This is a genomic window from Kitasatospora sp. NPDC089913 (genome assembly GCF_044748625.1).
Lineage (GTDB): Bacteria > Actinomycetota > Actinomycetes > Streptomycetales > Streptomycetaceae > Kitasatospora.
This window is the reverse complement of the sequence record NZ_JBIVGI010000013.1, coordinates 1-56,916: the sequence shown is the minus strand read 5'-3', so window position 1 is coordinate 56,916 and position 56,916 is coordinate 1. Positions and strand designations below refer to the sequence as shown.

Genomic DNA, 56,916 nt, shown 5'->3' with positions numbered 1-56,916 from the left:
CTCTCCCATCCGCTCACGTTGTTCAGGAGAATCACCGACATGCGCACTTCCCTGGCCAAGGCCGTCGCGGTCACCGCCCTCGCCCTCACCGCCCTGTTCGCCGCTCCCACCGTCCTCACCCCCGCCGCCTCCGTCACCCTCGGCGCCGACGCTCCCACCTCCGACTCCCCGGCCGGCACCGTGCCCGGCACCGGCGACAGCCTCGGCTGGGGCTGATCCTCCCTTGGACGTCGTCCACGCCAGCCTGCGGCGCAAGGACTGCGGTGAGCTACCGCCGGGGGAAGCGAGCGAGGTCGTCGGCATCCTGTGGGCCCACGCCCGGCCCGGCGACGGGCTCCAGCACATCACCGTCCGCAGCCAGGACGACCGGGTGGACCTGCTGCTCTACCTCCTCACCCGCCGCACTGCCGACGGCCCGTCGGACCCCGTCGCCTCCGCGCACACCCTGATCACCCGCGGCCACCGCGCCTCACCCCTGCTCTCCCGCCGCTACCACCCGCCGGCGCCGGAAACCTGTTGACCGCCCGTCGTCGGGCGGCAGTACCGGGCCGGCGGCGGTGCCGGCCGGGGCCAGCGCGTTCCCGCTGTACGTCCTCCCGCTCTCCCGCGCCGTACAGCAGAAGGACCGGCTGTCGCGTACGCCGGACCCGGTCGGCAGGCTCATCGGCCGTCCGCGCCCGACGGCCGCGGACCGCCTCCGTTCCGGGCCCGAGGAAGCCATGCCGTTCACCCCTGTACGACGCCTTACCGCTTCCGCGACTGTTCTCCCATCTGCCTGATGCCCCCGCGTCGCCGTCCGAGACTGCCGGCTGATGTTGCGGCGCCGTGCCGAACGTCGGCAGTGAGAACGCGGGCGGGGAGGAGAACGGGTGCAGGGACCGGGTCCCGGGGACGTAGGGGGGTGATCCGCGGGACCCGGCCGTGGGGGCCAGCAGCGCCGGAGGCACGGCACGGCTGATCTGGCCGGCGGCCCTGTGGTGGGCCGCCGTGCCGGGAAGCCTAGACCCGGGAATCGGCCGTGACCAGGGCTTTGACCTGGGATTTTCCGGCCGCGGACATGCCAGGTCGCACCAGCCGCAGGGCGATCACCTCAGCCCCGGACGTCCGCACTCGCAGCCGATCCTGCGCGGTCGGCCGACGAGGAGTGCATCGCGAGAACACTCTGCGGGCACCGTTCTCCGCTTCAAGAGCGGCCCGCAGGTGGGCGGGCCGGGACCGCGGCACGATCGACGAGGGCAGAGCGGGACGTTGCGCGCGCGGGCCTGTCGCCCGATCCACCACCCCGCCGCGCCCGCGCCCGTCCCGCGCGCCCCGCGTCACGACCGCACGGACAGGCGCCCCTCCGCCCGGTCCGCCGCTCCCTCGCCCGGAGCCTCGGGCCCCAGTCGGCGGCGCAGCAGCACTGCGGCCAGTGCGGCCAGTGCGAACCCCGCTCCCGCCCAGGGGAGTTGGCGGGTTCCGGCGGTCGCGACCACCAGGCCGCCGGCGGCGCTGCCGATCGTGATGCCGAGGTTGGAGAAGGAGATGAAGAGGCTGTTGCCGAACTCCGGTGCGTCCTGGGCGTCGCGGGCCAGCCAGGTCTGGCTGACGACGAGGCCTCCCGAGTGGACCGCTCCCCAGAGGAGCACGGCGAGGACCGTCGGGACGGCCCACGGGCCGACGGTGTGGAGGAGGGCGTAGAGCAGCGCGTAGAGGACGGGGAAGGCGGTCACGGTCCGGACGGGGTTGCGTTCCAGGAGCCGGCCGAAGACGAGGTTGCCGAGGACCATCACGATGCCGAAGGCCATCAGCAGCGCACCGGTGGTCGATCCGCCCAGGCGGGTGACGCGTTCCAGGTATTCGGCGAAGTAGCCGTAGACGGAGAACATCGCCGCGAAGACGAGCACCACGGCCGCCAGGGAGAGCCACAGGCGGGGACGGTTGAGGATGCTCAACTGGTCGCCGTAGGAGAGTCGTTGCTCGGCGGGTGCGGACGGGAAGAGGGCCAGGATCCCGAGCAGGGCGAGCAGGTTGGCGCCGGCGCCGAACCAGAACGCGGCGGCGAGGGAGAGGTGTTCGGCGAGGTAGGAGGTGATCGGGACACCGAAGGCGAAGCCCAGCGTCACCCCGGCGAAGACGGTGGTGGCGGCCCGGGTGGCCTTCTCCGGCGGCACGAGCCTGGTGGCGGCGGTGAGCGCCACCGCGAAGAACACCGGATGGAAGAGCGCCGGCACGATCCGGAACACGAGCATCACCGGGAAGCTGTCGGTGAGCGCGTAGACGGCGTTGGAGGCGGCGAACACCGCGAGCGCGGCCGCCAGCACACTCTTGCGCCGCACCCCGGAGGCCAGCAGCGTCGCGAACGGGCCGGCCACGGCGACCACCAGGGCGAACACCCCGACCAGCCAGCCGGCCTCGGCCGCCGTCACGCCGAGTTCCTCGGATATCCGGGGCAGGACGCCGACGACGCCCATCTCCGTGGTGATGATCCCGAACACCCCCAGGGAGAGGGTCAGGACAACAGGACCGGTCTTTGCCATGGCTGCCTTCCGCGGCCCGGCCGTGCGCGGGCACGGCTGCGCCGCCACCCCACCAGACCGAGCTACAAATCTAGATAGTTAGATGGATTCTCGCGCGAAAAGGGCGCACCCCTCCCCCGCGCCGACCCGGGAACGGAGGAGTCAGAGCTCGTCGCGCACGTACGCCGCGAAGGCGGCGATCGTCTCCTCGTTGCGCCGGTAGAACGTCCACTTGCCGACCCGCTCCGAGACCAGCAGCCCGGCGTCCCGCAGGATCTGCAGGTAGCCGGAGACCACCGACTGGGCCAGCCCGGAACGCTCCCGGATCTCCGTCACGCACACGCCGATGTGGAAACCGACACCGCGCTCGAGGTAGTACTCCTCGTCCCAGTAGCGCTCCGGCGTCTTGAGCCAGCGCAGGAACTCCGCCCGCGCGGGATTGGCGAGCGCCTTGTGAACGGCCAGCGGATCCACCGCACACCCCTTTCGCGAGCCGGACCGGACCTCCCGGGACGCATCTAATATTCTCGATACGAAGAAACGTGTCAACCCGGAACCCCGGTGACTGACCTGACCCCGACGTCGGACGCGCGCCCCGCACTCCGCCGGCCGGAGTGAGTCCGGCCACCGGGTCAGGGTGTCGGCCGTCCCGCAGACCCGCGGTGGGGTGGGGTGGAGTGCGGATACGACCCCTGAACCACTGGAGGAAGCATGCCTCTTCGCCGCACCACGGTTGCCGTCCTCGCGGGACTCTCACTGGCTCTCGCCGCCCCCTCGCTCGCCCACGGCGCCGACCGCGTCGGGACTGTCGACCTCGACGCCTCCCGGCCCGGCGCCGTCGCCGTCCCCGGCCAGGACCTCGCGAGCACGGGATCCCTCCCCCGGGAGGGAACCGCCACCGGGTCCGTCAGCACCGGCGGGGAAGGCGGGGGCGGCACGGCCGCCCGGCACCGTGCGAACACCCAGCCCCTCGGCGGGTCCGCCTCGGACATGGAACTCGATGTGGATCTGGGCGACATCGACACCGGTTCCACCCCCTCGGGGTGAGGCCGAGGGGGTGTCAGAGCCCCGCCGGACACCGTCGGCGGGGCTGTCGCCCGTTCCTCACACCAGGTAGATGCGGGCGAGGGTGACCGCGTCGCGGTGCAGGGCCGGCGGCGGGTCGGCCTCCTGGAGACTCCGCAGAGCCAGCCGCATGTGCTCGTGGTTCTGCGTACGGGTCCAGGCGCGCCCGCCGCAGCGGTCGATCAGGTCCGCCACGACGGCCGACTGCTCCTCGTCGGGCTCGCCGTCCCCGGCGTAGAACTCGGCCAGGCGTCCGCTGTCGCGATGCCCCGACTCCAGGCACGCCGCCACCGTGGGCGTGATCTTGCGGCGGCGCACGTCACCGTAGCGGGCCCGGGTCAGCGGCCACGCCGGCGGCCACAGGTCCGACAGGTCGTTGTGGTACTGCACCGCCATACCGAGGTGCCAGCCGAACCGGCCGACGGCCTCCACCTGCGCGCGGGACGCATCGGTGAGCAGGGCGGGCAGGCAGCACACCGCGCGCACGCCCTCGGCGGTCTTGGCCGCCTGCACGGCGACGGCCCGGTCCAGGCTCGTGCCGCAGCGGCCCTCGTTCTCCTCGTCGCGGACCTGGCCCGCGCACAGTCGGAGCCAGCCCTCGCGGATGATCCGCAGCGCCTGCGGAGTGCGGGGGTGCGGGCATTCCCCGAGGTGGACGAGGGCCAGCGCCAGCAGGGCGTCACCGGCCATGATCGCGTGCCCGGCGGTGTACGCCGCCGACACGGTGGGCCGGCCGCGACGTCGCGCCTCCAGGTCGATGACGTCGTCGTGGAGGGTGGCCACGTTCATGAGGAGGTTCCCGGCGACGACCGCAGGCAGGGCGCGCTCGAGCGGCCCGCCGTCGACACCCCCGCACAGCAGGGTGAAAGCGATGCCCTTGCGACCGGTCCCGCCGCGGACACCGACCGGCGGCCCGCCGTCCTTCCCCGCCCAGCCGTAGTGGTAGTACACGCTCTCCCGCAGCGGCGGCAGGCAGGACAGCACCCCCGCGAGGGCCGGATCGGTGATCCGAGCCGTGTCGGCGAGGATCTGCTCGACCGTACGCCCCGGACCTGACGTGGCAACAGACACGACGGCAACCCCGTTCTCCCTGGTGGCGACGGATGCGACGCCGCACAAGGCATTCGACACCCTGGAGAACGAACGACCCGCCGTCGCGAAGCTCGGACACCGCCGAACGGGTGCCGGGCCGGCCGACGGCGGCCGCGCGCGGAAGCGTTGGGGCTGCCGGCCTCACCGGAGCCGCCGGTTCCCCCCACCGCGAGCTGCCGGCCCCCACAGGGGCGGGGCCGGACCACCGCACCGAGGAGTGCGGGCGGGCGCCGGGGACGGCGCCCGCCCGGAGGGTCCGGCGGTCAGCTCCAGGGGTTGGCGGGCTGGTCGTTGATGGCGGTCCAGAAGCGGGTGTTGGTGGGCAGCGTGCCGTTGGCCCACAGGCCCCAACCGGAGGCGTCGTGGAACTCGGCCATCCGGAAACCGGTGCCGAAGGCACCGGCGCACTTCTGGTCGGCGGCAGCCCGGCTGGTGAGCTGGCTGCCGGGCAGCGGCGCGGTGGCCTTCACCTCACCGCCGGCCCAGCTGTGGAAGCCGCTCGTCGGGACACCGGCGGGGGCGGGACGGCCGTCCTGCTTGATGCACAGCAGGGGCAGCACGGCACTCGACGGGGTGTCACCGTTGTACGGGTTGCTGTTGGTGGAGTTGTCGTAGCCGACGTGCACCACGTTGTCGGCGCGCTGCTCCAGGTTGGCCCAGGTCATGCCGGCGTGCCGACCCGCGAACAGGGCCTGGTAGGCGGTGCTGTAGATGTTCCACTGCTGGTAGCTGCCGTAGTCGCAGCCGCGCATGACCAGCTTCCAGCCGCCGAAGGTCTTCTTCGAGTTGTCCAGGCAGTCCGAGGTCGACACGTTCTTCAGCCGCACGCCGAGCAGGCCGTAGAGCGGCGGCTCCGCCTGGAACGGGGTGATCTCCCACTGCTGGCTGGTGGCACCCACCCGACAGCCGGAGCCCACCACACCGTCGAACTGCGTGAGACAGCGGTCGCCGTCGGGAGTGGGGATGGTGATCGTGTACCGCTCCGGGTAGCCGGCGACGGGCTTGATCACCCACATGCCGGGATTGTCGGACGGTGCGCAGGGGTGCATGTCCTGGGACTCGGCATGCCCGTCCGGACAGCGCTCCGAGTACTGGTTGAACAGGACGGTCGCGGGCGTGTCGGCGGACGCGCCGCCGGGCACCAGGCCCAGACCGGTCACGGCGAGCGCCAGGGCGAGCCCGAGGCGCCTGAGGGTCGAGCGCATGACTGTCTCCTTGAAGGATCGGTGGGGTGACGGACCGCCGGGCGGGGAAGCGCGTCGGCCGGCGGCCGGCGGCCGGTGTACGGCTGCCGGTACGAGTACGAGTACGAGTACGGGCCGGGACCGCGATGCCGCAGCGGTCCGGACGAGGGAGAGTCTTGTCGTGGGGCACGGGTCGCCGGTAGTGGCGGATGCCATCGGCCGGGCGGGCGGTGTCATGGCCGACCGATGACAGTTGTCATGGCCTTTTGGCTGGTTCGGCCACAGACAACAGCGGACGGCGGACTCTAGGCTGGCCGGACATGATCACCTCACCTCCGGGGTCCGGGACGCTCGAGCCGGGGAGACTCGAGCTGGGGAGACTGGGCCGCCTGACCTCCTGGACGCTGCTCGCGCTGGGGCCCCTGTGGCTGCTGCTGGCCGCGAACGACGTCGTGTTCAACCTGAGCCCCGCGCGCCGGGCGCTGACCGCTCCGGTGGTCGTCGCCGTCGCCGTCCAGCACACCCGGTTGATCCGCCGGGCGGTGCCCGGTGGCCTCGGGGGCCGGGGCCCACTGGACGGCTCGGCCGTCGTCGGCGGGTGGTGGAACGTTCTGCTGCTGGCCGCGGCGATCGCCGTCTGGGGCGACATGGCGGACCGCCCGTACACCGCGATCGACTGGGCCATGGTGCCCGGGGCGATGGCGGCGGCGCTGGCCCTGTCCCTGCCCCCGCAGGCGCGCTGGCGGCTGCTGGCGGCGGTAGCACTGGTCTGCGCGGTCCTGGGTGAGACGGTGGCGCAGTGGCGCCAGGCCCACCCCGACCTGCTTCCCGGGGTCCCGGCGGTGACCGGCGCGGCGATGGTGCTGTTCATCGCCGGGGTGGAGTCGGTGCTGGTCCGGTTGTGGCGGGCGGTGCTGGAGGCCGAACACGTCCGCGGGACCACGGCCACCCTGGCCGTGGCGGAGGAGCGGATGCGGTTCGCCGCCGATCTGCACGACCTCCAGGGCCACCGGCTCCAGGTCATCACGCTCAAGGGCGAACTCGCCGAACGGCTGATCGGCCGCAGTGACCAGGAGGCCCGTGCACAGGTCAGGGAGATCACCGACCTGGCCCGCGCCGCGCTGGAGGAGTCCAGGGCCGTGGTCCACGGCTACCGGCGCGCCAGCCTGAGCACCGAACTCGCCAACGCCGCAGCCGTCCTGGAGGCCGCCGGGATCCGCACCACCGTCGACGGCGACGCCGCACACATCCCGCACCAGCTCCAGCCGGCCTTCGCCGCCCTGGTCCGCGAGGGCGTCACCAACATCCTGCGCCACAGCCGGGCCCGCCACTGCCGTATCACCGTCACCGCCTCCCCCGGCCGGGCGCGCCTCCTGCTGCGCAACGACGGCGCACCGGCGCGCACCGCGGAGCCCGGCAGCGGCCTGGCCGGACTGCAGGAACGCTTCCACGCCATCGGCGGGTGCATCCGCATCGCCACCCACCCCGGCGGCCAGTTCGAACTGGCCGGCCACGCCTCCCGGGAGACCCCTGCGTGATCCGCATCCTGCTCGCCGACGACGAGGACCTCGTCCGCGGCGCCCTCGCCGCACTTCTCGATCTCGAACCCGACCTGACCGTCACCGCCCAGGCCCCGGACGGCCGCGCGGCCGTCGAAGCCGCCGCCCGTCACCCGGTCGACATCGCCCTTCTCGACCTGGAGATGCCCCACCTCGACGGCATCTCCGCAGCCCAGGCCATCACCAGGCACCACCCGGTCCGCACCGTCATCGTCACCCGCCACGCCCGGCCCGGCGTGCTGCGTCGCGCCCTCGCGGCGGGCGTCCAGGGCTTCGTCCCCAAGACCACCCCCGCCGCCGAACTGGCCGCCATCCTGCGGGACATCCACGCCGGCGGCCGCTACATCGACCGCCGCCTCGCCACCCACGCCCTCACCGAGACCCCCTGCCCGCTGACCCCGCGCGAGCTCGACGTCCTGCGCGCCGTCCACCACGGCCAGGCCATCGGCGGGTTCGCCGAACAGCACCACCTCGCACCCGGCACCGTCCGCAACTACCTCTCCGCCGCCATCACCAAGCTGGCCGTCCGTACCCGCCACGAAGCGGCACGCCGTGCCTGGGAGGAAGGGTGGATCTGAGGCCGCACGCGTGCGGGCCGGCGCGGGCGTGACCGGCGGGCCGGCTCCGGACGGCCGGCACCTGGTCGAGGACTTCGTCGCCATCGGGCGGCCTCGGCGGCGCCTCCTTGTTCCGGGTAGGTTGATCCCTTCGAGCACATCATCAGGGGGAGTCTTGACAGCGCCGTCGCCGGACCTCACCGACCGGTTGGTCAGTGCCGTGGTTGCAAGGGACGCCGCCACCGTGCGGTCCTGTCTGGAGCAGGGCGCGGCACCGGACACCTTGGGCCCCGACGGCCTGCCCCTGCTCTGCACCGCTGCGGCCGGGTTCGACCACCTCACCGCGGAGGTTCTGGTCGAGGGGGGCGCCGACCCGGACCGTGAGCTCGCGGACGGCAGCACTCCCCTCCTGCGGGCGGTCGACACCGGCTCTCCCGCACTGGTCGCCGCGGTACTCGGAGATGCCCCTCGGCTCCGTGTGCCCGAGGCTTCCCGACGACAACTGCTCGGCCTGGCCCGGCACTGGTACGAGATCGGCGTGGTCGAGGAGCTGCGCCGCCGGACCGGAGCCGCCGGGGCCGCCGTCACACTCCGGATGGACGACACCCACGACGACGGCGCGATCGACGAGATCTCCCTCGGCGGGCTCACCGCGCGGGCCGGACACGGGGCAGTCCTCACCTACCTGGAGTGGCGATTCGGCCTGCTGCCGCCCCTTTCCGAGGTGATGGCACGCGCCGTCCCCCATGCGGAGGACGGAGACAGCAACTGGTACTTCGCCAGCTACTGTCTGGGCCGGCGTCGGGGACCACGCATCTGGTCCGAGCTCACCGCTCTGCGTCGCCATCCGGACCCGAAACACCGCCGTTTCCTGGCCTCGGTTCTGTGGCACCGGGGCACGTCGGTGCCGGTCGACCGCGCATCGGACGTCGTCGGCGATGCCGACTTCCTGGCGTCCTGGGCCCGGGACGAACCCGACGGGCACGTGCTGGCCGACGTCCTGGGCGCCTACAACAACAGCGATCATCCGGGGCAGGAAGCCATCGGGCTGCGGCACGCGGACCATCCGGACCCGCGCGTGCGCCGCGAGGCGGCGTTCTGCCTGAGCCGGGAGCGGACCGCACGCAGTGCGGCGGCCGAATCCGCACTGCTCGACATGGTTCGCGATCCCGATCCTGACGTCCGGGCCACCGTGGCCCAGGTGTTCGCTCCACGGTTCGCTCCCGACAACCCACTCGCCCCAGCGATCCGGGACGCCCTGCTCCTGCTGCTCGCGGACGACGCCCTCCGAGTACGCCGCAACGCCGCCGAGTCGCTCGCCCTCTCCGACGACCGGACCACCCCTGTACTGAACGCCTTCCTCGCCCTCCTCGACGAGGACAACGAGGACCTGCGCCTGGAGGCAGCCTTCGCGCTCGCCCGTCGTGGCGACCCGCGGGCCGAGCAGGCCTACGAGCGCGTCGGACCGGTCGATGCCTTCTCCGAGCACGACCACCGGCTGTTCGCCCTCTGGCGGTACGGCGTGGGCGGGCAGCCCGATCGGGCTTGACGGATCGGAGAACCGGAGGACATGGCGATGGAGGCACCGCGGATACGCCTCGGCAGCGGTGGAGGGTGACTGGAGCCGGCCCGGGCCGGTGAGGACAGCTGGCGGGTCACCGCCGACCGGTGCTCGTCCCTGTCGGCCGACTTCACCGCCCACCTCACCAGGGACGAGGTCGCGGACCTCCCGCGCGGATGCTGTCCGATCTGCGGTCCCCGTGGGGCTTCTCGTTCTCATCGGCGGTGACTCCGATCGCAACAACCCGCTGGTGGTGAACACGAACCGGTCGGGCGCGGGTTCGCCTTCTCGGTGCGTCTGCCCCCCAGTGACGACGATGCGTGTCACCTGCAGATGGAGATCGATCCCGTCGACGCCACCGACCTCCGCGACATGTTCGTTGCGTTGCACGCAGGTTTGGCACTCCGACCAGACCGAGGTCCAGGCGGTCGAGCTTCGCGTCACCGAGGACGAAGACGCGTGGTGGGCCCCGTGCGCGCCACGGCTGCCCGGAGTGCCGCCTCCCTCGCCGCGGGATCCGGCCCGTTCGGATCCGTCACCAGGAAACCGTGCAGCTCGATGGCATCCACGTCCACGTCATCGGGATCCGGACGGCCTCCACGACGAAGCCGCAGAGCGCGCGCAGCGCGTCCTCTCCCATCGCCAAGGGGTGGAACGGGAGAGCGTAAGGCGTTTCCTCCTCGTCCGGCCACCGGATGGCGTCGGTCGGTTCGGCGGCGGCTGGAAGGTCAACGCCGAACTTCCCGGCCCGGCCGCCTTCGACGCCGCGCGCCGGTTCGTCCGTCCCGACGACGTCGCGCGGTCCATCCCCTGCGGCGACGACGTGGACGCCTTCGTCGAGGCGGTGCGCGCCTGTGCCGAGGCGGGGTTCACCGAGGTCGCCCTGGTCCAGATCGGCGGCGACGCGCAGCCGCCCTTCCTCGACTGGGCCGAATCGGCTCTGCTGCCCGCCCTGCGGAACCTCTGACGCCGAACCGCCGGCACCCGTGGGTGACACGGTCCGGGAGTTGCCCGCTGCGATCCGATCGGACATCCCGCTCGGTCCCGTCGAGGCATCCGAGTCGAGGCACCCGAGTCACGGGGCCCGAGTCGCGGTGCCCGGGTCGAGGTGCCGGGAACGGGAATCACCGGAACCCGGCGCGTGCCACGGCAAAAAAGCCCACATGATGTCCGGCCTTCCGGGCACACGCGAGCGCGAGAAGGCAGACGACCGAGCAGGAGGGCACCCATGGGCATCGACGAGACCAAGGCGGGCGTGAGGCATGCTGTCTCTGCCACGGCGCACAGCGCCGGCGCGGGAGTCGCGCGGGCGACCCGCGCGGCGGAGCACGCCGCCGCGCCCGCGCTGGCGGCGCTGACGTCCGGCGTCGAACACACCCGCACCGCAGGCCGGCAGGCAGCGCACGCGGTGTCCGGCGTGGCCGAGCGCTCCAGCGACGCGGTCGGCGAAGCGGCGCGCCGCGGTGGTCGGCTGGCTCGGCGCCGCCTCCACCCGACGCCACCCGCGTCCCGTCGCCGCGGCGGCCGGGCGGGCGCGGCCGTGGGACTGCTCGTGGCGGTGGGCGCGGTCGTGGGGCTCGGACGGTGGGCCGTGCGGCGCCGGCACGACGACCTTCCGCCATGGCTCCGGGCCGAGTCGCCCACCGTCACCGAAACGGAAGAACAGCCCGGTGAACGAGTCCGGCCGTGAGCGTGCCCACCGCGAAGCCGAGGACCTGTCCCGTCCCGAGGGCGAGGTCGACGAGAAGAACGCAGCCCTCGTGGCACCCGACAACCGGGGCCCGCGGCCGCTGGTAGCGCGACCGGTCGGGCCCGGCGCGGGCGCCACAGCCGGTTCGGCCGGTCCGTAGCAGCCACGACCGTGAGAGGAACATGTTCGTGACAGTGACAGAGCGCCTTCCAGGACCTGTCGATCACGAGTGGGACTGGCAGTCGAGTGCGGCCTGCCGGGAGGAGGACGAGACCCTGTTCTTCCACCCGTCCGGCGAGCGCGGCCGGGCGCACGACGAACGGGAGGCGGCGGCCAAACGGATCTGTGCCGGGTGTCCGGTCCGCCAGCGGTGCCTCGACCACTCGCTCGCCGTGCGCGAGCGGTACGGCGTCTGGGGCGGCCTCGGCGAGGACGAACGGCTCGCCCTCCTCCGCCCCGTCGCCCACCACGGCCGGTAGCCGGCCGCGCGGCCCAGCACCCCGGCCCCGGGCCCGGCCTCAATAGCAAGCGGCAATGTCCGAGCGCACCACGGCCGCGCTGTACGAGCACGTCGGCGACCTCGACATCCCCAACCCGCTCCACCATGACCCGCGACCGACGCCAGAAAGCCCGCGAGACGACCGCCCGCAGTACCAGGGCCCGCGCCGCCCCATGAACCGGCGCGGGGAAAAGACCCGGATGAGCAGCAGCGGACCGAACAAGAGCCGAGAAACCCCGCCCACGGGGGCCGAACGCGTCCGGCGCCGCGAATCGGGCGACCGCTCGTTCGGGGACCGCGCCGCGCGGGCGCCCCGCAAGCCGGGCCCCGGCACGGCGGACGACCAGGACGTCGTGGTCCGCGAGACCTACGACGCCACCACCGAAGCGTCCCGCACGAGTACACCGCCCCGGAAACCGCGGAACACCGACCAGCACGACGACGCACCCGGCCAGGAACGGCCGGACGCCGGAAGCACGCCCCGCCGTCGACGGTGATCGCCGCACCGGGCGGGTCCGGCCGGCCGGACCGTGAGGAGAGGCCGTAGGAGGCCCGTCGTGCGACCACGCCCGAAAGGGACTCGTCGTCACCGACAGCCGAGCACCACGGCACCAGGCGGCGCACCCGCAGTCGCGGGCACGGTCCAGGCCCGGCCGGGCACGCGGCAGACGTCCACCTCCACCTGGAAGGCACCGACAGCCATGGCCCTGGTCCAGTTGCTCGTCCCGCCCGCCGTCGCGGTGATCCTGACCACCACCGCTCCCTGCCTCCCGCAACGCCGTGGCCGCCCGCAGGCGGCCGTAGTGCGCAGCGACCGCACCCTCTACCGCCCCCGCCACGCCCGGCCGCGCCGCACAACCGCACCGGCGGACCCCGGCCGCCCCTCACGGAGAGTGGCGCGCACGGTTGGGCTCTTCCCGGGCTCGCCGGGACTCCAGCCGCCGACCGCGGCGACCGGGCGGCGCTTCGGCCCGCTCTGAGGGACGGCGGGAGTTTCTGACCGCCCGCCTGCGCGAGGAACGAGGAGGGAAATCAGCGGGCGTCGGTTTCGTCGATCAGGTACTGGAGCTCGTCGAAGATCTGGAGGACGACGACGACCAGGACGTGGTCGGCGACCATGAACTCCACCACGACGCCGGGGGCGGCGTAGGCCTTGCGCAGGTGCTCGTCGGGGCCGATGGGTGCCGTCGCGGTCTTGTGGTACGGGTCGCGGGCGAGCACGCCCAGGGCGCGCTCCAGAAGGTCGCGACGCTCGGCGGGCAGGGCGTCAATGGTCGCCTTGGCCTCGACGGTGAACTGCACGCGGTACGTCATGCCCGCCACCATAGCCGGGGCCGGGAGCGGACCGGAATGCCCCTCGAGCTCGAGCACGGGCCCGGCCACGCCGACGACCACGCGGACGACGCGCACCGTCCCCGGTCGACCCTTCGGCCGAGGATCGTGGCAGCACGCGGGTCCGGCGCCGCGAGGGCGGCCCGACCGGGAGAGGGCCTCGAGCCCGGGCGACGGTCCGTCACCCCGCCGGGTCGGGCTCCGAGGCGGCGATCACTCGGTGGAAGGCGCGGACGTGCGCCTCGACCAGGTCGCCGGCCCGCTCCGCGTCCCCGGCGGCGACGGCCTCGTAGATGGCGTGGTGCTCGGCACGCAGCTTCGCCGCCTCGGCCTCCCAGTCCGGCAGTCGGCGGGAGGCGGCGAGGATGGTGTGCCGCACGGCGTTGCGGACGGCCACGGTGAGGTCGGCGACCAGCCGGTTGCCCGCCGCTTCGGCGAGTGCGACGTGGAAGGCGGTGTCGTGCTCGTTGAACCGTTCGAGCTCGACACCCGGCTCGTCCATGCGGAGCAGCGGCTCGCGCAGGCGGGCGAGGTCGTCGGCACCGGCGCAGGCGGCCGCGAGGCGGGCGCTGGAGCGCTCCAGGCTCGCCCGGAGTTCGAAGACATCGGCGAGCGGGAAGTTGGCCAGGGCGAGGTGCAGGCGCAGGAGCTGGCTGAGGCCCTCGCCCGGGACGGCGGCGATCACGGTGCCGGAGTCCGGCCCGGTGCCGACCCGGGAGCGGACGGCTCCCTGGGCCTCCAGCACGCGCAGGGCCTCACGGATGGCCGCCCGGCTGACCCCGAGGAGCTCGACCAGCTCCCGCTCCGGGGGCAGGCGGTCGCCCACGCGCAGCTTCCCGGCGAGGATCTGCTCCTCGATGCGGGCGAGCACCAGCTCGTACGTGCGTGTGCGCGGGACCGGTTCCCAGCCCGCCGTTTCCGCCATGTGCCCTCCTCCGAACGATCCGGGGTCATCGTAGCCCGATCCCCGACCTTGGTCTGACCATATGCCGGGCGGTTCTGTACATCGCCCTTCCTCACCATCTATGGTCAGACCAAAGCCCAGAACCGCCGCCCTTGGAGCCGCGATGCGTGTTGCCCTCTTCGTCACCTGCGTCAACGACGCGGTGTACCCGGAAACCGGGCGGGCGGTGGTGAGCCTGCTGGAGCGCCTCGGCGTCGAGGTCGACTTCCCCGCCGCCCAGACCTGCTGCGGCCAGCCGCAGTTCAACACCGGCTACCGACGCGAGACCGAGCCCCTGGTCCGGCGCACCGCCACCGCGTTCGCCGACCACGACTACGTGGTCACCCCGTCCGGCTCCTGTGCGGCGATGATCCGTGACAACTACCCGCGGATCGGCGCCGCCGCCCGCGCCGAGGGCCGCGGCGGCGGACTGGCCGACGCCGCCGCGACGCTCGCCCCGAAGGTGTACGAGCTGACCGAGTTCCTGGTCGACGTCCTGCGCGTCACCGACGTCGGCGCGTACTACCCGCACACCGTCACCTACCACCCGTCCTGCCACGGCCTGCGGATGCTCGGGCTCGGCGACCGCCCGCAGGCCCTGCTGCGCGCCGTGAAGGGGCTGACCCTGGTGGAGCTGCCGGGCGCGGAGGAGTGCTGCGGCTTCGGCGGCACTTTCTCGGTCAAGAACCCGGCCGTCTCCGCCGCGATGGGCGCGGACAAGGTGCGCAACGCGCTCTCCACCGGGGCCGAGGTGCTCTGCGGCGCGGACAACTCCTGCCTGATGCACCTCGGCGGCACGCTCCGGCGGCAGGACGCCCCGCTGCGCACGGTCCACCTGGCCGAGATCCTGGCCAGCACCGAGAAGGAGACGGCGGCATGAGCGGCACCTACCTCGGCATGCCCGCCTTCCCGAAGGCCGCGGCCGTCAGCACCCGGGACACCCGCCTGCGCGCCAACCTCACCCGCGCCACCCGCACGATCCGCGACAAGCGCGCCAAGGCGGTCACCGAGCTCTCCGACTGGGCACAGCTGCGCCAGGCCGGCAAGGAGATCAAGGACCGGACGCTGCACCGGCTGGACCACTACCTGCTCCGGGCGGAGGCGGCCGTCACCGCGGCCGGCGGCACCGTCCACTGGGCGGCGGACGCCGCCGAGGCCAACCGGATCGTGGCCGGACTGGTGAAGGCCAAGGGCGAGCGCGAGGTCGTCAAGGTCAAGTCGATGGCCACCCAGGAGATCGGCCTCAACGAGGCCCTGGCCGCCGAGGGCATCACCGCGTACGAGACGGACCTGGCCGAACTCATCGTGCAGCTGGGCGACGACCTGCCCTCGCACATCCTGGTCCCGGCGATCCACCGCAACCGGGGCGAGATCCGCGACATCTTCCGGGAGGCGATGGGCCGTTGGGGGCGGCCCGCGCCCGACGGGCTGTCCGACTCCCCCGCCGAACTGGCCGAGGCCGCCCGCCTCCACCTGCGGGAGAAGTTCCTCCGGGCCAAGGTCGCCGTGTCCGGGGCCAACTTCCTCGTCGCGGAGACCGGAAGCCTGGTGGTCGTCGAGTCCGAGGGCAACGGCCGGATGTGTCTGACCCTGCCCGAGACGCTGATCTCGGTGGTCGGCATCGAGAAGGTGGTCCCGACCTGGCGCGACCTGGAGGTGTTCCTGCAACTGCTGCCGCGCTCCTCCACGGCCGAGCGGATGAACCCCTACACCTCGATCTGGACCGGCACCACCGAGGGCGACGGCCCGCGCGAGTTCCACCTCGTGCTGCTGGACAACGGCCGCACCGAGACCCTGGCCGACGAGGTCGGCCGGCAGGCGCTGCGGTGCATCCGCTGCTCGGCCTGCCTCAACGTCTGCCCGGTGTACGAGCGGGCGGGCGGACACGCCTACGGCTCGCCGTACCCGGGACCCATCGGCGCCATCCTCACCCCCCAGCTGCGGGGACTGCGGAGCGAGGTGGACGCCTCGCTGCCGTACGCCTCCTCGCTCTGCGGGGCCTGCTACGAGGTGTGCCCGGTCGCCATCGACATCCCCGAGGTCCTGGTCCACCTGCGCGAGCAGGTCGCGGAGAAGGCCGGCGGCCACCGCGCCGAACGCGCCGTGATCAAGGCCGCGACCTGGCTGCTGGACCACCCGGCGGCCTACGGGGCGGCCGCCCGGACCGCCGCGAGGACCCGCCGGCTGCACCCGCGCCGGCTGCCGCTGCCCGGTCCGGCCAAGGCCTGGAGCGACACCCGGGACCTGCCCGAGCTGCCCGACCGGACCTTCCGCGACTGGTGGAAGGCCGACCGGGCGGGCGGGGACGGCACGGCCGCGAAGCGCACGGTCGAGAAACTTACAGAGAACGAGAACCGCACGGAGGGGAACGATCCCGAATGAGCGACTCCCGGGAGCAGGTGCTCGCCAGGATCCGTACCGCGCTCGCCGACCGACCGGCCGGGGCGGCGGACGCGGACCCCGACGCCGAGGTACGGCGCGACTGCCTCGTGTCCCACCTGGCGGAGGATCCGGCCACCCTGATCGCCGTACTCGCCGAGAACCTCGCCGACTACCGGGCGGTCGTCCACCGCTCCACCGACCGCGAACTGCCGGAGCTGATCGCCCGGCTGCTGGCGGAGCGGGGCGCCGGCTCGCTGGCCGTCCCGGCCGACCTGCCCGCGACGTGGCTGGCCGCCGTCGAGGACGTGCGACTGGTCACCGACGGCGCCGGCCTCACGGCGGCGCAGCTGGACCGGGTCGACAGCGCGCTCACCGGCTGCGCCCTGGCCGTCGCCGAGACCGGCACCATCGTGCTGGACGCGGGGGCCGCCCAGGGCCGGCGTGTGCTCACTCTCGTACCGGACCACCACATCTGCGTGGTGCGCGCCGACCAGGTGGTGGCCTCGCTGCCGCGCGCGCTGCCCCGGCTCGACCCCGCCCGCCCGCAGACCTGGATCTCGGGGCCGTCCGCGACCAGCGACATCGAGCTCGACCGGGTGGAGGGCGTGCACGGCCCGCGGCGGCTGGACGTCGTCCTGGTGGCGGACCGGACCGGCTGACGGCGGAGCGGACCGCCCGGGTGCGGCGGACCCCGGTTGTGCGGCGGCCGGCGGTCAGCCGGCCGTCGCCGCCAGCCAGTCCCGGTAGCGGGTGGGGGCCAGCCGGGCACCGGCACCCGGTGTGAGCACGTCGCCGGGGACGGCGGCGAACAGGCCCGCCCGGTCGTCGACCAGCACGGGGCGGCGGTCGCCGCGGGCGGCCAGGGTGAGCCGGCCGATCTCGTCGAGCGTGAACCGGTCGGGGCCCGCGACGTCCACGGTGCCGCCGAGCGGCGCCCCGGTGGCCACGTCGGCGAGCGCGGTGACGACGTCGGCGCTGGCGATCGGCTGGATCGGCGTCGCGGGCAGGCGCACGGCGTCCTCGTCCGAGGTCCAGGACATCGTCGGTTCGACGAACTCGAAGAACTGGGTGGCGCGCACGATCGACCAGGGCGTCGGGCCGCCGCGCAGCAGCTCCTCCTGGAGCGTCTTGGCGCGGTAGTAGGCGAGGTCCGGGACCAGGTCGACGCCGACGATGGAGAGCGCGACCTGGTGGCGCACGCCGGCCCGCTCGCCCGCGGCCAGCAGGTTGCCGACCGTGGTGCGGAAGAACGCGATCGACTGCTCGTCGAAGGTGGGCGAGTTGGTGACGTTGACGGCCACCTCCGCGCCGGCGAGCGCCCCGTCGAGACCGGATCCGGTCAGCAGGTCGACGCCGGAGGAGAGCGAGGCGGTCGTCACCTCGTGGCCCCGGGCGGCGAGCTCGGCGGCGAGCTGGGATCCGATCAGGCCGGTACCGATGACGGTGATCTTCATGGGAGTGCCTTCCTTCACCGGCCGGGCGCGAACGCCCGACCAAAACTCGGACAAGTTCTATCCGAGATACTACTCGGATATCCTTTGTCCGAGTCAAACGCGAGCCAGAGGGAGGCGGAATGAAGCTGTCGGGTGGCGTGGAGTGGGCGCTGCACTGCTGCGTGGTGCTGACCGCGGCCGCGGAGCCGGTGCCGGCCGCCCGGCTGGCCGCGCTGCACGACGTGTCGCCCAGCTACCTGGCCAAACAGCTCCAGGCCCTGTCCCGCGCGGGCCTGGTGCACTCGGTGCAGGGCAAGACCGGCGGCTACGTCCTCACCCGGGCACCCGCCGGGATATCCGTGCTGGACGTGGTGCAGGCCGTCGACGGGGCGGACCCCGCCTTCGTCTGCACCGAGATCCGCCAACGCGGCCCGCTGGGTACCCCGCCCGAGCAGTGCACCGGGCCGTGCCCCATCGCCCGGGTGATGGGCGCCGCCGACGCGGCCTGGCGCGCCTCACTGGCCGCCGTCACGATCGCCGACCTCGCCGCGTCCGTCGCCGCCGGCAGCGGACCCGAGGCACTGCCCACCGTCGGCGCCTGGCTGGCCCGCGACCCCGACTGATCCGCGGGCGCGGCCCGGTCCGGGGCCGCCGGGGCACCGCTGCGCCCTCGCACCGGCCGCGCGACGACGCCACGACCGTGCTGGTGGAGTGGCACCACCCGGACCGCACCGGCGGCTGACCCTACGGGCGTGCCCGGAGCGGGATCCCGGTCCGGGCACGGCTCGCAGCCGGGGCTACGGCTCCAACAACCGGTCGAGCACCCGCCCGAAAACCAACCTGGCGGCGGACGCGACGAACGGGTCGGTGAAGCCGGGCAGCCCGGTGATCCGCAGCTCCTCCGACCAGGAAACCGCACTGCCGCCGCCCGCAGCACGGACCCCCAGCACGGCCCCGCCGCGCACCGGGCGGCCGCGTTTGGCGAGCCGGCAGAGCCCGTCGCGGCCCGGTCCGGGCGGTACCAGCTCGACGATCTCCATCGGGTCGTCGAAGCCCAGCGGCCCGAGGGAGGTGCGCGCGAGGACGAGGTCACCGACCTCCCGGCCGGTACCGCGGGCGACACCGACCCGGGTGAACGGCACCCGCTCCCCGTGCCGGGGCCAGGCGGTCAGCCGCTCCCAGCAGTCGGCCGGAGGCAGCGGCGAACGGCGGTTCAGCACGAAACGGGCCATGCGGACCACCGTAGCGCCGCCCGCCCCCGAAGGGCCGGGCCGCCGTACTCGTCGGGCGGCACCACCACCGCCGTCCCGGCCGGAATGCCGGTTGGGACGGTCTCGTACGCCGCGACGTCGAACCCAGGTCGGGGCGACCAGGACAGCCGGCGTGCCGTCCCCGAGCAGGCGCGGCATCCCGAGAACCCTGCAGCCGGGCAGTCGTGCGCAAGCCCTGCCACGACGGGCCCCGGCGGCACTGCGGCAACCCACTGCCCGATGGCCGCAGGCCCGGCCGCTCGGTTTCCCGGGAGCCAGTGTCGCCGTCCGTGCTCGGGGCACCAAGGTACGGGTGAACTCGGCCGACGCCTCCAAGGTCTTCGACAGGAACGGCTGCCTCGTGCCGTGCGGGCATCAGCGCCCCGCCGATCCGGGACATCGACCCGTCCCGGTGCTCGTCAGGACCGCAGCGAGCTGACGAAACAACAAAATCTTCGGCCCACCCCCGGGGAGCGAGAGCCATTCTTCGGCTTACGGACCGTAAGATCTCCTGCCCCCACCCCGAAACGCACCGCCTCGCCAGGCCCGGGACAGTCGCCCCGACGACGGCCGGTGTCGGGGCTCAACCGCCCTCGGGCAGTGGGCCGAGGGCCCGCGAGCACCCGAGGGAGACCAGGGCGTCGGGTCAGCGGTCGGCCGGACGTGGACGCGCGGCCCCGCTGGGCGATTGCACGGCAGCGTCCACGGCGGCGACGCCGGTGGCGGCCGGGGCGGCACCGGCGCCGACGCCGGCCCCGCCGCCGGGAAGGGCCCGGTCCAGCCACCTCGGCAGCCACCAGTTGGCGCGGCCGAGGAGGGTCATGGTCGCCGGGACCAGCACCATGCGGACGAGCGTGGCGTCGACGAGGATCGCGGTGGCCAGGCCGAGCCCGAACATCTTGGTGGAGGGGTCGTCGGTGACGGCGAAGGACAGGAACACCGCCACCATGATGAGGGCGGCCGAGGTGATGGTCCGGGCGGTGCCCGAGACGCCCTCGACGACCGCCGTGCCGTTGTCGCCGGTGCGCAGGTACTCCTCGCGCACCCGGGAGAGGAGGAACACCTCGTAGTCCATCGACAGGCCGAACAGGATGGCGAAGAGGAACATCGGGATGAACGAGACGATCGGAACCGTCGCTTCCAGCCCGATGAGCGCGCCTCCCCAGCCCCACTGGAACACCGCGACCATGACGCCGTAGGCCGCGCCGATGCTCAGCAGGTTCAGCAGGACGGCCTTGAGCGGTACGAGGACCGAGCGGAAGACCAGCATCAGCAGCAGGAACGACATCGCCAGCACGGCGGCGACGAACACCGGCAGGCGTTCGCTGGTGCGCCGGCCCACGTCGGACAGGCTCGCGGCGGCGCCGCCGACATGGGCCCTGGCCGGGCCGGGCCCGATCGCCGTGGGCAGCACCTCGGTGCGCAGCCGGGCGATGGTGTCGGCCGTGGCCCTCTCCTGCGGGCCGGTGGTCGGGAACACCACGAGGGTCGCGATGCCGGTGGCCGGGTCGATGTGCGTCGGCGCGACGGAGGCGATGCCCGGATCGGCCGCGAGCGTCGCGGTGAGGCGGTCCAGCACGGCCGGATCACCGGCGGGGTCCGCGGCGACGACGAGGGGTCCGTTGGTACCCGGGCCGAAGCCCTCGGCCACGAGGTCGTACGCGCGGCGCTCGGTGCGGCTCGGGGGCAGGGACCCGTCGTCGGGCAGGCCGACGCGCAGGGCGAGCACGGGCAGCGTCGCCGTCAGCAGCACGCCCGCCGCGCCGACCGCGTAGGGCACGGGGTGCCGGGCGACGTGCGCGATCCAGCGCCGCCACCCGGCGGCGGGGGCGACGCCCGTCCCGGCGTGCCGCCGTCGGCCTGAGGGGCCGGGCCGAACCGCCCGAAGCGCCCCGGCGATCCGGCCGGCCCGGCCCAGCCGCGGTCCGGCCGCGCCGAGGAAGGCCGGCAGCAGCGTCACCGACGCCAGCACCATGGTCAGCACGACGATCGAGACGGCCAGGCCGCCCACGGTCATGAACGGCACGTTCGCGACCGCCATGCCGAGGATCGACACGACGACGGTGCCGCCGGCGAAGACCACGGGCCGCCCCGCCGTGGCCACCGCCCGTCCGGCCGCCTCGCGCGGATCGAGCCCGCGCGCCAGGTACTCACGGTGCCTGGCGAGCACGAACAGCGCGTAGTCGATCCCCACCCCGAGCCCGACCATGCTGCCCAGGACCGGTGCGAAGGCGGGGACGTCCGTCACCCCCGCCAGGACCGTCATCGTGGCGACCCCGACGGTCAGCCCGAACACCGCCATGCCGATCGGCAGCGCGGCCGCGACGAGCGAACCGAACGCCAGGAACAGGATCGTGGCCGCGGCGAGAAGGCCGATCAGTTCGCTCGCACCGCCGTCGGGGTCGGAGAACGCGTAGAAGAGGTTGCCGCCCATCTCGACGCGCAGGGGCAGTTCGGCGCGCAGCCGGTCACCGAGGCCGACCAGGGCGTCGAGGTCCTCGGCGGACAGCCGGCTCTGGTCGGGGTACTGCACCCGGACGACCGCGGTCCGCCCGTCGGCCGAGACGAGGCCGCCGCGCACGGCGGTGTCCCCGCCCGCGTCGAGGGCGCCCACCGGGTCGCTCGCGCCGAGCACGTGCGGCAGCCGCGTCACCTCGGCCCGCAGCCGGGTCAGAGCGGAACGCGCGCCGACGTCGTCGAGGAACGTCGCACCGTCCGCGAGGGGGGTGACGACCACCTGGGCGGTCATGCCCTCCTGGCCGGTGCCGGCCCGCTCGATCAGTTCCGCGGCCCGCCGGGAGTCCAGCCCCGGCGCGGTCATCGAGTCCGCGGTCCGCCCGCCGAGGGCGACGGCGGCGAGCACGGCGAGCGCGGCGACGGCCAGCCATGCCGCGATCACCCGCCAGGGACGGCGGGCGGCGCTTGTGCCCAGGCGCAACAGGGCTTTCGAGAGCATCGGGTCCTCCAACCACGTCGTCGGCCGTCCTTGTGGGCCGACGATGCCGAGGTTCGTCGCCATCGCGCTCCGAGGCATCGGCCCGCGGGCCGCGGTTCCGTCGGCCCCGGGTCGGGGTGACGACCCGTCCTTTCGGCCGATGCGCCGCGCGCCGCGGTCCCTAGGCTGGGAACCGTGCTCCGAGACGACCTGCGAACCCTGTGGACCGAACCCCGGCCGCCCGACCCTCCCGCCCGGCTGCGGCGGGACTGGGCGCTGCTTGCCGCGAGCCTCGCCGCTGTGGCGCTCGAGGCCGTGCTGCGCGAGGACGTCGTGTGGCGGCCGGTGGCGGTGGCCGTCGCCGTCTGGCTGTGCCTGCTGTCCCTGTGGCGCCGGACCCACCCGCTGACGGTGGTGACGCTGGCGTTCGGCTCGGTGGCCCTGCTTCCGGTGGCCTCGCTCGTCGCCGCCCGGGGCGAGCCCGTCGGCCTGAACACCGGCGCCGTCGTGCTGGTGCTGGTGTACGCGCTGCCCCGGTGGGGATCGGGACGCGAGATCGTGCTGGGTGGCGCGGTGACCCTCGCGGTCGGCTCGCTGTGTGTCCTCGCGGACCCGGCGCCGGTCGCCGAGAGGATCATGGGCTTCGTCTTCCTGCTGCTGCCCGGCGCGGTCGGGTCCGCCGTGCGGTTCCGGGTGACCGCTCGCGAGCGGCAGTCGGAGCAGGTGCGCTCCCGCGAGCGCGAGCGGCTCGCCCGGGAACTGCACGACACGGTGGCCCACCACGTGTCGGCCATGGTGATCATCGCCCAGGCGGGCCGGGTGCTCGCGGGCACCGACCCGTCCGCCGCGGTCACGGCCCTGGAGGGGGTCGAGGAGGAAGGGGCGCGCACGCTCGAGGAGATGCGCGCCATGGTCGCCGCGCTGCGCGACCGCGGGGTCGGCGCCGAGCTGGCGCCCCCTGCCGGGGTCACCGACCTGGAACGCCTGGTGCGCACACCGGGTGGCCGCCTCAGGGTCGACCTCGGGCTCGACGGCGAACTCGACGCGCTGCCACCGGCCGTGGACGCGGCCGTCTACCGGATCGTGCAGGAGTCGGTGACCAACACGCTGCGCCACGCGGTCGACGCGACCGAGCTCGTCGTCCGGGTCGCCGCGCAAGGGCACACCGTACGGGTGAGCGTGCGCGACGACGGCCGGCGCACCGGCCGGGGCCGTGACGGGTACGGACTCACCGGACTGCGGGAGCGCGCGACCCTGCTCGGCGGCACGCTACGGGCCGGCCCGGGAACCGACCGGGGCTGGCACGTCGAAGCCGAACTGCCGAGCGCGAGGAGCGAGCGCGGTGCCCATTCGCGTCCTCGTCGCTGACGACCAGACGATCATCCGCACCGGGCTGCGGATCATCCTGAACGCCCAGCCCGGCATCGAGGTGGTCGGCGAGGCGGCCGACGGACGCGAGGCGGTCCGGCTGGCCCGCGAACTGCGCCCCGACGTCTGTCTGTTCGACATCCGCATGCCCTCGCTCGACGGGCTCGAGGCCACCCGGCTGATCGCCGGTCCGGGTGTCGCCGACCCGCTGGCCGTGGTCGTCATCACCACCTTCGACCTCGACGAGTACGTCTACGGCGCGCTGCGGGCCGGTGCCCGCGGCTTCCTCCTCAAGGACACCGGACCGGACCTCCTCGCGCAGGCCGTACGGTCGGCGTCCGACGGTGAGGCGCTCATCGCGCCCAGCGTCACCGTCCGGCTGCTCCGGGCGTTCGCGGACCTGCCCGCCGGCCGGCCCGCGGCCCAGCCGGTCTCCCCCGTCACCGCCCGCGAGGAGCAGGTGCTGCTCGCCGTCGCCCGCGGGCTTACCAACACCGAGATCGCCGACGCGCTGCGCATCAGCCTCAGCACGGTGAAGACGCATCTGGCCAGCCTGATGGCCAAGCTCGGCGCCCGCAACCGGGTCGAGATCGCGATGTGGGCCTACGAGACGCGCCGTATCCTCCCCGGGGCCTGAGCCTGAGCCTGAGCCGGAGCCGGGGCCCGAGCCCGAGCGGGCGCAGGTGCGCCGGCATCAGGAAACCGCAGGTCACGGACAGGAAACGGGTGGGAGAACGTCAGTCCCGGCAGCTACCATGCTCACCTGCCGAACACACGTTCAGCACCAGATCCCTCCCGCGCCGCCACCGTCCCGTGGCGCGCTCCCCGACGAAGGAACCCGCATGGGCGCGTCCCAGCCTGCCGTCGGCAGGCCCTCCTCCGGCATGACCTCCTCCGGCATGAGCACCTCCGTCAGGGCCCTGACGGCAGTCGCCATGCTCGCCGGCTTCTACCTGCTCGCCCTCGGCATCGTCGCCGCACTGGTCGCCCTCGACGTCAGCCTCTACCTGGCCTCCGGCGAGCTGCGCCCGGCCCTGCTGAAGATCTGGGCCGTCAGCGCCGTCATCGCCTACCCGGTCGTCCGGGTCGTCTTCCTCACCCGCAACCGCCGGGACGACCGCGAGCTGCCCGGACTGCCGGTCACCCGCGAGGAACAGCCCCGGCTGTGGGCCGCGGTCGACCGGATCTCCGAGCGCACCGGCATCCGCGGTCCGGCCGAGATCCGACTCGTCCCTGAGGTCAACGCGGGCGTCCGGGAGGAGACCAGGTTCCTCGGCCTGGTGCCCGGCAAGCGCCACCTGGTGATCGGCGTCCCCCTGCTGCTCGGCCTCACCGAGGCGGAGCTGGAGGCCGTCCTGGCGCACGAGTTCGGGCACTACAGCAACCAGGACGTCCGCCTGGCCGGGCTGACCCTGGCTGGCCGCACCGCCCTCCTGCGCACCGTCGGCGGTCTGCACGAGCGTGCCGACGCCCACCAGGCCAAGGAGGCCGCCAAGCTCCAGGCCAAGGCCGACAAGCGGCTCGCCCAGGGCCGCAAGGTCTCCGCCGAGGAGGCCACCGGCGGCGTCGACCGGGTGCTCGCCAAGCTCTTCACCCAGTACGGCAAGCTCTACTTCCGGGTCTCCGAGGCGGTCGGCCGCCGCCAGGAGTACGCCGCCGACCTGGTCGCCGCCAGGCTCTCCGGACGCGACGCCACCGCCTCCGCGCTGCGCCGGATCCCCGCACTCGACGCGGCCCAGGACTTCTACCTCGGCCACTACGCAACCCTCGGCTGGGAGGCCGGTCTCCTGCCGCCCGCCGGGCAGTTCTACGGCGGCCTCGCCCACCTGCTCACCGACCCCGAGCGCCGCGCCGAACTCGACGCCATGGCCCTCGAACTGCCCGGGAGCGAGCCCGACCCCTACGACTCGCACCCGCCTATCGAACTCCGGGTCGCCGCCGTCGAGGCCCTGCCCGACGACGGCCGCGGTGCCGGCAGCACCGCCCCCGCCCTCGGCCTGCTGCACGACGCCGAGCAGGTCCTCGCCGCGCTGGAGGTCGTCAGCCTGGTCCCCGAGGCCGCCCGCAAGGAGCGCGTCGACTGGCCGGCGCTGGTGCACCGCTCGCTGCTCGCCGACTGCCGCGAGTCCACCCGCCCGCTGCGCGACGCGCTGGCCGCCCTCGGGCTGGCGCCCACCGTCGGCGCCGCGCTGGACGCCATCGACGCCGGACGCGCCCAGGAACTCGTCGAGCGGCTGCCGCTCGGTCCGGAGGCCCGTGCGGCGACCGGCCGGGCCGCCCGTGAACTGGCCCGCCCGGTCCTGCGCGGCGCCCTCTCCGGACTCACCGTGCTCGCCCTGGTCGACGCCGGGCTGTCCGGCTGGGAGCTGTCCTGGTCCGGACCGGCCCGGCTGCGGCTGCCCGACGGCCTGGGCGAGCGGCTCACCACCGCCCTCGATGCGGCCTGCGCCGACAGCCCGGACACCACCGCCCTCCGCGCCGTGCTCACCGAGGCCGGACTCCCCGCCGCCCCGGCGACCGTCACCGTCCCCTGATCCGGCTCCGCACCGGCCCCTGACCCGGCCTCCGGCCCGGCCCCTTCCGAGATCCACGATCCACAAGGTTCACCATGCCAGTCCCCGTCGTCGTCATCCTCGTCAGCGTCGTCTCCGTCGGCGCACTCAAGCTCCTCACCTGGGCGCTCAACCGCTACACCGCCCGCAAGCAGGCCGAAATCGATTCCTGGCACGAGCGCGTCGTCACCGAGTACGGCCTGCTGCCCGAGGAGCAGCAGAACACCGACCGGGCCTGCGCCGCCCCCGAACTCGACGCCCTGCGCGCCGCCGCCGACCGCGGCGACTGGCGCGCCTGTGCAGAACAGCTCGCCGGAGCCGGGCCCGACGCGGACCGGCGCTACCGTTTCGTCGAGGAACTGGCCGACGCGGGCGCCGAGCAGGACGACTGGCTCCGGGCCTGGCGGGCCGAACGGCCCGGGGACCGGGACGCCGCCGTCGTCCACGCCGAGGCCCTGGTGAAGCTCGCCTGGCGCCTGCGCGGCGCGGCGTACGCCGAGGACACCAGCGACGAGCGGGCCGCCGGCTTCCACCGGGTGCTCACCGAGGCCCGGACCGCCGCCCGCGAGGCACAGGAGATCGCCCCGCAGGACCCGCTGCCGTGGACCACCGAGCTCTGGATCGCCCTCGGCCTCAACTACCCGCCGGCCGAGTTCGACCGGGTCTGGGCCGGGCTGACCGCCCGTGACCCGCACCTGTACCCGGCGCACTATGCCGCCGTGCAGTACTGGTCCGCCAAGTGGCACGGCTCCGAGGAGGAGGCCAACGCCTTCGCCGACCGCGCCGCCACCGACGCCCCCGAGGGCAGCCTGCTCGCGGGCATGCGCCTGGTCGCGCTCTTCGAGCACGAGCCCGACGACAACGAGGGCGCCTACTGGTCCACCCCGTACGCGCGGTCGGCCGTGGACGCGGCCCGCCGCGCCGTGGACGCCGCCCCGGCCGGGCACCCCCGGGCCGCAGAGATCCGTCACCTGCTCGGCTGGTGCTACACCATGACGGACCGGCCGGCCGAGGCCCTGGCCCAGTTCCGGCTCGTCGACGGTTACGTCGACGCACTGCCCTGGCGCTACTCGGAGGACCCGGCCGCCTACTACTGCCACATCCGGGCCGTCGCGGCCCGCTTCGCCGCGAAGGAGCCTCAGCCGGCCGCCTGACCCGACGTGCCGGCGGCCCCGGGCAGCGGGGTCGCCGGGACGCCAGGTCGCCGGCACGCCCGGCCACCGGTGCGCTGTCGTCACGGCGGCCGGGCTCCGAACGCGGTGGGCCGGTCCGGACGGCGAAGAGGGGGTGTCCGCCCTCCGGACCGCTCGCCCACCGCACCCTCTTCTCACCCCGATCCGCCACCGCAAACCACCCTCTTTCGGCACCGGGCCCGGAGGGTCCGACGAGCCGCCCCGGGCGCGGCCGAGGCGAGGGCGCAGTACGTCCACGAGCCGGGCGGCCCGCTCGCGAAACCGGTCCACTGCGCTCGCCGTCGTCGCCGCCGCCTGCACCGGCCGCAGCCACCGGGATCCCGCCTGCCCCCTCCGGGACGGTGGACGGCCGGGATCGCGAGCACGATGATCGTCGTACCGCGCAGGGCGCGGTCCCACGGCGAGGCCGCTCGGATCCCGCACGCAGCGCTGCCGGAGCGCTGCACGGCCGAAGGCCCTTCCGGGGCGTGTGCGGCCGGGTCCGGGCAGTGGGCGCAGGTCACACGGCGAGGCGCTGCTCGAGCTGGGCGAACAGCTCCGCGTCCGCGGCGTCGGCGGCCGGGGAGAGCGCGAACAGGCCGAGGAAGGTGTGGGTCAGGCCGTCGTAGACGCGGGCGAAGACCTCGACACCGGCCGCGCGCAGGGCCTCGGCGTAGGCCATCACCTCGTCGCGCAGCGGGTCGTACTGACCGACGCCGAGCACGGCGGGGGCCAGGCCCCGGTGGCTCGCGGCGCGCAGCGGGGAGAGACGACTGTCGGAGCGTGCCGCGGGGTCGTCCCCGGCATAGAGGTGCTTGAAGTCGTCGAGCGCCTCCAGGGTCAGCAGGTAACCCTCGCCGTACTCGGCACGGGAGGGATAGGAGCCCTCGAAGTCGGTGGCCGGGTAGGCGAGCAGCTGGGCGGCAAGGGGGCGGTGCTGGTCGCGGAAGGCCAGCGCGACGACCGCGGCCAGGTTGGCACCGGCACTGTCGCCGGCGACGGCGAGCCGGTCGCGGTCGCCGCCGTACGCATCGATGTGGTCGGCGACATGGGTGGCGACGGCCAGGCAGTCGTCGTAGGCGGCCGGGAACGGGTCCTCCGGAGCACGGCGGTAGTGCACGGCGACCACCACGGCCTCGACGTCGCGGCAGAGCCGGCGGGTGACGAGGTCGTGGCTGTCCAGGTCGCCGATGGTCCATCCGCCGCCGTGGAAGTAGGCGACCGTGGGGTGGGGGCCGGCACCGGCGGGCCGGTAGACCCGCACCGGGATGTCGCCGGCGGGTCCGGCCACGACGGTGTCCTGGACGGACCCGACCTCGATCGGCGCCGGCGCGGGCCCCAGCGTGCGCAGCCGGCGGTCGGCCTCGCGCAGGAACTCGGGATCGGCCTCGCGGACGGAAACGGCGGTCAGGGCGTTGATCTGTTCGAGCATGACGGCGATGGCGGGGTCGACGGGCATGGTGTTCGCTCCTGGTTCGTGCCGTCGTGGACGGCCGGTGGTGCGGAGGACAGGGCGGCCGTCCGCCCCGACGAGGGTGTCGGGGGGACGACCGCCCGGCGGTGAGGCCGACCCGTACGGGCCGTCGACGGGACGGCGGGCGTGGGAGGTCGAGCGGTCGTGGAGACCGGCGACGCGGTGGCGTCGGTGACCCTTCGGGAGGGGGCGGCACGGCTGTCGCTGCCCCGGGCCGGGTCGTGTCCTCGGGCCTCCTCACCGCTCGATGGACACTGCTTCCAGCCTCGCCCCGCGCCGACGGGCTCGCCATGGAGCGCGGCACAACACGTACGCGGCGGGATTTGTCGCTGTGGACAGGAACGCCGCCCGGGTGGCAGGCCGGTCCTGGGTGCTCGCAGCCTTCGTCTCGCGCAGGTGGCCGTGCACGGCGCCGCCGCGGTGTCGGAACGAAACGCGTCCCGCGGCCAACGCAGCCGGGGTCGTGCCAGCGCGGTCCGTACGGCCGGGTGGCAGGTCCAGGACCCGGCGGACCGCGGGTCGGGCTGCGGGTGGTGGACAGTTCAGCCCGGCGATGTACGTCGACGGCTTCCCCGCGATCCCCAGCGACCGGGGGGTCGACCCCGGTCCTCACTCCCGACTCCTGTCCCCTGCTGCCCGACCAGGCCCGCCGGACACACCGCAGGGATCGTCGCCCGCGACTCCTCGCCGCGGCCATCGTGTTCGAGGACGCGGCCACGCCCCCCCGGTGGCCGGCCGCAACCGTCAGCGCGTGCCCGGTCGCCCTTCGCGATTCCCCGCGTACCGGCCGACAGGGACAGGCCCGGGGGTGACGTACCCGACGTCGCAGCCCCCGCGGGACTCAGGCCCCGCGCACGTCCTACGGGCGCGGTGCGGGGCAGTCGGTGTCCTGGGCGGGCATGACGCCGTCGAGGAGGTAGCGGTCGACGGCCGCGTCCACGCAGGCGTCCCGGGGGGCGAACATGCCCGCGTAGACGGTGTGGCGGAACGCCCCGCGCAGGGTCACCAGCCGGGAACCGGTCAGGGCGCGGTGGGCGGAGAGCTGGCCGGGGTAGGTGGCGGCCGGGTCTCCGTCGGCACCGACCAGCAGCACCGGAACGGCGTTGCGCACCCGGGTGGGCGCCTCGGCGGGTCCGGCGGGCCAGAAGGTGCAGGGGGTGAGGTTGCGGGTGAGCGGGCCGAACAGGGGCTCGTCGGCGCGGTGGGCCTCGATGTCGCGGTAGTAGCCGAGCGGGTCGCGCGGCACGGCGCGGTCCGCGCACATGATCGCGGTCTGCACGGCCGCGGAGCCCCCGGTGTCGGGCGACGCCAGGCCGGTCAGCACCGCCTCCAGCAACTCGGTCGGCCGGGCGGGCCGGCCCTCGGCGGCGTCGAGCAGGACGCGTGCCAGGGCGGAGAACTCCTCGTAGGCGTTGGAGTCGTCGCCGCCCGACACCGTCCACAGCACCTGCGGCAGCGCCCGCGCGTCGACGCGGTGGGCTCCCACCGCGAGCGGGGCGCGTTCGGCGGCCAGGCGCACCCGCTCGACCGAGGCCAGGACCTCGGCGGTGGTCGTCCCCAGGTGGTGGCGGTCGTCGTGGCCGGCCGCCCAGGCGGCCCAGGCGGTGAGCGCGGCCGCCATCGCGGGGCCCTGGGTGGCCGTCAGGTCGGGGCCGAAGCGGTCCGGGTCCATGGCGGCGTCGAACACCGCCCGCCCCACCCGGTCGGGGAACAGCTGGAGGTAGACCTCACCGAGGTAACTCCCGTAGGACGAACCGAGGTAGGCGATCGTCGGCTCGCCGAGCACGGCGCGCACCAGGTCCAGGTCCCGGGCGGTGTTGCGGGTGGAGGCGTGCGGCAGCAGGGCCCGGTACGGGGCGCAGCGGGCCGCGAGGTCCTTGGCGATCTCGGCGGAGCGGTCGAAGCCGAGGCGGTCGGGGCCGGCCGCGCCCGGGCCGGACGTCGGCCAGCCGCAGTCGAGGGGGCTGCTGGCGCCGACGAAGCGCGGGTCCATGGCGACGATGTCGTAGCGGGCGCCGAGGTCGGGCGCCGCCCGGCGCAGCGCGAGGGAGAGCGCGCGGGCGGGGACGCCGGGGCCGCCGGGGTTGTAGAACAGGGTGCCCAGCCGGTGGGCGGGGTCGGTGGCGGGCAGCCGGGAGACGGCGATGCTCAGCGTGCGTCCGCCGGGGTGGCGGTAGTCGAGGGGGACGGTGATCCCGGTGCAGCGGGCGCCGGCGGCGTCGAGGTCGGCGCCGTCGGCGTCGTCCGGGCCGCTCGCGCAGGGGTGCCAGGGCGGTTGTTGGCCGCGGAGGGTGGCGAGCGGATCGGCGGTCGCGGCGGCCGGCGGATCGGCGGTGGTCGCGGCGGCGGTCGGTGCAGCGGCGCCGAGGGCCGGTGCGGCCGACGCGGTGAGGAGGGTCATGGCAACCGCCGCCACAGCGGCGGCCGACCTGGCGGCGCGGATCACAATCTCTCCCCCGGGGTTCTCGGCGAGCCGTCGGGGCGAGCGTAGGCGCCCGCGACGGCCGGGCACGTCCACCGCCGGTACCGGCCACCCCCGCCGAAATACCGCTGCGGGCCTGCTACTTCGGGACCACCCGGTCCCGTGCCGCCGGGCACCGCTCCCGGGCCCCGGGGCGGCGACGATCAGCGGGAACCCGTTCGTGCATGATGACCGGATGAACAGCAGCGAGCAGCGCTTCCACGTCATCGTGCTGTCGAACTTCGCGAAGGGCTTCGACAAGTACGCATTCGCCTACGGCAAGGCGGGGATCCCGGAGAGCACCTTTCCCGACCGGTTCCATCTGCTGACCCGCGCGGAGCTGGGCATCGGCATCGGCAAGGCACGACGCCTGCTGGAACGTCTGGCCGTTCCGGGTGACCGGTTGCTGGTCCTGGAGACCACGGTGGACCCGGAACGGCTGGTACCCAACGTGTCGACCGGTCTCGGCACGGAACTGCACGAGGACCGCATCCGGCTGTCGGCCGTCCACGAGCTCGGCCGGGTGGACGACGAGTACGCGCTGCACCCGACGACCGTCGAGGACGCCATGGCGGCCTCCCTGCACCTGCAGGCATCGGCCCGGCGCGGCTACGCCGACCTGCGACCCCGCTCGGTCTCGGTCCTGCCGGTCGCCTCCGCCTGCCAGGCCCGCTGCTCGTTCTGCTTCTCCGCGGCCTCGATCTCCAGCGACCAGCCGCCGGCCCGGGTCCCGTGGGGCGCGGTCGGCCACTGGCTGGAGCGCGCCCGCGCGGCGGGCGCCGAACGGGCCGTGATCACGGGCGGCGGGGAGCCCACGCTCATACCGTTCGAACAGCAGCTGCGGCTGGTGTCCGCCTGCTCGGCGGCCTTCCCGAAGGTCGTCCTGATCACCAACGCGCACACCCTGGCGAAGGGCCGGCACGCCGACCGGGCCGACCGGCTGGCGGCCCTGGGCGACGCGGGCCTGAGCGTGCTGGCGGTCTCCAGGCACCATCAGGACGACGCCGTCAGCGAGCGGCTGATGGCACTCCGCACGCCCGTGGGCTCCGTGATCGACACCTGGCGCCTGGAGCGCGACCGCTGGCCGAGGCTGCGGACGAGGCTGATCTGCGTGCTCCAGCGCGGCGGCGTGGCCGACGCGAGCGGCGTCGCCGACTACCTCTCGTGGGCCGCCGCCCTCGGTGTCGAGGAGGTCTGCTTCAAGGAGCTCTACGTCTCCACCAGCACCGAATCGCTCTACTTCGAGCGCTCCGCCAACGTCTGGAGCCGGGAACACCAGGTCTCGCTGTCCGTCGTCACCCGGTTCGCCGCGCAGCACGGCTTCGAAGCGGCGAGCCGCCTGCCCTGGGGCGCGCCGGTCTTCCGCGGCACCTGGGACGGCCGACCGATGCGGATCGCCGCCTACACCGAGCCCAGTCTGCTCTGGGAACGCACCAACGGGATCGCGCGCAGCTGGAACGTCATGGCCGACGGACGCTGCTACGCCTCCCTCGAGGACCGGGCCAGCGAGATCGTGGCGGAGGGCGCAGCGGTATGAGGTTCGACGAGTTCCAGGAATTCCGGCAGCGGCAGCTCGGTGCTTCACCCTCGCTCGTGGACACCGCCGAGACGAACGTGTACCGGGCGCTCGCCCCTGTGCGGCCGGAACCGCCGACCGGCACGGGCAGGGTGCACCGCTGCGATCTCGCCCGGGCCTGGCTGCGGAGGTTCGAACTGCCGCAGGAGTGGTCCCGCCGCGCCATGGTCTGCCGAGGGGTCCGCCACGGGCTCGGTGTGGTGTTCCAGCACCTGCACGCCGTGCGGGCACGGCTGTGGTTGCCCGGCGACGTGTACCCGGTCTACTTCGAGCTGGCCCGCGCCGCCGGGCTGGCGCCCGGGTCCTACCCGACGCTGCCCGCGCCGGCCCTGCCGAGGTCCCCGGCGGGCGACCGGCCCGAGTACCTGCTGCTCACCAACCCCAGCAAGCCGCTCGGCCGGTACCTGTCCCCTGCGGAGGTCACCGCCGTGATCGCCTGGCTGGAGGAGTCGCCGCACCGCCGACTGCTGATCGACACCGTCTACGACCTGGGTGCGCCGTTCGCTCCCGGTACGCAACGTCTGCTGGACACCGACCGCGCGGTCCTGCTGCACTCGGTCACCAAGGGATGGCTGTGGCCGCGCACGTTCGGCGTCGTCCTGCTGGGTCCCGCGGAGGCCGACCTGGCCGAGGCCTTCCGGGCGGACCCGCCGACGCCGGCGCAGCTGAGGCTCGCCGACCACCTGCTGACCGCGCACGGCGACACGCCCCGGCAGGTCGTCGACGAACTGGCGGCACGCGCCGAGCGGTTGTTCGCACGGTTGCCGGACGAGGTGCTGGCGGCGATCCCCATGCCGAGCCGGACGTGTCCCGGCAACTACTTCTTCCCGGTCGAGATGGCCGCAGAGACTCTCCGGCGCGAGTACGGCCTGCTCGCCCTGCCGGCCGGCGTGTTCGGGGACGGCGGCTGGTCCGGCTCCGTCCTGACCAGCCTGGCCGACGCCTTCGGCCCGACGCCGGTGGCGCCTCCGGTCCCGACTCCCCCCGCGCCCCGTCCGCACGACGAGCTCAGGGGGGGGCGAGCCCGAACCCGACCGCCGCTGACGGCCATTGACGGCCAGTGACGGCCGTTGACGGCTGCTGACACTCCCCGCGGTCGCCGCGGAGGACACCCGGTCGGCGGACGGGGGCCGAGGCTCCCCTCGAGCCCTCGCTGCCGCCGGTCGCCCGACGGCGCGCGCATTGCACGGTGGGCGCCCCTGCCGCGCCTCCACGCGCGGGCCTTCGCGGGACGTCGAGCCAAGACCGTCTGCGGCCGATGGGTAGGCGGGGGGCATGCGAGACCTTGCAGAGCCCTCCTTCCCCCGGATCGAGCCGTCCCCACCGTCCCCACCGTCACCTCCGTGCCCGTCGGCCCCGGCACGGCGCAATCCCCGGGCCGAATCCGTCCGCACGGAGCACCGACGCTGGACGTCCGCGCACGGGCTGACGCCCGCCGACGGCCTGGAGCGGGCCGCGTGGTGCCACCCCGATGTTCCGGCTGCCGAACTGGCGTTGCTCGCCGCCTGGTACACCTGGGCCGGCCAACCGGCGCACACCCCGGACGCCGTCCGGAACCGTGCCCGGTGCAGCCTGTGGGCCAGGACCGTGGCCCGGAGTCCCGACGACTGGTCCCGGCGCTTCGCCGAACGCGTGGCCGAACTCCGGGATCCGGGAGCGGCACCCGTCGAGCTCGTGGAGGCCGACCTGATGGCCCACCTCCGGGCCCGGCGCCCGTTCCGCCACTGGGCGGCCCTGCTGGTGGAGCGAACGAGCCGTCAGTTCGCCTCCTCCCCGGTGACGAACGCGTTCGCGGACGTGTCCGCACTGTCGGAGGACCTGGCCCATCCGAGCGTTCGACCGGACGCGCTCGGCGCCCTCGCCCGCCTGCTCCGGTGCTCCAGGTCCCGGGCGGTCCCGGTCGGTCGGCGGCTGCGGGCGGCGCGCCTGGCGGAGTTCGAGCGCGGCCGGCCCGACCAGGGGCTTTGGGACTGGCTGGCCGGTGACGCCGAGATCCGGCGCCGGCAGGTCGCGGGCCAGGGCCGTCACGGCGTCCTGCCGACCGGACCCACCGGGCCGGGCACCTCGGCCGTGCGGTTGGTGAGCCCACGTGCTCCGCACCAGGATCCCCCCGAACGGCACAACCGCGCCGACCTCCCGGGCCCGACCACGCCCGGGTACCCTTTCCGCCTGCCGCCCTTCGGCCTGCCCTGGCCCGCCCGCACCAACCCCCACCTGGAGCAGGCACGACGGGAGGCCAAGGACTGGGCCCGCTCGGTCGCACTGCTGGCGCCGGTACTGCTTCCGCCCGGACCGGCCGTCTGGACCGAGCACAGCTTCGACAGCGACGACTGGCCGCTGTTCGCCGCCCTCACGCACCCGGACGCCCCCGCCGACCGGCTGACGACGATCGCCCGGTGGGACGTGTGCCTGCTCGCCCTGGACGACTACTTCGTCACGGCCTACAAACTGCCCCGCGACCCCGCCGGAGCGCGGGCGTTCGTCGAACGGCTGCCGTCGTTCATGCCCCTGCGCGGCGAACCGGTGCCGCCGCCGGCCAACCAGGTCGAGCACGCCCTCGCGGACCTGTGGGCCCGCACCGCTCCGGCGATGACCGCCGGCCACCGCGAACGGTTCGCCGGGTACGTGTCCGACTTCGTGGCGGCCAACCTGGAGGAACTCGACGCGGCGATGCACGGCCGCGTCCCCGACCCGGTCCACTACCTGGAGTTCCGGCGGGCCAGCGCCGGCACGGACCTGTCCATCGGCCTCACCGGCACCCGCCCCGCCACGACCCCGGCTCTGCGACGCCTGGAGGACGCCTTCGCCGACACCGTCGGCCTGCGCAACGACATCCACTCCTACCGCAAGGAGATCGACGAGGAGCGGGAGGTCTGCAACGCCGTCCACACGTTCCACCATCTGCTCGGCGGAAGCCTGCAACAGGCGGTGGACGTGACCTACCGGCTCTTCGAGGCGCGGGTCCAGGAGTTCACCCGGGTCGCCGGACGGGAGGTCGGCGGCGAGCACACCGCGTACCTGGCCGCGTTGCGGGACTGGATGGCCGGCGACAACCAGTGGTACCGCCGCACCGGCCGGTACCGGCAGGGCACGAGCCGGGACCTCGGTCTCCCCGACCCCCGCCGGAGAGAGCTCCTCGTTGCTCCTCCCGGACGCGCCGATCCGCCCCCCGCGTCACCGCAGCACCCGGCCGCCCTGCGGGAACCCGGCAGCTCCGTGTTCGTCCTGCCGCGCTGAAACCGTCCGGGGATCCCGCTCCGAAGAACCGGGCCGCCGGCTCACGGGAACGCCCGACGACGGAGGAGCGGGAGCGTCACGGCGCTCAGCCGCCGGGCAGTGCGGCGATCTGCCGCGCGAGTTCGGCGGCTTGCGCGTCCCGCTCGGCCTTGAGCGCCGCGAACGCCTCTGGCTGCTGGGCGATCGCGGCCTTCTGGTACTCGGATTCGACGGCGAACCAGATCCCGATCAGGTCGGTGCGCGCCTTGCACTCCACATCGGTCTGCGCCATGCGGATCTCCGCGGCGTCCGGCTCCGGTTCCTTCACCGACGGCAGGTCCGCTCCGGCCTCGACCGGGTTCGCCGCGCTGAATCCGTCGGCGCGCAGGCACTCCGACCAGCGTCCGAAGACCTCCTTCACCCGCGGATCGGCCATCGAGCGGGAGAAGCTCTCGGACTTGGTCTGCGCCGCGAGTTGGGACGCGCCTCCGCCGGTGCCCTGTCCGCCGGGCTGCAGCGACCGGAGTTCGGTGTTCGCCCTGCCCTGACAGCCTCCCACGGGCACCGCCCGGCCGTTCGACTTGGTCACCGGCTTGCCCGTGGCGTCCCGGCCGAGCAACAGGGCGTTCTCCGCCGGGGAGAGCGTGGCCCTCGGAGTCGCGGTGTCACGTCTGGGCAGGTGGTAGCCCCAGGTGCCGACACTCACCGGATCGACCAGGCCGTAGCGACGGAACAGGAGGGAGTCGGAGGCGGAGACGACCGGACCGGGCGCGATCGGCAGGTCGAAGCCGTACTCCTTCATGCAGAGAGCGGCCTTCTTGGTGTTCAGCCACTTCAGTTCGGCCGACTGCTGGGGCGTCAGCATGTACTCCGCGATCGGGAGCCGGAGTCCGGCGACCTGCGAGGGTTCGGGCACGGGGGTCGCCACCGTCGCGGGCGGAGGCACCGGGACGGACGGCGGCACCGGGGCGGACGGCGACGCGACCTGCCCCGCGGAGCAGCCGGCCACCGCCAGAGCGAGCAGCGCCGGTGCCAGAAGCCGCCCTCGGCGGAGTCTCGCTGCGGCAGTCACGACCGTTCTCCTTCGGGTTCGCGGGACGGCCTGCCCGCCGGTGTTCGTACCGACGGGCAGGCTCTGGTCACGGGCGGATCGTCAGACGGTGGGGCAGAACGCGCGCGTGGCGTCGTCCAGGGCCATCGACGCCTCGTTGTTCCTGAGCCACGGGGTGAGGTTGCCGCCCCGGTTGGGACTCAGCCAGTTCTCGTCGCCCATGTAGTTGGGGTACACCCAGATGCCGACGTCGCAGGCGCTCGCGTTCTCGGCGGAGGCGGCGTTGTTCCGCACGGGGTTGCCGTCGCTGAAGTTCCCGCTGATGGTGGGGGTGGCGACGACGTTGCTGCTCCAAACGCCGCCGCCGCGGTTGGGGCCGTACCAGAGGCAGTAGTAACCGCCCTTGGAAGCGCAGGTGTACGAGCCCCAGCTGTCGATGTTCTCGACGCTGGCGTTGGCCTGGCCGCCCAGGCCGCCGAACGCGAGCGTGACGGTCGCGCCGATGAGGGCGAGGCGGGATGCTGTCTTCTTCACGGACATGTCGAGTTCTCCTCCGTAGGGCAGATCGAGTGGTGCGGAATCCGGTCCCCGAACTCGAGAGGGCAGCTGGAAGCGGCCCCCTCGGCGGAGAACGGTAGATCCCCTTCCGCATCGCTGTATGCACGGTTTGCAGCCAATCCGTGGCCGATCCACCGCCCCCCGTTCCCGCCACACCCCTCGGCCCCGCAGTGCCGTCGTGGATTCACCGGACGTTCGCGCTGCTCACCGGAGCCGACGCCTCCCGGAGGCTCGCGCCGAAGCCGGCCCGCTCGCGGGGCACAACCGGGGACGGACACCCGGCACCGGGGCAGGAGACCGGAGCGGTCGCCACGTACGGCCGCCGGCCGCACCGCGGCACGACCCCGCGGCGCCCTCGAGCACCGGCGAGCGCGACTGCCCCTCATCACCGGCCGGGCAGTTGACCTCGTCCCTCAGCGGTGGGGCGGGCCACTGCGGTCGGCCCCGCGGACGCGGCGAACAGCTGACCCCCCTCCTGGAGAACCCGCCCCAGGCCGAAGCTCATGACGTATTCGAGGTGCTGCCGCAACGGCAGCAGCCCGGTGCGGTTGGCGACCTTGGTGTTGCCGGCCACCGCGCCGACGGACGGGTCGGCGAAGGCGGCCGCCAGGCGTGCCGCGGCCCCCGGGTTCCCCGGATCCGTTCCCCGGATCCGTTCCCCGGGTCAGTTCCCCGGGTCAGTTCCCCGGGTCGACGACCACCCCGGCCCCCGGTCACCCGGTGGGGCCCGAACGGCGCACACCCGGTGGGCCGGCCGGGGAGACAACCCCCACCGACCACCCCGCCTCCGGCGCGGCGGCCGGAACTCCACCCGTTCGGGTAGGTCCGCCCGTCCCGCCGTTTCGATGCCGACACCCTGGTCCATGATCCGCCTGTACAGCGCCCTCCGGGGCATCCCTGCCTTACCAGCAAAGGACAGTTCGTATGACAACACATGACGGAGAGCCGATCCCGTCGGTCACCGACGCGACACTCGCCGACATCGCCGCCAACGGCATCTGGCGCGGCGCCGGTCTCGACATCAACCCGGCGGTGCTCGCCGTCGCGCAGGCGCTGCTCGCCGCCCTCCAGGGCACCGCCGCGGCCTCCGAGCTCCCCGAGGAGCTGCGGGAGCTCGTGGGCGGTGTCCGCGGCCGCGCCGCGACCGCCGTGCGGCGCGTCAGCGTCGCGGAGGGCACCGACCTGTCCGTGTTCGAGATCCGGCAGAACTCCGCCGAACCCCGGCCGGTGGTGATCGTTCCCGCCGGCTGGAACCCCTACGGCTGGCTGCCGTTCATGGTCGGCTACCTCTCACTGGCCGCGCGCGGCTACCACGTGCTGGCGTACACGCCGCGGGGCATGGGCCAGCCGGGCAAGTTCTACTCCTCCGACGGGTTCATCGGCGTCGCCGGGCCGGACGACTGGTCGGACGGGTCGAAGATGATCGACCACGCCCAGGAGCAGTTCGCCCCGGGAAAGATCGGGTTCATGGGCCTGTCCTACGGATCCGGGATCAGCCAGCTGGTCGCCGCGCACGACCCGGGGGACCGGGTCGCCACCGTCGCGGCGCTCAGCACCTGGGGCAACCTCGCCACCAGCCTCTACGACCACGGGACCCGGCACGAGAAGGCCGCAGAGCTGCTGATCGGCTTCACCGGGGCCGAGGAGGGCCAGGAGGCGGAGAAGTTCGACGAGGAGACCTGGCGCATCCTCCAGGACTTCCTCGCCGGGCGGAACATGGACGACGTGGTGGCCTGGGGCACGGTCCGCTCCCCGGAGACCTACCTCGACGCCACCAACGCCCGTGGCGTGCCGACCTTCTACTCCAACACGTGGCACGAGAGCCTCTTCCCCGCGCGCGAGGCCATCGACGTGTTCGAGAGGCTCACCGTTCCGAAGCACCTGAGCCTGTGGATCGGCGACCACGGCGCCCCGGAAGGCGCCGGCATCACCGGCGTGGTGACTGGCATTCCCTTCCCCGGCCTGCTGGCCCCGATGTTCGAGGCCTACGCCTGGCTCGACCACCACCTGCTCGGCGAGGCCCCCGAGGTCGCCGACTGGCCGGTGGTCAGCAGCCAGGTCATGTTCACCTACGAGACCGTCCCCACTCCCATCGGCCGGCGGATCACCGTGCCGGCCCGGCGCGAACCGCTCCCCTCCTGGGCATCGGCCACCACCGCCACCGAGGCCTGGTACCTGAGCGGCACCGACACCGACACCGACGGCACCCTGTCCGACAAGCCCGCCACGGAATGGAGCCGGCCCTTCACCGTCGGCCACGAGACCACCGCCACCGCCATGGACGACATCATGAAGACCGGCCAGAAGGAGTGGTCCGGCACCCCCAAGCCCTACGACCCGGCCGGTTTCGAGCGCGACCGGCTGCTGGTCTGGTCCACCCCCGAACTCTCCGGCGGCCGCCGCATCCGCGGCACCGCCACCCTCCGGCTCACCGTCCGCGTCGAGGCCGGCGACGCCGCGACCCTGGTCGCCTACCTCTTCGACGCCGCCCCGGACGGCACCGCCCGGATCGTCACCCACGAGCCCTTCACCGCCACCGACCTGACCCCCGGCACCGAGCGCACCGTCCACTGGGCACTCCAGCCCACCGCCTACGACCTCGCCGACGGCCACCGCCTCGTCCTGGTCGTCAACAGTCGCGACCAGCTCTACGCCTTCACCGGGCAGCAGGACAGCAGAATCACCGTCACCTCCACCAGCGGCGAGGAGGCCGTCCTCCAACTGCCCCTCGGCTGAGCGCATCGGGTCGCGTGAACGGACGAGTGCGGCGCACCGCATCTGCCCTCCCGGAACTCACGGTCCGGGACGCCCACGCTGTGCAGGCCGAGCTGCGGGCCCGGGAGACGGCCGACGGCGCGGCGCTCGTCGGCCTCAAGATCGGCGCCACCAGCGAGGCGATCCAGCGGATGTTCGGAATCGACCAGCCCGACTTCGGGTACCTCACGGACCGGACGATGCTCACCGACGGCTCCTCCGTGGACGCGCGGCGGTTCATCGCCCCGACATCGACGCCGGGCAGGTCGTCCTCTCCGGCGCCGTCGCCCTCCCGCCCGGCACACCGGTCAAGGCCACCTTCGGCCGGCTCGGCCCGGTGTCCGTGACGGTCGGCCCCGCACAGTGCGTACCCGCGGGTGCCGGTCGCTCTCGCGGCCGGCACCCGCGGGTACGACGCGACGGCGGCGGCGCTCACCGCGTCCGTCGGCGGACCCGGCTCGCGGCGCTCCGGCCGCTCGGAAGCCGCACACCACCGTGCCCGCGCTCGCGCCGCCGACCGGACCGAGCACACCGTCGGCGAGGGTTCCGGCACCGGCCGCCGGGGCGCCCGCCACGGCGGCCGGTGATCGCGGTGCGGTCCACCGGGCCACGCACTCGTCCCACCGGGCGGCCTTCCTCGGCTTCTCCCGCTCCCCGCCCGTCAACCCGTCCCGGCCTGCCACAAGATCAATTGTCAGCCACCCCTCGACGCCTCACCCGTCCTGGCTCCCGCCTCCTGCGCCAGCCGCGAGCTTCCACGCTTCGGGATCGATCTGGACGTCGCCCTCCACCGCGACGGCCGTGGCGGGTGCGTTCGGGTCTGCCTGGGCCTCGGCTTCACGGACCTGCCTGCCGTACTCCTCCCGCTCCCGCTGCTCCTTCTCGGAGGGCTGCCGGTCGATCCCGGCACGGAACTCGGCGTAGTCGTCCCGCTTGGACATGGCACTCGTCCCTTTCACCCAGCGTGCGGACATGCTCACAGAAGCAGCGTGATCCGGTGCCCTCGGTGTCGCACCCCACCCGGTACCCGCCCCGTGGTTCGGTGCGCATCGGTGCGACTTCCCGCACCGGCGGGTGAACCCGACGCCGTCCGCCGGGCAGCGCGCGGAGCTGACCACCGCACCGGGGGAAAGTGCCGAACCTCCGCTCCTGCAGGGCCGGCGGTCCGCACACCGACAGTCCGACGAACCACGGTCCCGTCGGCGGGAGCGCGCTCAAGTCAGGTCCGTTCGCAACCGAAGAGTGTCTGCAGGGATCGTCCCGTCCGACAGGAGCCCGTCTTGCACTCGTCCCTCCGCCGCTTCTGGATCGCACTGCTGCTGTTCGCCACGCTTCTCGGCGTTCCGGCCGACGCCGGGGCCGTGGTCGCCCGGCCGGGAACGTCGGGTCGGAGCGCCCCGGCTCCGCTGCACACGGTGTCCGCCGCCGTCCCCGGCCGGTACATCGTCACCTTGCAGGAGAACATCGACCCTGCGTCCGTGCTCAGGGCGGTGCCCGGGATCAGTGCCGGCCGTACGTTCACCACCGCGCTCAACGGCTTCTCCGCCGAGCTGAACCCCCTTCAACTGCGGTCCGTCCGCGCCCTGCCAGGGGTCGAGGCCGTCGAACAGGACGCCGTCATCAGGGTCGGCGGCTCCACGTTCGCCTCGGCCTCCGCTTCTGCCTCCGCCTCCGGCTCCGTTTCCGCCCCCGGCTCCGCCCGGCGGGACTTTCCCGGCTACCCCGCCCGGACCTGGGGCCAGGACCGCATCGACCAGCGACGCCTCCCCCTCGACGGCTACTTCAAGGTCTACGGCAGCGGCGCCTACGTCAACGTCTACGTCGCCGACACCGGCATCGACCTCAACCACCGCGAGTTCTTCCCCGGCCGCGCCGTCCCCGGCTTCGACGCCATCGGCGACGGACAGAGCGGCCAGGACTGCAACGGCCACGGCACCCACGTCGCCGGCACCGTCGCCGGCCAGACCTACGGCATCGCCCGCCTGGCCACCGTGGTGTCGGTACGCGTACTGGACTGCGGCGGCGACGGCACCACCTCGCAGGGCCTGGCAGGCCTGGACTGGGTGGCCCGCGAGGCGAAGCAACCGGCGGTCCTCAACCTCTCCTTCGGCGAGGACGCGTCCCCCGCACTCAACCGCGCCGTCGACCGGATCGCGCAACTGGGCACCCTCCCCGTCGTTGCGGCCGGCAACGACGCCCGCGACGCCTGCGGCATCTCGCCCGCGAGCGCCGCACGCGCCGTCACCGTCGGCGCCACCGACGCCTCCGACCACCAGGCCGACACCAGCAACACCGGCCCCTGCCTGACCCTCCAGGCCCCCGGCGTCGACATTCGCTCCGCCGGCCTCGGTGGCGGATCCGTTTCCATGAGCGGCACCTCGATGGCCAGCCCCCACGTCGCAGCCGTCGCTGCCCTCTACAAGGAGGCGCATCCCGGCGCGAATGCCGACGAGGTCAAGCGCTGGCTCATCGAGCAGTCCACCAAGAACGTCCTCACCGTGTCCTCCGGCTCCCCCGACCGCCTGCTGAACCTCGGCGGCCTCTGACGGCCGGTCCGGCACGGGGGGACGCGACCTACCCGGTCGGAACGCGAACGGGCCGCCAGGTCGGTCGCGGCCCTCGGGACTGGCAGGAGCGCGATCGTCGCACCCGGCGCAGACGTCGGGCGCGGGGCCGGACGGCGGACGGCGGCCCGCGCCGCGACGGCGGCCGCTCGACGGGCCGCGGTGCGCGCGGCCTCGGTCCGCTCGACGTAGAGGACGGCGAGCGCGCCCGGGCGGTGGCTCCACGGTCCGGCCACCTCCCGGCCGGTTCCTCGGAACGGCTCCGGGGCCTGCGCCGGACGGCCGTTGCCACCGCCCTGCCGACGCGCAGACGGGACCGCCGGCCGACGCGGAGCCACGGCCGACACGGGACCACGGCCGACACCGGACCGCGACGGACGCCGGGCCGCGCCGGACGCCGAGCCGCGCCGGACAAGCGTTCCCATACCGCGGCCGAACCGCTGTCGAACCCGCCCCGTCCAGCATCCCGGTGTGTCGGGGCGGCGGCCGTTCCGGCGCGTGCGAACAGCTCCGGGAAGCCCGTCGGACGGTTAACGGCCACGGACGGCGGCGCCCGGCCCGCCCATCCGCTGAGACCGGAGCCGGGTACCGGGAGGGAGCAGGCCCGGCGGCCCGGGCGGGCGAACGACCCTGTGGAGGAGGCCCCTTGTTCGACGCACTGTCCGACGCCCTCGCCGACGAGCAGTTCTACGCGCCGCTCGCCACGATGGCCGACCCCGGTCCGCGCTTCGCGCCCGTCCGGACCGCCGACGGCTGGCGCGCGAGCGAGCGGGACATCTGGACGGCGTGGAGCGGACCCGGGGTACGCCGTGCCGGGCAGGGCTGGAAGATCCACGTGTCCGCGCGCCCGGAACGGGCGCAGCACGTCCTCGACGTGGTGGCGGACACCTGCTTCGCCCAGGAGGCGGCGTTCAAGCACGTGTCGGCGCGCTTCTTCTTCCTCGCGCTGCACCACAAACACGGCGCGCGCTCGCAGGCGGGCAAGTTCTGCACCGTGTACCCACCGGACACGGCGGGCGCCGAACGGCTCCTCGTCCTCCTCGCCGAGGCCCTGGACGGCGAGGAGGGCGCCTACGTGCTCAGTGACCGCCGCTACCGGGACTCCCGGACGGTCCACTACCGCTACGGCGCGTTCGCCGGCCGCAGCCGGATGCTGCCCGACGGCACCGCGCAGCCGCTGGTGGCCGACGGCCACGGGCACGACGTGCCGGACCTTCGGCTGCCGTACTTCGTGCTGCCCGAGGGTGTCGGCGACCCCTTCGTGGACCGGGAGCCGGCCCCGCACCGGGGACCGATCCGCATCCGTGACTACGAGATCGTCAAGGTCCTGCAGCCGAGCAACGCCGGTGGCGCCTACCAGGCGCGCGAGACCCGCACCGGGCGGCTGGTGCTGATCAAGGAGGCGCGCCCGCACAACGGCTACACCTGGGACGGCGCGAGCGCGCGGGAGCGGTTGCGCCGGGAGTACGAGACCCTGACCGCCGTGCACGCGGCGGCCGCCGGCGTGTGCCCGGAACCGCTGGAGCGGTTCACGGAGTGGGAACACGACTTCCTCGTCATGGAGCACGTCGACGGACTCCCGCTGGTGCGGTGGATCAACCGCTCCTCGCCCGTCCTGCTGGCCGAGCGGCCGGCCGCGGACTTCGACCGGTACCACGCCGAGTGCCGCCGGATCCTCGCATCGCTGGACGCGGCCCTGGACCGGCTGCACGCGCTGGGGCTGCGGTTCGGCGACGTCAGCCCCGGGAACGTCATCGTCACCCCCGACGGCGGGGCCAGGCTCGTCGACTTCGAATCCGCGACCGCGCTGGACGCCCGGCCCGCCCGGATGGGCACGCCGGGCTTCGCACCGCCCCCGGGCGTGGCCGCCGAGCACCCCGACGACCCCCTGCTCGCCGACCGCTACGGCATGGCGGCCCTCGCGCTCACCCTGCTGGCGCCCTTCCACAACGCGCCGCAGCTGACGCCGGCCAACTTCGCCCTGCTGCGGCGCGACCTGGCGGCGCGGGCGCCGGTACCGGACGACCTGTGGCGCCGCGCCACCGCCTTCCGGCGCCCCGGCGCGGTCCGACCGTCGGCACTGCCCGACCCCGGGGAGGTGGACGCAGACCCGGTGGGATGCCTGACCCGGCTCGCCGAGCGGACGGCCTCGGGGCTGCTCGCCCTGGCCGACACCGACCGCCCCGACTGGGCCTTCCCCCCGTCGCCGCAGGCGTTCCGCACCAACACGGTGTGCCTGGCGTACGGGACGGCGGGCGTGGTGCACGCCCTGCTCCGGGCCGGCGTCCCGGTCCCGGAGGAGGTCCGCGAACGCCTGCGCCACGACGCGCTCACGACCGCGCACGCGCTGCCGCCCGGACTGGCGGTCGGCTCGGCCGGCGTCGGGCGGACGCTGGCCCGCACCGGGCACCTCGACGAGGCGGTCGACCTGCTGCGCGCGGCCGACCGCCATCCGCTGACGGCCGGCACGACCACGCTGGCCGGCGGGCGGGCCGGGGTCGGCCTGGCGTGGCTGGCCCTGCACCGGCAGACCCGGGACCCTCGTCATCTGGAGCGGGCTGCCGCCGCCGGCGACGCGATCCTCGCGCTCGGCGCGGACCTGGGGCCGACGCTCGGCGCCCACGACGCCCGCGGACTGTTCCACGGCCGCTCCGGGCTCGCGCTCTTCCTCCACCACCTCACCGACGCGACAGGGCAACCGCGCTACCGGGCGGCCGGACGCCTACTGCTCCACGAGGAGCTGGACCGCGCGGTGGAACTGCCCGACGGGTCCCTCTCCTTCGCCGACAACGCGGTGAACCGGCGCGTCATGCCGTACCTGGCCACCGGGTCGGCCGGAATCGGGACCGTCCTGCTGCGCTACGCCGCCACCGCGGACGAGCGCTGCGCCACCGCTCTGCCCCGCGTCCTCGCCGACGTGCGCAAGGTCAGCGCGGTCCAGGCCGGGCTGCACGACGGCTTCGCCGGACTGGTCCACCTGCTGGCCGCGCACGCCGACTACACCCAGGACGACGCCGACCGCCGGGACGCACTGCGGCTGGCCACCGGGCTCCTCAAGTACGCCGTGCCGCACGGCGAGGACGTCCGCTGGCTCGGCACGGGCTCGCTCCGGTTCAGCGCCGACACGGCCAGCGGCAGCGCCGGGATCCTGCTGGCACTGCACCGAGCCCTCCACGGCCCGGGTGACGACTGGTTCACCCTGGATCCCACCCACCCACAGGAAAGCGGAGGCACCCTTCCATGACCGAGATCCTCGCCCTTCAGCAGCTCGAAGCCCTTACCGAGGAGACGGAGGAGGCGTACCCCTTCCCCTGCTTCAGCATCTACGCCAGCTCGATCATCGACAACGACACGTACTGACCTGCCGCACGGTGCGGACGCAAGTGCTCGTCGCCCCGGCCTCGAGTTGCCGGGGAGGCGTGGCGCTGACGAGGGGCTCATGAAATCCCGGCTGCAGATGTGCAGTTGATGCTTCATCGGCGTCGTGGCCGCCGGCCCGGGAACGCACGGGCGGGCGGCCCCGGCGACCGGCGGGCCCGCCCCGGGCAGAGCCCCTCCCGGCTCCCTCCCGGCCCTACGGGGTGCGGGCGGACGTCGGGGCCGCCGCGGGAGTCAGGGCGGAGGCCGGAGTCGCGACGTTCGTCGGGGCGGGGGTCGCCGTGGCCTCCGGAACGTAGGTCGGGGCGGACGTCGGCGTAAGTGTCGGCGTGGGCATCGGCGTGGACGTCGGCATCGGCACGGACGCGGGAGTGGACGTCGGCGTGGACGTCGATGTCGGGACGTGGGTGCCGTTGTACGTCGGCGCCGGGACCAGTCCTGCCGGCAGGCCCGTGCCACCCGGCGAGGCCCCCGGAGTGGCGCCGTTCGTCGGGGACTCCAACGGCCCGTACGTCGGATAGTGCGTCGGGAAGTCCGTCGGACGGGAGCTGGGGGTCGAGGTGGGCGTGGAGGCCGGGCCCGTGGTGCTGTGCTCCTGCACCAGGAAGGGCAGCCCCGCCCCCACCCCCGCGATCAGCAGCAGGGTCCCTCCCGCCGTCAGCGCGGTCCGGGTACGACGTCGCGCGCGCAGCAGCTCCTGCAGGCGCCTGTGGTGCTCAGGGCCGAAGAAGGCCTGCTCCTGGGTGTCGCGCATCATCCGTGCCAGCTCCTGTTCGAAGTCATCCATGGGTTTCCTCCCTCACTTCACCGGCTCGCCGACCTCGGACAGGACCTCCCGCAGCCTCGCCACCCCGCGCGAGGTCAAGGAGCGGACGGTACCGACCGGACACCCCATCACCTCCGCGACCTGCGCCTCCGGCAGGTCCTGGTAGTAGCGCAGCACCACCGCGGCCCGCTGGCGTGCCGACAGCAGCGCCAGTGCGCTCTCCAGCCGCGTGCGCTCCTCCACGACCGCCGCCAGATCCTGGTCGACGGGCGTCTCGGGCAGTTCCTCCGTCGGGCGCTCCCCCCACCAGCGCCGACGGGCCGAACGCGCCGCCGCCCGCACCAGCACCTGGCGCAGGTACGCCTCCGGCGCCTGGTCCGCGACCCTCGGCCACGCCGACCACAGCTTGACGAGTCCCTCCTGCAGCAGGTCCTCGGCCCGGTGCCGGTCCCCGCCGGTGAGCAGACGCGCGAGATGGAACAGTGCCGACCACCGGCCCGCGACGAACTCGTCGAAACCCGCCGCCCGTGACTGCCTCATCCAACACCTCCCGATCCGCTCCCGAACGCCTGCACCTGTAGAAAGACACCGGCCACCGACCCGCTATCCACCCCGGACCAGTGGGCTGGATCACACACCCGCACACGCACACACCTCGACACCAACCCGACACAACAGACGCAGGGAGACATTAGACGCATCGGGGGCACCGGACTGCCGGCGGGGCGACCGGCCCCGATGCGGCCGGCGCGGGCGAACGAGGTCCGGGGTCCGACGGGCGACGGACGACGGACGGCAGGCGGCAGGCGGCAGGCGACGGACGGCGGACGGCGGACGGCGGCAGGAATTACGGAAATCATCGGCGCTTCCCGGGAATCGGGAAAATGCCGGGTCGGGCGATTCCGGTTCCACTTCCGCCGTTCGCCGACGACTCCGTGACGGAATCGGACCGTCCTCGATCCGATTCCGGACATCGTGTACAGAGTGACCGTGGACTGCGCGGGTCGACTGTTGTCATGGCCTGGCACGTCGGCTTCCAGGAGCACGAGTCGCACGAAGGAGTCCAGAATGTTCGGCAGGAATTACGCGCGTACGGCGGCCCTCGCCGTCGCGGCCGGTTCTGTTCTGTTCGCGGTCCCCGCGACCGCCGATGCGGCCGTCACGGCCTACACCCCGCAGAGCACCTGCGGGGCGAGTTACGTCACGAAGGATTCCTTCGACCTGCCGGGTGGCACCTCGACGGTCTACCTGACCTACAGCAGCGCGACCGGCAAGAACTGCGTCGCCACCATCAAGAACTCCAGGGTCGGCACTCCGTCCCTGACCGGTGCCTACCTGACCTACGGCGACGGCAGCGGGAGGCAGGAGGAGTTCCGGAACCTCAGCTACTACGCCACGGCCTACCTCTACGCACCCGGGCAGTGCATCTACTACGGCGGCCGGGACTACAACTCCGGCGACTGGTGGGGCAAGGGCCCGGGCTGGTGCGGCAAGTGACGTCCACGCCGTAGCCATCCCGGTCGGCCCGGCCGCCGGGCCGACCGCCGGGCCGACCGCCGACCGGGTCAGGCGCGCAGGAACTCCAGCACCGCCAGCACGCGGCGGTGCGTCTCCGCGGCCGGGGGCAGGTCCAGCTTCATCAGGATGTTGCCGATGTGCTTGCCCACGGCGGCGTCGGACACCACCAGCTCCCGGCAGATCGCCGCGTTCGAGCGGCCCTCGGCCATCAGTGCCAGCACCTCCCGCTCGCGCGGGGTCAGCCGCTCCAGCGGGTCCCGGCGGCGGCGCAGCAATTGGCGGACCACCTCCGGGTCGACCACCGTCCCGCCGGCCGCGACCTGGGCGACCGCCGCCGCGAACTCCTCGACCTGACCGATCCGGTCCTTCAGCAGGTAGCCCACGCCGGAGCCGTCCCCGGAGTCCAGCAGCTCGGCCGCGTAGGAGCGCTGCACGTACTGGCTGAGCACCAGGACCGGCAGGCCGGGGTGCCGCTCGCGCAGGGCGACGGCCGCGCGCAGGCCCTCGTCGCTCTGGCCGGGCGGCATCCGGACGTCGGTGAGCACGAGGTCCGGCCGGTGCTCCTCGACCGCCGCGTGCAGCGCCGGGGCGTCGCCGACGGCCGCCACCACCCGGTGCCCGAACCGGGCGAGCAGGCCGATCAGCCCCTCGCGCAGCAGGACTCCGTCCTCGGCGAGCACGATGCTCAGGCTCATCGTCGCGCCCCCGTCCCGGTCGGGGTGCAGGGGATCTCCACCCTCACGGTGGTCGGTCCGCCCGGCGGACTGCTCACGGTCAGTGTGCCGTGCACGACCGCCATCCGGTCGGCCAGACCGGTCAGTCCGGTGCCGCGCCCGGGGTCGGCGCCGCCGCGGCCGTCGTCGGTCACCTCGATGGTCAACCGGCCCCGCGCCCACCGGCCGTCGACGGTCGTGGTGCTCGCCCCGCTGTGTTTGGCGACGTTGGCGAGCGCCTCGGTGACGGCGAAGTACCCGGCCGACTCGACGGGCGCCGGGAGGCGGGCCGGCAACGCGAAGCGGGTGGTCGCCGGGACGGGTGACCGGTCGGCGGCGTCCGCGCACGCCTCCGGCAGGCCTCGGTCGGTGAGCACCTGCGGATGGATGCCGTTGATCAGTTCGCGCAGTTCGGCGAGCACGTCGCCCGCCTCGCGGTGCGCCTCGGCGAGCCGGGCCGCCAGCGGGCCGTCCGGCGGCGCGTCCAGCCGGGCCAGGCCGAGCGTCATCCGCAGGGCGACCAGGCGCTGTTGGGCGCCGTCGTGCAGATCGCGTTCGATCCGGCGCCGCTCGGCCTCGAAGGCGTCCACCAACCGGGCGCGGGAGCGGACGAGTTCACCGATCCGGTGTTCCCGGCCGCCCGGCCCCAGCAGCGCCCGGACGAGCGCCGCCCGGGCGGCGGCCAGCAGCGCCACCGGGTACGCCAGCAGTGGTGCGAGGGCGAGCCCGGCCAGCCCGAACAGGCCCGCCGCCCACGGGGAGTGGACCTGCCAGACCTTGAGGACGTTGACCTGTTCGCCGTCCAGGAGCAGCAGCGGGAGGGCCGCCAGCAGGTACCCGGGGACGGCGAGGGCGCACACGGCCACGGCCAGGTCGAGCGGCCAGAGCACGAACGCGGCGAGCGCGGTGAAGCCGAGCTCGCGCCAGGTGGCCCGCTCCCGGTAACGCAGCCGCAGCCAGGCCGCGAGGCCCGGACGGTCGGGGACGCGGTGCGGGTCCGGTACCGGTGCGCCGTGCAGGAACCGGGCGAGGCGCCGTTCCCAGGCCGCGACGGGCAGCCCGACCAGGGCCAGGGCGGCCAGCAGCGGCAGCCCGACCAGCAGGGCCGCCAGCACGCCGCCGGCCGCCACCGACACCAGCAGCCCGGCGCAGAGCAGCAGCCCGGTCAGTCCGGTCGCCAGGAGGTACCCGGCCGCCCGCCAGGGCGCCGCCGAACGCAGGAACCCCGGCCGCGTCACCGCGCCCCACCGACCTCTGTCGTCCGTCACGTCTCTCCTCCCCCACGCGCCCTCCCGGCGTCCGCCCACCCTAGAGGGCGCGGCGCGGCCCGTCGGTAGGGCCTGCCCCACCCTGCGAAGTGGCCCCAGGCCCGCTGCGCCACCCCGGGGGGGCGGCGCTTGGCTGGGCGCCATGAGAATGCTGCGGATCGCGCTGAAATCCCTGAAGGCCCGCCCGGTCTCCCTGCTCGGCGCCTTTCTCGCCCTGGCCCTCGGGGTGGCGACGACCGCCGCCGTGCTGCTCGGCCTCGCCGCCGCGTCGGCCGGCGCGCCCGGTGGGGAGGACCTCGTCTCCCTGGTCGCCGTGCTCGGCACCGCGGGCGGGGTGAGCGCGTTCGTGTCGGCGTTCGTCGTCGCCTCCACCTACTCCTACGCCGTCGCCCAGCGCCGTCGCGAGCTCGGACTGCTCCGCCTGGCCGGCGCGACCCGCGGCCAGGTGCGGCGCACGGTGCTCGCCGAGGCGCTGGTGCTCGGCGCCGTCGCCTGCGCGAGCGGCTGCGCGCTCGGGCACCTCGCCGCTCCCGCACTCCTGCGGTGGCTGTCCGGGGCCGGCCTGGCGCCGCCCGGTCTCGCCCTCGTCCCCGCCGTGTGGCCGCTTCCCGCCGCCTTCGCCACCGGCCTGCTGGTCGCCGTCGCCGGGGTCGCCGTCGCGGCCCGTCGGGCCGGGCGGACCGGCCCGCTGGACGCCCTGCGCACGGCCGACCTCGACACCGGTGTGTTGACCGCCGGCCGTCTCCTGACCGGCCTCGGGCTGCTGCTCGCCTTCCTCGCCCTGACGGTCGCCGCGCTCGCCACCGACCCCGTCGACCTGCTGCACCGCAAGACGTTCACCACCCGGCCGATGTGGCTGATCTGCGCGTGCGGCCTGCTCTCGCCGCTCCTCGCCCCGCCGTTGCTCCGCCTGGCCGCCCGCGCACTGCCGCACCGGGGCGGCGGATCCGCCCGGCCGGTCGGCCGCCTGGTGCCCGCCGCTGCCGCCGCGGCGCTGCGCCGGACGGGCGCGGTGGCCGCGCCGGTGGTGGTCGCCGTGGCGCTGACCGGGTCGCTGGCGGGCGCGCCGGCGGCGGTCGGCGCCGCCCGGTCCGCCGAGGCGGGGGCCCGGACCGGCGCCGACCTGGTCGTCGTCCCGGCCGACGGCTCCGCGGGCCCGCTGCTCGCCGCGCTGCGGGCCGTTCCCGGCGTGGGCGCCCTCTGCGCCACGGCGCCGACCACCCTCGCGCTCGTCGAACCGGACGGCGTGACGGTCCGGTCCGAGGCCCGCGCGGTCACCGGTCCGGCCGGGCTCGCGGCCCTGGCCCGGCTGCCCGTGCTGGCCGGCTCGACGGCCGCACTCGACGACGAGTCCCTCGTCCTTCCGGCCGAGTGGGGCCACCACCGGGTTGGGGAACCGGTGCCGGTGGTCCGCGCCGACGGCAGCCGCACGACCCTGCGGGTGGCCGCCGTGCTGCGGGACGGGCTCGGCGACAACGGTCTGTACGTGACCGCCGCCAACGCCCCGGGCTCCCGGGTCGACCGCGTCGACGTCGCGCTCGGCCCGGACGGCGGCAGCGACCGGGTGGCCGCCGTCCGCTCCGCCGCCCTGCCGTACGGCGCCGCCGTTCACACCCGCGAGCAGTGGCTCGCCGCCGGGCCGTCGCCGCGGACCACCTGGCTGCGCACCGTCCTCGTGCTGGGCCTGGCGGTGCTCTACACCGGCATCGCGCTCGCCAACACCCTGTTCATGGCCACCGCCGACCGGCGCCGCGAACTCGCCCTGCTCCGCCTCGCCGGGGCCACCCGCGCCCAGGTCGTGCGCCTGGTGACCGCCGAGTCGGTCCTGGTGACGGCGGTCGGCGCCGTCCTCGGCTGCGCCGCGGCCGCCGTCCAGCTCGCCTCCCTGTACGGCGCCCTGGCGGTGCTGCGGGTGCCCGCCCCGCTCGTCCTGCCCTGGCACGAGGTGGGCGTGGTGACGGCCGGTGCGCTGCTGCTCGCCGCACTCTGCGCCGCCCCCGCCGCGGCCTGGGCGCTGCGCGTCCGCCCGGTCGTGGCCGCCCGCTGAGAATGGGCCAGGCGGGGCCGACGACGGAGCGGGGGCGGCGCGCCGGACCCGGCCGGACACGGCCGGGCGTACCGGTCAGGACGCTGTGGAGCGGGCCCGGGCGAGGGTGGGTACGGCTCGCTCGCCCGGGTCAGCTGTGTGCCTGGTACCCCAGGTGTGCCTGGTACGCCAGGTGTGCCGGGTGTGCCTGGTACGCCCGGTGCGCCGGGCGTACCGGGCGTGCTGGATGTGCCTGGTGCGCCGGGAGCGCTCAGCGAGCCTCCCGCACCCCCGCCCCGGCCTTCTCCCGGACGTGCGCGGGCAGACCGTTGGCGAGGTCCTCGACCAGCAGCCGCCAGGCGATCGACTCCGCCGCCGTCCGCAGCTGCGGACTGCGGGGCCGTCCGGCGTCGGACTCCAGGCGGGCGTTGAGCCAGTCGGACCAGGCGCGGGCGAGCGCGCGCACCTCGTGCGTGCCGGTGGTGGTGAGGGCCAGCCGGTCGCCGTCACGGGTGAGGTGACCCTCGTCGGCCATCCGGTCGAACACCGGCTCCAGGACCTCGGGCGGGACCCGCTTGCGGGCGGCGACCAGCTCCAGTGACGCCCGGCCGACCGCCTTGGTGTGGCCGGCGACCTCCATCAGCGCCCAGGCACCGGCGAGGTCGACCCTTGTGTCCGCGTCGGCCACGATCGAACGGACCGTGTCGAGGTCGGCTCCGCGCACGATCCGGCCCACCGCCGACTCCAGGAGCTGGTCCGAGTCGCCGCCGGTCGGCTGGGCGAATCCCTCGCCGAGGTCCGTGGAGCCCGCCCGGGCGGTGTCCCGCAGCTGCACCTGCTTGAGGAACAGCGAGACGACGAACCCGAGCAGCGCCACCGGCACCGTCCACAGGAACACGGTATGCAGGGCGTCCGCGTAGCCCTGCACGATCGGTGCCGCCTGGTCGGCGGGCAGGCCGTGCAGGCCCTGCGGACTCCCGGCCGCCCGGGCGAGCGCCGCCGGGTCGGCGCCCGTCGAGGCGGCGGACTCGGCCACTCCCCCGGCCAGCTCGGTCCGGAGACTGTTGGCGTAGATCGTCCCGAACACGGCGGTGCCGAAGGAGCTGCCGATGGTGCGGAAGAAGGTCACCCCGGAGGTCGCGGTGCCGAGGTCCGCGTAGTCGACCGTGTTCTGCACCGCGATGGTCAGCACCTGCATGCTCAGCCCGATGCCGACACCCAGCACGAACATGTAGCAGGAGGCGAGCACGGTGCCGGTGCCGGGTTCCAGGCGCGACAGCAGGTAGAGGCCCAGCGCCATCACCAGGGTCCCGGCGATCGGGAAGAGCCGGTACTTCCCGGTCTTGCTGACGATGTTGCCGCTCGCGACCGAGGCCAGCAGCAGGCCGATCACCATCGGCAGCATCCGGACGCCGGAGACGGTCGCGGAGTCCCCGTCGACGTACTGCAGGAAGGTCGGCAGGAACGTCAGCGCGCCGAGCATCGCGAAGCCGACGATGAAGCTGAGCACGGAGCAGACCGCGAACACCGGGTTGCGGAACAGCCGCATCGGCAGCATCGGCTGGACGGCCCGGGTCTCCACCCAGCAGAACAGGCCGAGGGCCACCGCCCCGCCGAGGAAGAGGCCGACGATCACACCCGAGCCCCAGGCGTACTCGTTGCCGCCCCAGCTGGTCGCCAGGATCAGCGCGCTGGCGCCGATCGCGACGAGGGCGATGCCGAGGTAGTCGACGACCGGCCGGACCGCCGCCCGCACCGCGGGGATGGTCCGGGCCGCGGCGATCACCACCGCGACGGCGATCGGCACGTTGACGTAGAAGGCCCAGCGCCAGGACAGGTGGTCGGTGAACAGCCCGCCGAGCAGCGGTCCGATCACCGTCGCCACGCCGAACACCGCGCCGATGGCGCCCTGGTACTTGCCCCGTTCGCGCAGCGGGATCACGTCGGCGATCAGGGCCATCGCGGTCACCATCAGACCGCCCGCGCCGATGCCCTGCAGGGCGCGCCAGGCGATCAGCAGCGTCATGTTGGTCGCCAGGCCGCAGAAGAACGAGCCGGTGATGAACACGATCGCGGAGACCTGGAACAGCAGCTTGCGCCCGTAGAGGTCGCCGAACTTCCCGGCCAGTACGGTGGCCACCGTCTCGGCGAGCAGGTAGGACGTGACCACCCAGGACATGTGCGCGGCCCCGCCGAGGTCCGCCACGATGGTGGGCAGCGCGGTGCCGACGATGGTCTGGTCCAGTGCGGCCAGCAGCATGCCGAGCACGATGGTGGCGAAGACGACGTTCCGCTGCCGGGCGTCCAGCACCGGCGGGGCGGACGGCGGGGTCTCGGTGTCGACGGTCATGCCGACAGCCTCGCCGCAGGCCCGGGGGGACCGCGATCGGGCTCCGCCGTCCGGGTGAACGGAGCGGCGCTGCGGGGGCCTGGTCGCCGGGGTGCCCACGATCCTCTTCCGTCGGGCGGGGACGGGCCGTCAGAGCCCGGTCGGTGCTCCCGGGGGCGTTGTCGGTGGGGCGTGGCAGAGTGCCGGGCATGACGAGCGAGACCACCGACCCCCTGGCCGGCCTGGACGCGATCGACTGGGCGGGCCTGGAGCACGCCTACGGCGACGCGGACGACGTTCCGGCACTGCTGCGCGCCCTCGGCGGACCGGAGGAGACGGAGCGCCGCCGGGCGCTGCACGCCCTGTACGGCAACATCTTCCACCAGGGCAGCCGCTACCCCGCCTCGGCGGCGGCCGTGCCGTTCCTGGCCCGGCTCGCCACGGATCCCGGTCGGGACGGGCGGAGCGGGCGGAGCATACGCAACGGGCGGGCCGACGTGGTCCGGCTGCTGGCGTCGCTGGCCATCGGCTACGACGAGGCGCACCTGCCGGACGGCATCGACATCGCGCGCACGCGTCGCGAGCGGGCCGAGTTCGCGGCGCAGGACCCGGCGGCGGTACTGGCCGAGATGGACGCCTGGGTCGCGGCGGCACCGGACGAGGGCGAGCGGCGGGTCCGGGAGTTCCGGCGCTCGCTCTTCGACGTCGAGGACCACCTGGGGTCGATGGACTCCGAGCTGGCCGCCTACGACGCCGTCCGGGCCGAGCTCCCCGCCCTGTCGGTGCTGCTGGAGGACGAGGACGCCGAGGTCCGGGCCACCACCGCGTACCTGCTGGCCTGGTTCCCCGAGGAGGCCGCCCGCACGTTGCCGCGGCTGCTGGCCCTGCTGGACGACGCCGTCGACCGGGCCGGCGGGGTGGCGGGCCTCGGCGACGAGCAGCCGGCGGCCGCCGTGACGGCCTCGGCGCTGGTGGCGGCCGGGCTGCTCGGCGGCCCCGGACTGGTCCCCCGGCTGCGGCCGTTCCTGGGGGCCGCCGGACGCCTGCCCCGCTGGGCGGCCGCCGTCGCGCTGGCGCGGCTGGGCACCCTGGACGGCGCGTCGGGCGACGGCCCGACGGACGACGGCGTGCCGACCGCGGCGGTGCTGGCCGAGCTGGCGGCGGCCGAGGCCGCTCCCCCGGAGCCCGGGCCCCCGCTCCTGGACTTCCACGACGGCGACCTGCGCGGCTACGCCGCCCTCTCCCTCACCCAGCTCTCCTCCACGCACCCGGGGGAGACCCTGGACGCCGTGACCGACGGGCTCGCCAGGGCCTCGGGTATCTCGGCCTTCGCCGTCACCGCGGCGGCGCTGTCCCTGGCGTTCCCGACCCGCCCGACACCCCTGCCCGCCTTCACCGCGCTCGACGAGCGGCAGCAACGGCTGATCCGGGTGCTGGCCGACCTCGACGCGTCCACCTGGCAGTGGGGCAACTTCCTGGAGATCCTGAGGTCGTGGGCCCTTCCTCGGGACCGTCCGGCGATGCGGGCCTACGCGGGGCTGCCGGACGCCTGACGCTGTGGGGGGCGGCCGGTGCGGAAAGAGCGTGACCACCGCGCTTCAAGCAGCTGCCGCCAGCTCACGCGCGAAGACCTTCAAGGGGGCACCGGAAGCGCGGTGCGCGCCGATCAGGAAGTCGTTCAGAATCTCCTGCGGCCCATCGACGAACACCAACTGCACCCCGAAGGGAATTCCGTCCCGCCCGGCCGAGACGAAGGACAGCCGCAGCTGCGCCGCCTGATCGTCGTGCCACAGATAGACGACGCCGGGCCTCCCGGTGCCATCGGTCGCGGCATCCTGAAGCCAGGCGTCCATGGTGCCCATCAGCGCAGCGGCCAGCGCCACCCGGTCGTCGTCGCCCGGCTCTCCGGGCGGGGCGGAGAAGTACTCGATGTTCTCCAGCGCCTCCTCGTCGATGTTCCCGCTTCCCCGCCAGACACCGAATCCGGCCACTTCCCTGATGACGTCCACAAGCTCCGGGCGACCCACTCCGGGATTCCTTTCGACGATCGGCAGCAGGAGGTGGTGGGGGGGGGCGCCCCCCCCCCCCCCCCCCCCCCCCCCCCGGGGGGGGGGGGGGGGGCCCCCCCGTAAACAGCCGAAACACCCCCCCAACACACAAAAAAGGGCCCACAGTAGCCGCCACAAAACCCC

Annotated in this window: 50 protein-coding genes and 1 pseudogene; 28 read left to right on the top strand and 23 right to left on the bottom strand. The window is 74.2% G+C overall.

Features of this window, described 5'->3' with window-relative positions:
- The first annotated feature begins 39 nt into the window (after positions 1–39).
- Together ACIPYS_RS20840 and ACIPYS_RS20835 are read left to right on the top strand one after the other, a co-directional pair.
- The gene (locus tag ACIPYS_RS20840) at positions 40–216 is read left to right on the top strand and encodes a hypothetical protein (RefSeq protein WP_400747902.1); all 177 of its coding nucleotides are present in this window, start codon (positions 40–42) and stop codon (positions 214–216) included.
- Positions 217–223: 7 nt separating this feature from the next.
- Positions 224–520, top strand: a complete 297-nt coding sequence (locus ACIPYS_RS20835; RefSeq protein ID WP_400747900.1) for a hypothetical protein — start codon at positions 224–226, stop codon at positions 518–520.
- A 796-nt stretch (positions 521–1,316) separates the two neighbouring features.
- Here ACIPYS_RS20835 and ACIPYS_RS20830 read toward each other — a convergent pair.
- Both ACIPYS_RS20830 and ACIPYS_RS20825 read right to left on the bottom strand, forming a co-directional pair.
- Positions 1,317–2,519, bottom strand: a complete 1,203-nt coding sequence (locus ACIPYS_RS20830) for an MFS transporter (protein WP_400747898.1) — start codon at positions 2,517–2,519, stop codon at positions 1,317–1,319.
- Between the two features lie 141 nt (positions 2,520–2,660).
- A complete protein-coding gene (locus ACIPYS_RS20825) occupies positions 2,661–2,972 on the bottom strand; it encodes a helix-turn-helix transcriptional regulator (RefSeq protein ID WP_093864314.1) in 312 nt (103 codons plus the stop codon).
- 237 nt (positions 2,973–3,209) lie between these two features.
- Here ACIPYS_RS20825 and ACIPYS_RS20820 point away from each other — a divergent pair, with 237 nt between their 5' ends.
- A complete protein-coding gene (locus ACIPYS_RS20820) occupies positions 3,210–3,545 on the top strand; it encodes a hypothetical protein (RefSeq protein ID WP_400747896.1) in 336 nt (111 codons plus the stop codon).
- 57 nt (positions 3,546–3,602) lie between these two features.
- On the opposite strand, the gene ACIPYS_RS20815 is transcribed toward ACIPYS_RS20820, so the two are convergent.
- Together ACIPYS_RS20815 and ACIPYS_RS20810 are read right to left on the bottom strand one after the other, a co-directional pair.
- Positions 3,603–4,634: a polyprenyl synthetase family protein gene (locus ACIPYS_RS20815; RefSeq protein WP_400747894.1), complete on the bottom strand. Its 1,032-nt coding sequence runs from the start codon at positions 4,632–4,634 to the stop codon at positions 3,603–3,605.
- A gap of 284 nt (positions 4,635–4,918) precedes the next feature.
- Entirely contained in the window at positions 4,919–5,860 is a 942-nt protein-coding gene (locus ACIPYS_RS20810) for a hypothetical protein (RefSeq protein WP_400747892.1), read from the bottom strand.
- A gap of 299 nt (positions 5,861–6,159) precedes the next feature.
- On the opposite strand from ACIPYS_RS20810, the gene ACIPYS_RS20805 reads away from it, so the two are divergent.
- From ACIPYS_RS20805 to ACIPYS_RS20795, 3 genes are all read left to right on the top strand, one after another.
- Positions 6,160–7,377, top strand: coding sequence for a sensor histidine kinase (locus ACIPYS_RS20805; protein WP_400747890.1), 1,218 nt, complete (start codon positions 6,160–6,162; stop codon positions 7,375–7,377).
- Positions 7,374–7,976: a response regulator gene (locus tag ACIPYS_RS20800; RefSeq protein ID WP_400747888.1), complete on the top strand. Its 603-nt coding sequence runs from the start codon at positions 7,374–7,376 to the stop codon at positions 7,974–7,976. Before ACIPYS_RS20805 ends, ACIPYS_RS20800 begins: the two co-directional genes overlap by 4 nt.
- A gap of 154 nt (positions 7,977–8,130) precedes the next feature.
- Positions 8,131–9,504 carry a HEAT repeat domain-containing protein gene (locus ACIPYS_RS20795; RefSeq protein ID WP_400747886.1) on the top strand — a complete coding sequence of 458 codons (1,374 nt, stop codon included), beginning with the start codon at positions 8,131–8,133 and terminating at the stop codon, positions 9,502–9,504.
- Positions 9,505–10,051: 547 nt separating this feature from the next.
- On the opposite strand, the gene ACIPYS_RS20790 is transcribed toward ACIPYS_RS20795, so the two are convergent.
- Positions 10,052–10,162, bottom strand: coding sequence for a hypothetical protein (locus tag ACIPYS_RS20790; RefSeq protein WP_400747884.1), 111 nt, complete (start codon positions 10,160–10,162; stop codon positions 10,052–10,054).
- A 63-nt stretch (positions 10,163–10,225) separates the two neighbouring features.
- Between ACIPYS_RS20790 and ACIPYS_RS20785 the strand changes: the two are divergent.
- From ACIPYS_RS20785 to ACIPYS_RS20770, 4 genes and pseudogenes are all read left to right on the top strand, one after another.
- Positions 10,226–10,483, top strand: a pseudogene (locus ACIPYS_RS20785) (LLM class F420-dependent oxidoreductase); the annotation flags it as partial.
- Positions 10,484–10,744: 261 nt separating this feature from the next.
- Complete coding sequence (locus ACIPYS_RS20780; RefSeq protein WP_400747882.1) at positions 10,745–11,206, top strand: hypothetical protein; 462 nt, start codon at positions 10,745–10,747, stop codon at positions 11,204–11,206.
- Positions 11,207–11,394: 188 nt separating this feature from the next.
- On the top strand, positions 11,395–11,685 hold the full coding sequence (locus ACIPYS_RS20775; protein ID WP_231978129.1) for a WhiB family transcriptional regulator: 291 nt from the start codon (positions 11,395–11,397) through the stop codon (positions 11,683–11,685).
- A 55-nt stretch (positions 11,686–11,740) separates the two neighbouring features.
- Positions 11,741–12,202, top strand: coding sequence for a hypothetical protein (locus tag ACIPYS_RS20770; protein ID WP_400747880.1), 462 nt, complete (start codon positions 11,741–11,743; stop codon positions 12,200–12,202).
- 89 nt (positions 12,203–12,291) lie between these two features.
- On the opposite strand, the gene ACIPYS_RS20765 is transcribed toward ACIPYS_RS20770, so the two are convergent.
- From ACIPYS_RS20765 to ACIPYS_RS20755, 3 genes are all read right to left on the bottom strand, one after another.
- Positions 12,292–12,459: a hypothetical protein gene (locus tag ACIPYS_RS20765; protein ID WP_400747878.1), complete on the bottom strand. Its 168-nt coding sequence runs from the start codon at positions 12,457–12,459 to the stop codon at positions 12,292–12,294.
- A gap of 278 nt (positions 12,460–12,737) precedes the next feature.
- Positions 12,738–13,019 (bottom strand): hypothetical protein, encoded by a 282-nt coding sequence (locus tag ACIPYS_RS20760; protein ID WP_093865461.1) that lies wholly within the window; start codon positions 13,017–13,019, stop codon positions 12,738–12,740.
- A gap of 199 nt (positions 13,020–13,218) precedes the next feature.
- Positions 13,219–13,962: a FadR/GntR family transcriptional regulator gene (locus ACIPYS_RS20755; protein ID WP_093864304.1), complete on the bottom strand. Its 744-nt coding sequence runs from the start codon at positions 13,960–13,962 to the stop codon at positions 13,219–13,221.
- A 142-nt stretch (positions 13,963–14,104) separates the two neighbouring features.
- Between ACIPYS_RS20755 and ACIPYS_RS20750 the strand changes: the two genes are divergently transcribed.
- The 3 genes from ACIPYS_RS20750 to ACIPYS_RS20740 are packed head-to-tail and all read left to right on the top strand — an operon-like array spanning position 14,105 to position 17,021.
- The gene (locus ACIPYS_RS20750; RefSeq protein WP_400747875.1) at positions 14,105–14,860 is read left to right on the top strand and encodes a (Fe-S)-binding protein; all 756 of its coding nucleotides are present in this window, start codon (positions 14,105–14,107) and stop codon (positions 14,858–14,860) included.
- Positions 14,857–16,362, top strand: coding sequence for a LutB/LldF family L-lactate oxidation iron-sulfur protein (locus tag ACIPYS_RS20745; RefSeq protein WP_400747873.1), 1,506 nt, complete (start codon positions 14,857–14,859; stop codon positions 16,360–16,362). The genes ACIPYS_RS20750 and ACIPYS_RS20745 overlap by 4 nt, the downstream gene beginning before the upstream one ends.
- The gene (locus ACIPYS_RS20740; protein WP_400747871.1) at positions 16,359–17,021 is read left to right on the top strand and encodes a lactate utilization protein C; all 663 of its coding nucleotides are present in this window, start codon (positions 16,359–16,361) and stop codon (positions 17,019–17,021) included. Before ACIPYS_RS20745 ends, ACIPYS_RS20740 begins: the two co-directional genes overlap by 4 nt.
- 54 nt (positions 17,022–17,075) lie before the next feature.
- On the opposite strand, the gene ACIPYS_RS20735 is transcribed toward ACIPYS_RS20740, so the two are convergent.
- Entirely contained in the window at positions 17,076–17,816 is a 741-nt protein-coding gene (locus tag ACIPYS_RS20735; protein WP_400747869.1) for an SDR family oxidoreductase, read from the bottom strand.
- Positions 17,817–17,935: 119 nt separating this feature from the next.
- Between ACIPYS_RS20735 and ACIPYS_RS20730 the strand changes: the two genes are divergently transcribed.
- Positions 17,936–18,418: an RrF2 family transcriptional regulator gene (locus ACIPYS_RS20730; protein WP_400747867.1), complete on the top strand. Its 483-nt coding sequence runs from the start codon at positions 17,936–17,938 to the stop codon at positions 18,416–18,418.
- Positions 18,419–18,592: 174 nt separating this feature from the next.
- Here the strand turns inward: ACIPYS_RS20730 and ACIPYS_RS20725 are convergent, their stop codons facing one another.
- Positions 18,593–19,027, bottom strand: a complete 435-nt coding sequence (locus ACIPYS_RS20725) for an SRPBCC family protein (protein ID WP_400747865.1) — start codon at positions 19,025–19,027, stop codon at positions 18,593–18,595.
- Positions 19,028–19,691: 664 nt separating this feature from the next.
- Complete coding sequence (locus tag ACIPYS_RS20720; RefSeq protein WP_400747863.1) at positions 19,692–22,001, bottom strand: MMPL family transporter; 2,310 nt, start codon at positions 21,999–22,001, stop codon at positions 19,692–19,694.
- Positions 22,002–22,175: 174 nt separating this feature from the next.
- Here ACIPYS_RS20720 and ACIPYS_RS20715 point away from each other — a divergent pair, with 174 nt between their 5' ends.
- From ACIPYS_RS20715 to ACIPYS_RS20700, 4 genes are all read left to right on the top strand, one after another.
- Positions 22,176–23,348 carry a sensor histidine kinase gene (locus ACIPYS_RS20715; protein WP_400747861.1) on the top strand — a complete coding sequence of 391 codons (1,173 nt, stop codon included), beginning with the start codon at positions 22,176–22,178 and terminating at the stop codon, positions 23,346–23,348.
- A complete protein-coding gene (locus tag ACIPYS_RS20710; RefSeq protein WP_400747859.1) occupies positions 23,323–23,985 on the top strand; it encodes a response regulator in 663 nt (220 codons plus the stop codon). Before ACIPYS_RS20715 ends, ACIPYS_RS20710 begins: the two co-directional genes overlap by 26 nt.
- Before the next feature lie 205 nt (positions 23,986–24,190).
- Positions 24,191–25,882: a M48 family metalloprotease gene (locus tag ACIPYS_RS20705; RefSeq protein WP_400747857.1), complete on the top strand. Its 1,692-nt coding sequence runs from the start codon at positions 24,191–24,193 to the stop codon at positions 25,880–25,882.
- Positions 25,883–25,956: 74 nt separating this feature from the next.
- On the top strand, positions 25,957–27,054 hold the full coding sequence (locus tag ACIPYS_RS20700) for a hypothetical protein (RefSeq protein WP_400747855.1): 1,098 nt from the start codon (positions 25,957–25,959) through the stop codon (positions 27,052–27,054).
- Between the two features lie 538 nt (positions 27,055–27,592).
- On the opposite strand, the gene ACIPYS_RS20695 is transcribed toward ACIPYS_RS20700, so the two are convergent.
- The gene (locus tag ACIPYS_RS20695; RefSeq protein ID WP_400747853.1) at positions 27,593–28,531 is read right to left on the bottom strand and encodes an alpha/beta hydrolase; all 939 of its coding nucleotides are present in this window, start codon (positions 28,529–28,531) and stop codon (positions 27,593–27,595) included.
- 874 nt (positions 28,532–29,405) lie between these two features.
- Positions 29,406–30,947, bottom strand: a complete 1,542-nt coding sequence (locus ACIPYS_RS20690) for an alpha/beta hydrolase (protein ID WP_400747851.1) — start codon at positions 30,945–30,947, stop codon at positions 29,406–29,408.
- 256 nt (positions 30,948–31,203) lie between these two features.
- On the opposite strand from ACIPYS_RS20690, the gene ACIPYS_RS20685 reads away from it, so the two are divergent.
- The 3 genes from ACIPYS_RS20685 (at position 31,204) to ACIPYS_RS20675 (ending at position 35,820) form a co-directional block, all read left to right on the top strand.
- Positions 31,204–32,544, top strand: coding sequence for a radical SAM protein (locus ACIPYS_RS20685; protein WP_400747849.1), 1,341 nt, complete (start codon positions 31,204–31,206; stop codon positions 32,542–32,544).
- Entirely contained in the window at positions 32,541–33,647 is a 1,107-nt protein-coding gene (locus ACIPYS_RS20680; RefSeq protein WP_400747847.1) for an aminotransferase class I/II-fold pyridoxal phosphate-dependent enzyme, read from the top strand. The genes ACIPYS_RS20685 and ACIPYS_RS20680 overlap by 4 nt, the downstream gene beginning before the upstream one ends.
- A gap of 523 nt (positions 33,648–34,170) precedes the next feature.
- A complete protein-coding gene (locus tag ACIPYS_RS20675; RefSeq protein ID WP_400747845.1) occupies positions 34,171–35,820 on the top strand; it encodes a hypothetical protein in 1,650 nt (549 codons plus the stop codon).
- Between the two features lie 85 nt (positions 35,821–35,905).
- Here ACIPYS_RS20675 and ACIPYS_RS20670 read toward each other — a convergent pair whose 3' ends face one another.
- The 3 genes from ACIPYS_RS20670 to ACIPYS_RS20660 form a co-directional block, all read right to left on the bottom strand.
- Positions 35,906–36,871, bottom strand: a complete 966-nt coding sequence (locus ACIPYS_RS20670) for a hypothetical protein (RefSeq protein WP_400747843.1) — start codon at positions 36,869–36,871, stop codon at positions 35,906–35,908.
- Between the two features lie 81 nt (positions 36,872–36,952).
- Positions 36,953–37,390, bottom strand: coding sequence for a peptidase inhibitor family I36 protein (locus ACIPYS_RS20665; RefSeq protein WP_093864288.1), 438 nt, complete (start codon positions 37,388–37,390; stop codon positions 36,953–36,955).
- 403 nt (positions 37,391–37,793) lie between these two features.
- Positions 37,794–37,982, bottom strand: coding sequence for a hypothetical protein (locus ACIPYS_RS20660; RefSeq protein WP_093864287.1), 189 nt, complete (start codon positions 37,980–37,982; stop codon positions 37,794–37,796).
- 350 nt (positions 37,983–38,332) lie between these two features.
- Here ACIPYS_RS20660 and ACIPYS_RS20655 point away from each other — a divergent pair, with 350 nt between their 5' ends.
- Together ACIPYS_RS20655 and ACIPYS_RS20650 are read left to right on the top strand one after the other, a co-directional pair.
- Positions 38,333–40,144, top strand: coding sequence for a CocE/NonD family hydrolase (locus ACIPYS_RS20655; RefSeq protein WP_400747840.1), 1,812 nt, complete (start codon positions 38,333–38,335; stop codon positions 40,142–40,144).
- A gap of 14 nt (positions 40,145–40,158) precedes the next feature.
- Entirely contained in the window at positions 40,159–40,509 is a 351-nt protein-coding gene (locus ACIPYS_RS20650; protein ID WP_400747838.1) for a hypothetical protein, read from the top strand.
- A 366-nt stretch (positions 40,510–40,875) separates the two neighbouring features.
- Here ACIPYS_RS20650 and ACIPYS_RS20645 read toward each other — a convergent pair whose 3' ends face one another.
- Positions 40,876–41,103 carry a hypothetical protein gene (locus ACIPYS_RS20645; protein WP_400747836.1) on the bottom strand — a complete coding sequence of 76 codons (228 nt, stop codon included), beginning with the start codon at positions 41,101–41,103 and terminating at the stop codon, positions 40,876–40,878.
- 339 nt (positions 41,104–41,442) lie between these two features.
- Here ACIPYS_RS20645 and ACIPYS_RS20640 point away from each other — a divergent pair, with 339 nt between their 5' ends.
- Both ACIPYS_RS20640 and lanKC read left to right on the top strand, forming a co-directional pair.
- Positions 41,443–42,708, top strand: coding sequence for a S8 family peptidase (locus ACIPYS_RS20640; protein ID WP_400747834.1), 1,266 nt, complete (start codon positions 41,443–41,445; stop codon positions 42,706–42,708).
- Positions 42,709–43,372: 664 nt separating this feature from the next.
- Positions 43,373–45,970: a class III lanthionine synthetase LanKC gene (lanKC, locus tag ACIPYS_RS20635; RefSeq protein WP_400747832.1), complete on the top strand. Its 2,598-nt coding sequence runs from the start codon at positions 43,373–43,375 to the stop codon at positions 45,968–45,970.
- Positions 45,971–46,300: 330 nt separating this feature from the next.
- On the opposite strand, the gene ACIPYS_RS20630 is transcribed toward lanKC, so the two are convergent.
- Positions 46,301–46,891, bottom strand: coding sequence for a cellulase (locus tag ACIPYS_RS20630; protein ID WP_400747830.1), 591 nt, complete (start codon positions 46,889–46,891; stop codon positions 46,301–46,303).
- Between the two features lie 12 nt (positions 46,892–46,903).
- On the bottom strand, positions 46,904–47,410 hold the full coding sequence (locus tag ACIPYS_RS20625) for a SigE family RNA polymerase sigma factor (protein WP_400747828.1): 507 nt from the start codon (positions 47,408–47,410) through the stop codon (positions 46,904–46,906).
- Between the two features lie 528 nt (positions 47,411–47,938).
- On the opposite strand from ACIPYS_RS20625, the gene ACIPYS_RS20620 reads away from it, so the two are divergent.
- Complete coding sequence (locus tag ACIPYS_RS20620) at positions 47,939–48,367, top strand: spore-associated protein (protein ID WP_400747826.1); 429 nt, start codon at positions 47,939–47,941, stop codon at positions 48,365–48,367.
- Positions 48,368–48,435: 68 nt separating this feature from the next.
- Here the strand turns inward: ACIPYS_RS20620 and ACIPYS_RS20615 are convergent, their stop codons facing one another.
- Both ACIPYS_RS20615 and ACIPYS_RS20610 read right to left on the bottom strand, forming a co-directional pair.
- Complete coding sequence (locus ACIPYS_RS20615) at positions 48,436–49,068, bottom strand: response regulator (protein ID WP_400748261.1); 633 nt, start codon at positions 49,066–49,068, stop codon at positions 48,436–48,438.
- A gap of 11 nt (positions 49,069–49,079) precedes the next feature.
- Positions 49,080–50,369, bottom strand: a complete 1,290-nt coding sequence (locus tag ACIPYS_RS20610; protein ID WP_400747824.1) for a sensor domain-containing protein — start codon at positions 50,367–50,369, stop codon at positions 49,080–49,082.
- 142 nt (positions 50,370–50,511) lie between these two features.
- On the opposite strand from ACIPYS_RS20610, the gene ACIPYS_RS20605 reads away from it, so the two are divergent.
- Positions 50,512–52,416, top strand: coding sequence for an FtsX-like permease family protein (locus ACIPYS_RS20605; protein WP_400747822.1), 1,905 nt, complete (start codon positions 50,512–50,514; stop codon positions 52,414–52,416).
- A gap of 250 nt (positions 52,417–52,666) precedes the next feature.
- Here the strand turns inward: ACIPYS_RS20605 and ACIPYS_RS20600 are convergent, their stop codons facing one another.
- The gene (locus tag ACIPYS_RS20600; protein WP_400747821.1) at positions 52,667–54,745 is read right to left on the bottom strand and encodes a DHA2 family efflux MFS transporter permease subunit; all 2,079 of its coding nucleotides are present in this window, start codon (positions 54,743–54,745) and stop codon (positions 52,667–52,669) included.
- Between the two features lie 188 nt (positions 54,746–54,933).
- Between ACIPYS_RS20600 and ACIPYS_RS20595 the strand changes: the two genes are divergently transcribed.
- Positions 54,934–56,277: a hypothetical protein gene (locus tag ACIPYS_RS20595; protein WP_400747820.1), complete on the top strand. Its 1,344-nt coding sequence runs from the start codon at positions 54,934–54,936 to the stop codon at positions 56,275–56,277.
- A gap of 45 nt (positions 56,278–56,322) precedes the next feature.
- On the opposite strand, the gene ACIPYS_RS20590 is transcribed toward ACIPYS_RS20595, so the two are convergent.
- Positions 56,323–56,751 (bottom strand): hypothetical protein, encoded by a 429-nt coding sequence (locus ACIPYS_RS20590; RefSeq protein ID WP_400747818.1) that lies wholly within the window; start codon positions 56,749–56,751, stop codon positions 56,323–56,325.
- Between the last annotated feature and the right edge of the window lie 165 nt (positions 56,752–56,916).

Bases quoted from the DNA above. Each gene is read 5' to 3' on its own strand.
- ACIPYS_RS20840 (WP_400747902.1), top strand. From the start codon at position 40: ATGCGCACTTCCCTGGCCAAGGCCGTCGCGGTCACCGCCCTCGCCCTC.
- ACIPYS_RS20830 (WP_400747898.1), bottom strand. From the start codon at position 2,519: ATGGCAAAGACCGGTCCTGTTGTCCTGACCCTCTCCCTGGGGGTGTTC.
- ACIPYS_RS20820 (WP_400747896.1), top strand. From the start codon at position 3,210: ATGCCTCTTCGCCGCACCACGGTTGCCGTCCTCGCGGGACTCTCACTG.
- ACIPYS_RS20810 (WP_400747892.1), bottom strand. From the start codon at position 5,860: ATGCGCTCGACCCTCAGGCGCCTCGGGCTCGCCCTGGCGCTCGCCGTG.
- ACIPYS_RS20805 (WP_400747890.1), top strand. From the start codon at position 6,160: ATGATCACCTCACCTCCGGGGTCCGGGACGCTCGAGCCGGGGAGACTC.
- ACIPYS_RS20780 (WP_400747882.1), top strand. From the start codon at position 10,745: ATGGGCATCGACGAGACCAAGGCGGGCGTGAGGCATGCTGTCTCTGCC.
- ACIPYS_RS20770 (WP_400747880.1), top strand. From the start codon at position 11,741: ATGTCCGAGCGCACCACGGCCGCGCTGTACGAGCACGTCGGCGACCTC.
- ACIPYS_RS20760 (WP_093865461.1), bottom strand. From the start codon at position 13,019: ATGACGTACCGCGTGCAGTTCACCGTCGAGGCCAAGGCGACCATTGAC.
- ACIPYS_RS20755 (WP_093864304.1), bottom strand. From the start codon at position 13,962: ATGGCGGAAACGGCGGGCTGGGAACCGGTCCCGCGCACACGCACGTAC.
- ACIPYS_RS20750 (WP_400747875.1), top strand. From the start codon at position 14,105: ATGCGTGTTGCCCTCTTCGTCACCTGCGTCAACGACGCGGTGTACCCG.
- ACIPYS_RS20745 (WP_400747873.1), top strand. From the start codon at position 14,857: ATGAGCGGCACCTACCTCGGCATGCCCGCCTTCCCGAAGGCCGCGGCC.
- ACIPYS_RS20740 (WP_400747871.1), top strand. From the start codon at position 16,359: ATGAGCGACTCCCGGGAGCAGGTGCTCGCCAGGATCCGTACCGCGCTC.
- ACIPYS_RS20735 (WP_400747869.1), bottom strand. From the start codon at position 17,816: ATGAAGATCACCGTCATCGGTACCGGCCTGATCGGATCCCAGCTCGCC.
- ACIPYS_RS20730 (WP_400747867.1), top strand. From the start codon at position 17,936: ATGAAGCTGTCGGGTGGCGTGGAGTGGGCGCTGCACTGCTGCGTGGTG.
- ACIPYS_RS20725 (WP_400747865.1), bottom strand. From the start codon at position 19,027: ATGGCCCGTTTCGTGCTGAACCGCCGTTCGCCGCTGCCTCCGGCCGAC.
- ACIPYS_RS20720 (WP_400747863.1), bottom strand. From the start codon at position 22,001: ATGCTCTCGAAAGCCCTGTTGCGCCTGGGCACAAGCGCCGCCCGCCGT.
- ACIPYS_RS20705 (WP_400747857.1), top strand. From the start codon at position 24,191: ATGGGCGCGTCCCAGCCTGCCGTCGGCAGGCCCTCCTCCGGCATGACC.
- ACIPYS_RS20700 (WP_400747855.1), top strand. From the start codon at position 25,957: ATGCCAGTCCCCGTCGTCGTCATCCTCGTCAGCGTCGTCTCCGTCGGC.
- ACIPYS_RS20695 (WP_400747853.1), bottom strand. From the start codon at position 28,531: ATGCCCGTCGACCCCGCCATCGCCGTCATGCTCGAACAGATCAACGCC.
- ACIPYS_RS20690 (WP_400747851.1), bottom strand. From the start codon at position 30,947: ATGACCCTCCTCACCGCGTCGGCCGCACCGGCCCTCGGCGCCGCTGCA.
- ACIPYS_RS20685 (WP_400747849.1), top strand. From the start codon at position 31,204: ATGAACAGCAGCGAGCAGCGCTTCCACGTCATCGTGCTGTCGAACTTC.
- ACIPYS_RS20680 (WP_400747847.1), top strand. From the start codon at position 32,541: ATGAGGTTCGACGAGTTCCAGGAATTCCGGCAGCGGCAGCTCGGTGCT.
- ACIPYS_RS20665 (WP_093864288.1), bottom strand. From the start codon at position 37,390: ATGTCCGTGAAGAAGACAGCATCCCGCCTCGCCCTCATCGGCGCGACC.
- ACIPYS_RS20655 (WP_400747840.1), top strand. From the start codon at position 38,333: ATGACAACACATGACGGAGAGCCGATCCCGTCGGTCACCGACGCGACA.
- ACIPYS_RS20645 (WP_400747836.1), bottom strand. From the start codon at position 41,103: ATGTCCAAGCGGGACGACTACGCCGAGTTCCGTGCCGGGATCGACCGG.
- ACIPYS_RS20630 (WP_400747830.1), bottom strand. From the start codon at position 46,891: ATGGATGACTTCGAACAGGAGCTGGCACGGATGATGCGCGACACCCAG.
- ACIPYS_RS20625 (WP_400747828.1), bottom strand. From the start codon at position 47,410: ATGAGGCAGTCACGGGCGGCGGGTTTCGACGAGTTCGTCGCGGGCCGG.
- ACIPYS_RS20620 (WP_400747826.1), top strand. From the start codon at position 47,939: ATGTTCGGCAGGAATTACGCGCGTACGGCGGCCCTCGCCGTCGCGGCC.
- ACIPYS_RS20605 (WP_400747822.1), top strand. From the start codon at position 50,512: ATGAGAATGCTGCGGATCGCGCTGAAATCCCTGAAGGCCCGCCCGGTC.
- ACIPYS_RS20600 (WP_400747821.1), bottom strand. From the start codon at position 54,745: ATGACCGTCGACACCGAGACCCCGCCGTCCGCCCCGCCGGTGCTGGAC.
- ACIPYS_RS20595 (WP_400747820.1), top strand. From the start codon at position 54,934: ATGACGAGCGAGACCACCGACCCCCTGGCCGGCCTGGACGCGATCGAC.